Raw genomic sequence first — 57,671 nt, 5'->3', positions numbered from 1 at the left:
GGTTGTGGGAAGGGGTGGTGAAAGTAGTGCGACGCTTGCTCAATACAGGACTGGATGCGGGCATCAATCTGGCGATGCAATTCAGCTGGGACTGAGGAGAGAGACACGTTTTCCGACCTTTATCTTTCTATCGAGGGGGGGAAGGACTGGATATGACATTCAATACCAGTCACCTGATTCACTGCGATGATGTCGGTTTCTGCACAAAGAAGCAAGCCCTCCGGGGGAGGGCTTGCTATCTCAAATACGAGGCTCGATAAGCCGACGTAGTTGACGAGGTCAGAACGAGTTACTTCAGACCGGCAAAGTCTCGCAATGATGCGGCTTTATCGGTGGCTTCCCATGGGAATTCATCGCGACCGAAGTGACCATACGCAGCGGTCTTTTTATAAATCGGTTGCAACAGATTCAGCATTTCCTGTAGTCCGTAAGGGCGCAGATCGAAGTGCTGACGAACCGCTTCGATGATGATGTCATGTGACACTTTCTCGGTACCGAACGTTTCAATCATGATTGAGGTCGGATCAGCGACACCAATCGCATAAGACAATTGAATCTCACAGCGATCAGCCAGACCGGCCGCAACAATGTTTTTGGCAACATAACGAGCTGCATAGGCGGCAGAGCGGTCAACTTTGGATGGATCTTTTCCGGAGAAAGCACCGCCACCGTGACGGGCAGCACCGCCGTATGTATCGACAATGATCTTCCGTCCGGTCAAACCGCAGTCACCCATTGGACCACCAATAACAAAACGGCCGGTTGGGTTGATAAAATATTTGGTCTCTTTGGTTAACCATTCACTCGGTAGTGTGGGCTTGATGATTTCTTCCATCACCGCTTCTCTCAGTGAATCGGTTGAAATCGAGTCGCTGTGTTGCGTGGATAGTACGACTGCATCGATACCGACAATCTTGCCTTCGTTGTACTGGAAAGTGACCTGTGATTTTGCGTCCGGGCGTAACCAAGGCAGGGTGCCGTTTTTGCGTACTTCTGACTGACGTTGTACCAAGCGGTGTGCATAGGTGATAGGTGCAGGCATCAGCACGTCGGTTTCATTGGTCGCGTAACCAAACATGATACCTTGGTCACCGGCGCCTTGCTCTTTCGGGTCAGCGCGATCAACGCCCTGATTAATATCAGGAGACTGTTTGCCGATGGTATTTAAAACCGCGCAAGAGTCAGCATCAAATCCCATGTCTGAATGGGTATAGCCGATTTCACGCACGGTCGTCCGGGTTAATTCTTCAATATCAACCCAGGCGGATGTCGTGATTTCGCCACCAACCATGACCATGCCTGTTTTGACATAGGTTTCACAGGCAACACGCGCTTTCGGGTCTTGTTCTAAAATCGCATCAAGTACGGCATCGGAAATTTGATCGGCAATTTTATCAGGATGTCCTTCTGATACGGATTCAGAAGTAAACAGATGCTTTGTCATGAGAACTCCACTCAGATGATGAGCAAGTCATACTGAACACTTACTCGAAATTATTTACAAACAAGCGCTAAGCGCAAGAGATGTTTTTACATCTAGACGTCTATTCTATGCAGTGAAAGTGGAATTACAAGTTTTTTTTGGTGGTGGATAAACATCCGAATGCTTATCCAGTCAGTGACAAAATTTTGATTTCGCCGAAATAACCGATAGATCTGCGACAGATGGCGCATTTATTGGGACGGTAAATCGATTGCGCCAAAGAAAGGGCTTTGCGACAATATGGTGCTTTTTTAAGATGGTATTATTTTTTATACGGTGTTGTTGCGTCGTAATTTACTTTTCTTTTTGCTTTATGACTTTCAGGAGCTGACATGTCTTCCCAAAAACGTCTCGCGAATGCAATCCGCGCTTTAAGTATGGATGGTGTTCAACAAGCCAATTCAGGTCACCCCGGCGCCCCGATGGGGATGGCGGATATCGCTGAAGTGCTGTGGCGCTCTCATCTGAACCATAACCCACAAAACCCGAACTGGGCTGACCGCGACCGTTTCGTCCTGTCTAACGGCCACGGTTCGATGCTGATTTATTCACTGTTGCATTTGACCGGTTATGACCTGTCGATTGATGACCTGAAAAACTTCCGTCAGTTGCATTCAAAAACCCCGGGTCACCCGGAGTACGGCTATGCACCGGGGATTGAAACCACCACTGGGCCACTCGGACAGGGCATCACCAATGCGGTCGGGATGGCGATTGCCGAAAAAGCGCTCGCAGCACAGTTCAACCGTGACCAGCACACTATCGTTGACCATCACACCTATGCGTTCCTTGGCGATGGCTGTCTGATGGAAGGAATTTCTCATGAAGCTTGCTCTCTGGCTGGGACTTTGGGACTGGGCAAACTGATTGCGTTTTGGGATGACAACGGCATTTCAATTGACGGTCATGTGGACGGCTGGTTCACCGATGACACGGCAAAACGATTTGAAGCATACGGCTGGCATGTGATTCCGGCGGTAGACGGTCACGATGCGGCGGCGATTGAAGCAGCGATTGAAGCGGCGAAAGCTGAAACAGCACGTCCGACGCTGATTTGTACGCAAACCGTGATTGGTTTTGGCTCACCGAACAAATCCGGCTCTCACGATTGTCACGGTGCCCCGCTGGGTGCGGATGAAATCAAAGCAACGCGTGAGCAACTGGGCTGGGAATATGGCCCGTTTGAAATTCCGGCTGATATTTATGCGCAGTGGGATGCGAAAGAATCCGGCGCAGCGAAAGAAGCGGCATGGCATGACAAGTTTGCTGCTTATCAGGCGGCTTATCCTGAGCTGGCGGCTGAATTCAAGCGTCGGGTCAATGGTGAATTGCCAGCGGACTGGGAAACTCAGGCCAATCAAATCATTGCTGAGTTGCAAGCGAATCCGGCCACCATTGCATCGCGTAAAGCATCTCAAAATGCACTGGAAGCTTTCGGTAAGCTTCTGCCTGAATTTATGGGTGGCTCAGCTGACTTAGCGCCATCGAACCTGACCATGTGGTCCGGCTCAAAATCACTGACGGCGGAGGATGCGTCCGGCAACTATATCCATTACGGTGTCCGTGAATTCGGTATGACGGCAATCATCAACGGGATTGCATTGCATGGCGGTTTCATCCCTTACGGAGCGACTTTCCTGATGTTTATGGAATACGCGCGTAATGCGATGCGGATGGCGGCGTTGATGAAAGTGCAGAACATTCAGGTTTATACCCATGACTCGATTGGATTGGGTGAAGATGGTCCGACCCACCAGCCGGTGGAGCAAATTGCCTCACTGCGCCTGACACCGAATATGAGCACTTGGCGTCCTTGTGACCAGGTGGAATCCGCGGTGGCCTGGAAACTGGCAATTGAACGCAAAGATGCCCCGACGGCACTGATTTTCTCGCGTCAGAACTTAGCGCAACAAGAGCGGGATGCGACGCAGGTAGCGAATATCGCCAAAGGGGGTTACATCCTCAAAGATTGTCAGGGCACACCGGATTTGATTCTGATTGCGACCGGCTCTGAAGTGGATTTGGCGGTTCAGGCAGCGACTGAATTAACTGCCAAAGGCAAGCAGGTGCGTGTGGTTTCAATGCCTTCGACCGATGCCTTTGACCGTCAGGATGCGGCTTACCGTGAAGCAGTATTACCTGCAGCGGTGACGGCACGCGTTGCCATTGAAGCGGGCATTGCCGATTACTGGTACAAATATGTTGGCCTGAATGGCCGGATTGTCGGCATGACCAGCTTTGGTGAGTCAGCACCGGCAGGCGAACTGTTCAAACTGTTCGGCTTTACCGTTGACAATGTTGTCGAAGTGGCGCTGTCTATAGGCTAAAGACCAACACAGTGACTGATCAGGCATGGAATATCATGCATAGAATGCCGGGCCTCTGGTCCGGCATTTTTTCGTCGGATGATTGGTCTGTGATGATGCTTGTCGTCAGCAAGTCTGTCTGTATTTAGTATCACGCCGGTGCAGAAAGAGATAACCAATGTTATTTTTTTATACGATCCGTTACTATCACTGCTCTAATTAAAAATGAACAATAAGAATAAGGTGAGAGAAGAATGCTAAGAATCGCCATCAATGGTTTTGGCCGGATTGGTCGGAATATTTTGCGGGCTGTCTATGAAAGTGGCAAGAATCAGCACATTGAAGTGGTGGCCGTCAATGAACTGGCTCAACCGGATGCGATGGCACATCTTCTCCAGTATGACTCGAGTCATGGTCGATTTTTTAAAAAAGTTCTTCATGATCAGGAACACTTATACATCGGTCACGACGATGGCCGCTCAGATGCGATTCGGATTCTACATTTATCTGAGCCAAAGCTTCTGCCGTGGAGTGATCTGAATATCGATATTGTGCTCGATTGTACCGGTGTTTTCGGTTCTCGGGATGATGGACTGGCTCATTTAGACGCTGGTGCGCGGCAGGTTCTTTTTTCACACCCCGGTGGGCACGACTTAGATAACACGATTATTTATGGCGTCAATCATGATTCATTGAAAGCTGAGCATCGTATTGTTTCGAATGGCTCATGTACGACCAACTGTATTGTGCCGATCATCAAAGTGCTGGATGACAATTTCGGTATTGATTCGGGGACGATTACCACCATTCATTCCGCAATGAACGACCAGCCCGTGATCGATGCTTACCATCATGATCTGCGCCGAACCCGGGCTGCCAGTCAGTCAATTATTCCGGTAGACACCAAGTTACATAAAGGGATTGAACGTATTTTTCCTAAGTTTCTAAATAAGTTCGAAGCCATTTCGGTACGGGTGCCGACGGTCAATGTAACCGCGATGGATTTGAGTGTCACAATTAACACAAATGTTAAAGTTAATGACGTAAATCAAACCATAATTGATGCTTCTCAGTGTACATTACAGGGCATTGTTGACTATACTGAAGCTCCGCTTGTTTCGAGCGATTTCAATCATGATGCGCATAGCGCCATTGTTGACGGGTCTCAAACAAGAGTGAGTAACGGACGGCTGGTAAAAATGCTGGTCTGGTGCGATAACGAATGGGGCTTTGCAAACCGTATGTTGGATACGGCTTTGGCGATGGATTCACTACAGTAGTTTACCGAGAACGAAGATGTATTTATTTTTTAGAGTGAAATAAATAAGATGGTCTGCGACAGGTGAATCAAATATCAAGATAAACGATGGCTCGGCAGGGTTGCGGAGCTGTAAAAATATTTTCCAATATTGCAAATTTGAGGGGACAACCATGTCTGTAATCAAGATGACTGACCTGGATTTAGCAGGTAAACGCGTATTCATTCGTGCCGATCTGAATGTGCCGGTAAAAGATGGCAAAGTAACATCAGATGCACGGATTTTGGCATCACTGCCAACGATTAAACACTGCCTTGCGGCTGGCGCAAAAGTCATGGTGACATCTCACCTTGGCCGTCCGACAGAAGGTGAATACGCAGAAGAATTCTCACTGCAGCCTGTTGTAAATTACTTACAAGATGCACTGGATTGTGACGTAAAACTTGCCAAAGATTACCTCAACGGTTTAACGCTGAATACAGGTGAGTTGGTCGTTCTCGAGAATGTTCGCTTTAACAAAGGCGAGAAAAAGAATGATGAAGCTCTGTCTAAACAATATGCAGCACTGTGTGACGTATTTGTGATGGACGCATTTGGTACCGCTCACCGTGCTCAAGCTTCAACTCACGGTGTGGGTATGCATGCACCGATTGCATGTGCCGGTCCTTTGCTGGCAAATGAGCTGGATGCACTGGGTAAAGCGATGGATAACCCGGCTCGTCCGATGGTTGCGATTGTTGGTGGTTCAAAAGTGTCTACCAAACTGACTGTGCTTGAGTCGTTGTCAAAAATTGCTGACCAATTAGTCGTTGGTGGCGGTATCGCGAATACCTTTATCGCTGCAGCAGGTCATAATGTCGGTAAGTCTCTGTATGAAGCGGACTTGGTTGACACGGCGAAAAAACTGATGGACGAGTGCGCTATTCCGGTTGCAACTGACGTCGCTTGTGCCAAAGCGTTTGACGAAAATGCAGAAGCAGAAATCAAAGACGTATCTGAAGTTCAGGACGACGACATGATTTTCGACTTAGGTCCTGACTCAACAGCGGCACTGGCTAAAATTCTGAAAGAAGCAAAAACAATCCTTTGGAATGGTCCGGTTGGCGTATTCGAATTCAAGAACTTTGAAGCGGGTACCAAAGGCATCTCTCAAGCAATCGCTGATTCAGAAGGATTCTCTGTTGCAGGTGGTGGTGATACGCTGGCTGCAATTGATAAATTCGGTATTAAAGCGGATGTCTCATATATCTCGACTGGCGGTGGTGCTTTCCTTGAGTTTGTTGAAGGAAAAACTTTACCAGCTGTTGAAATGCTGGAAGCGCGCGCAAAAGCATGATGATATCAAGCGGGAGAAGATACGACTCCCGCTTTCTGTTTACCTCCGGCGGCAATTGTGCAAGAACGATGGTTATTTGCTAGAATAGTTGCCATTACAGGTAAACACCTACAGCATACGTTTGTAAAAATTGATTAAATAGTTTTATTTTAAACGACAGAAAATAGGATCAAATCCATGTCTAAGGTCTTCGATTTTGTAAAACCAGGAGTCATTTCTGGCGATGATGTTCAGAAAGTCTTTCAAGTAGCGAAAGAAAATAAATTTGCACTGCCAGCTGTTAACTGTGTTGGTACTGATTCTGTAAACGCGGTACTTGAAGCGGCTGCAAAAGTTAAGTCTCCGGTGATTGTTCAGTTTTCTAACGGTGGCGCAGGTTTCTTTGCCGGTAAAGGTTTGAAACTTGAAGGTCAGCAAACTCAGATTCTGGGTGCGATTGCTGGTGCAAAATATGTTCATACTGTTGCTGAAGCTTATGGTGTGCCTGTCATTCTTCACACTGACCATGCTGCTAAAAAACTGCTGCCATGGATCGATGGTCTGCTGGATGCCGGTGAAAAATTCTTCGCTGAAACAGGTAAGCCACTGTTCTCTTCTCACATGATTGATCTGTCAGAAGAAACTCTGGAAGAAAACATCGAGATTTGTGAAAAATATCTAGCGCGCATGGCAAAAATGAACATGACGCTTGAAATCGAACTGGGTTGTACCGGTGGTGAAGAAGATGGTGTTGATAACTCAGATATGGATTCTTCTGAGCTGTACACTTCTCCTGAAGATGTTGCTTATGCATACGAAAAACTGAATGCAGTCAGCCATCGTTTCACGATTGCTGCGTCTTTCGGTAACGTTCATGGTGTTTACAAACCTGGTAACGTTGTTCTGACACCAACAATTCTGCGTGATTCTCAGGCTCATGTTTCTGAAAAATTCGGCCTGCCTGAAAACTCTCTGAACTTTGTTTTCCACGGTGGTTCTGGTTCCAGCGAAGCTGAAATTCAGGAATCAATCAGCTACGGTGTTATCAAAATGAACATCGATACTGATACTCAGTGGGCAACATGGGATGGTATCCGTCAGTATGAAGCGGACAACCACGATTATCTGCAAGGCCAAATCGGTAACCCGACCGGTGAAGATGCACCGAATAAGAAATACTATGATCCACGTGTTTGGTTACGCGCCGGTCAAGCTTCTATGGTGAAGCGTCTTGAAAAAGCATTTGCAGATTTGAATGCAATTGACGTGCTATAATTTGAATTGATATCAAATTATTGTTAGAAAACCCGTTCTGATGAGCGGGTTTTTTATTGCTGATATAATCACTGTGGTGTTGGTATAACTTGTTTGATAGTTGATATGATAAAAATAATCAGTTTTATGATCAAAAGAGGGAAAGTAAATGGCTGGAGAATCACTCATGAATGAAGCTCTACCTTTATCTGATAGCTTATCTCAGGTAAATGGCTGGATAGAGAATAACTCAGATATTTTATTACAGTATGGTGTGAATATCATCGCAGCTATTCTGATTCTGTTCTTCGGGAACATTTTCGTTAAAGTAATTGCTGGTAGTGTTGCGAAGGTCTTGCGTAAAAAAGATATGGATCCGGCCGTCGTCGAATTTATTCATGGTTTGGTGCGTTATCTGCTATTTGTCATCGTGTTAATTGCTGCATTAGGACGAATTGGCGTACAAACGGCTTCAGTTGTGGCCGTCATTGGTGCAGCGGGTTTAGCGGTTGGTTTAGCGCTCCAAGGATCGCTGTCAAACTTTGCTGCCGGTATCTTGATTGTTGCATTCCGTCCGTTTAAATCCGGCGATTATGTTGAAGTGGCCGGTGTTGCTGGCTCTGTTGAAAGTATTCAAATCTTTCAAACGATTCTGAAAACACCGGATAATAAAATGGTTGTTGTCCCTAACTCTTCTGTCATTGGTGGCGCGATTACGAACTATTCACGTCATGCAACGCGGAGAATTGACCTCATGATAGGGGTGTCTTACTCTGCTGATTTACAGAAAACCAAGCGGATTCTTCGTGAGACGGTTGAACGCGATGAGCGTATTTTGAAAGAGCCTGATATGACTATCGGTGTCCATACATTAGCAGATTCATCCGTGAATTTTGTGGTTCGCCCTTGGGTGAAAACCGCCGATTATTGGCCTGTTTATTTCGATTTAATGATGAATATTAAAGAAGCGCTTGACGCGAATGGTATTGAAATTCCATTCCCACAAATGAGTGTGCATTTAAACAAAGTCGAGCAAGTGGATTAATACAGACTTTTTTGAGCAAAGCGGTGTCGTGATACACCGCTTTTTTTATTGCTGTCGTATCACATCGTTCGTATGATACTTTCTTCTGACCGTGGCTGATGATTGCGTGTATTGAACAACGCAAAGAAGCAGACATATATCTAATCATTGGTCCATTCTATGGCTATTTAAGCCCGTCGTTAGCGTTTTGTTATTTTTGTCACAGTCCGATCTAATTACAATCAAACTATCCTATGATTGAATACCTAAGTGAGGCCAAAATAAGGATTCAGTGCTGAATTCTGTGGTTTGGAAATAATTCTTAATATATTGATGTGGGAGTGAAAATTATGCGGTTGATGATTCTGAGTTTAATGATGTTTTGTCTACACGGTTATGCAGCGGAAGTGAACTTCCCACATATCTCTGTCACCGGGTTTGGTGAAGTGACGGTGGTACCGGACAGCGCAGTTTTTTCTGTTCAGGTTGAGCAATCCACGTTGAATGCTGAACAGGCAAAAGAGGGCGTCGATACGGTTGTTCGCCAATTCTCAAAACAATTACAGGATTTAGGTGCCAAGGCCGAACAAATTTCCAGCTCCAATTTATCGCTTGCTCCCCAGTACCATTATCCTGATGAAGGCAAGCCAGAACTTGTCGGTTATCGGGCAAGTCGCCGTGTCACTGTGTCTGTCGAACAACTGGATAAACTGAATGAATTTTTGGATGCAGCACTGGAATCCGGTATTAATCGTATTGATCGCATTACGCTTCAAGTCAAAGACCATCAAAAATATCAGGCTCAGGCACGAGATAAAGCAATTCAGGATGCATCAACTAAAGCCCTGTCGATTGCAAAAGGATTCAAACGCACTCTTGGCCCTGTATGGCAGGTTGATTATCATACCCAGCAAGATAAGCCAATGATGATGCGTTCTGTTTCTATGAATCAGAAAGAGGGTTTACAGCAGGATTATCAGGATAAGACCATTGTGATCAGCGACAGTGTCGATGTGTTATATCGATTAAACTAATTCAGTCGGTTTGTATCTGTCGGTCTTAGACGAAAGTTTAATTTTGGTTGAATATTGAGCAATCTCTCAAAATTGGTATACTACCAGCCTTATTTAATGATCGCCCCAGCGTTGACCGGAACAACAATTTTACCCATCTCAAGAGAAGTAAAAGAAAAATTATAAGGAGATCATAATACTGGGCAAATGAGGCTAAGTGGTATGTTGAATCATTTTCTGGTGAGATTAACAATTGGGTCGTTAGTGATCCTCGGCATCAAATTGAGTGCATTGTATTTTTTACCGATGGTATTACTGTTGAATACCCATAATAAAGAATTTTTCGGTTGGTAGGTTCGACGAAAGTCAAAGAAAACGGGGCGCTCTGCGCCCCGTTTGTTTACCGCTTTTTGAGCAGAATATAAGAATCACTCAATTACAGTACATGAACTGATGCGGTGTTGGTTGTTCCTGAAGCGACCAATGCACCAGAAACCATCACCACGATATCACCTTTACGACCCAGTTCAGTTTCCAGAGCTAACTTCTTACCTGAAATATAGAAGGCATCTGTGCTGTCAATTGAATCAACCACAATCGGCGTAACACCTTTGGTCAAGACCAATTGTGCTGCAGTCTTCTTGTTGGTGGTTAAGGCAATGATGTGTGCCGTCGGGAAGTATTTTCTGACTGAGCGCGCTGATTTACCGCCTTCTGTTGCCACAACAATCAGTGGGGCTGCCAGTTTTTCAGCTGTATCAACTGCACCTTTACACACTGCTTCTGTAATTCTCAGGCGAGGGCTGTCAAGTCGAGACCCAAGCTCAGCTTTCAGTGCTGTGTCTGTACGCGTCGCAATTTGAGCCATCATGCGTACGGCTTCTACTGGGTATTTACCTTTTGCGGTTTCACCGGAAAGCATGACAGCATCGGTTCCATCCATGATTGCGTTTGCAACATCACCCGCTTCTGCGCGAGTCGGACGTGGATTCTTAATCATAGAATCGAGCATCTGTGTTGCTGTGATAACAACTTTTCTGGCGCGGTTACATTTTTCGATCATCATTTTCTGCGCAAAAATAACTTCTTCTGCCGGGATTTCAACCCCCAGATCACCACGCGCAACCATGATACCGTCAGACAGTTCGAGAATCTCATCGAAATTATCAACGCCTTCCTGGTTTTCAATTTTTGAAATGATCTGAATATCTTGACCGCCATGCGCTGCAAGGAACTCACGAATTTCACGCACATCGTCTGCTTTACGGATGAATGAAGCAGCAACAAAGTCAACGCCTTGTTCACAACCGAATTTCAGGTCAGATTTATCTTTGTCTGACAGTGCTGGCAGTTTGACGGAAACCCCGGGTAAGTTAACCCCTTTGTTTTCGCCTAAAGCGCCATTGTTCAGAACCTGACAGGTGACTTCGGTTTCTGTTTTTTCGAGCACTTTCATTTCGAGCAGGCCATCATCGACCAGAATGGTATTACCCACATTTAAGTCTTGTGCAAAACCTGAGTAAGTCACGGCAGCGCGTTCTTTATTACCGATAACGGTTGTATCTGTCGTAAACGTAAATGTTTGTCCTGCGACGAGGTCGACATCTTCACCATTTTCTAGTTTTGTTGTGCGGATTTCCGGTCCTTTGGTATCCAGCAAAATTGCCAATGTCTTGCCAAGGTTTTTCATCACCTGACGAAAGTTCACAATACGAGTTCCATGCTCTTCGTAGTCACCGTGAGAGAAGTTGAGACGCATGACATTCATGCCTGCGTTGACAAGTTCTGTTAGCTTCTCTACGGATTCAGTTTTAGGGCCAATCGTACAAACGATTTTGGTCTTCTTCATGGAAAATACTCTCCGATAATTGTATCAATTTGAAAGATAATGAGTGCCGTAAAGTGCAGTCAGTGGCCCTTGTCTTTTTCTCTTGAAGTGCCGGATTGCTTCTCTCTGTCAAATACACTTTAAAGCTGAAACTCTTTCAACAGAACGGTCATTTTATAACTACATACAACCGCTTGTTTTGCGTAAAAACCACGCAAGGCTGTCATGTTTTCGCCGTTACGAGGTGGTTTTTCAGTAAGTTTACATTCAATTTTGTAATTTTCTTACTTTTACCGAGCGGAATTCTAACACCGAATGAATGGAATATCACGGCCTAAGAATTGTCTTAGGACAATGTTTTAGCATGAAAGATTAATTTTTATTATCGAAATAAATAGACAGAAATGTTTCGAATTGGCTATTATATGTTTCACATCGAAACTTATTTTTCTATGGATTTATGCTGAAACGAAACACACAAGTCAGACGTCATGAAATTGTTCAACTGGTCAATCAGATGGGAGAGGTCAGTGTTGAGCTACTTTCTGAACGATTCCATACTTCAGAGGTTACAATCCGCAAGGACTTATCCTCTTTAGAAAAAAATGGACTTTTGCTCAGACGCTATGGCGGTGCCATTTCTCTGCCAAAAGAAGTTGTTGCAGATGAATTTGATAAAAATGTTTCGATTCAAAAGATATCTCTTGCCCGGGAGGCTGCAAAATTGATTCGTGATCATCACCGTATCGTGATCGATAGCGGAGGTACAACCACAGCCTTAATCCAGCAATTAAATGAAAAGCGCGGCCTCGTTGTAATGACGAACACGCTTCAGATTGCGAATGCCCTGCATGAACTGGAAAACGAGCCGACCTTATTAATGACCGGCGGGACTTGGGATCCGCACTCTGAATCATTTCAGGGGCAAGTGGCTGAGTCCGTGTTACGTTCCTACGATTTTGACCAGTTGTTCATCGGATGTGACGGGATTGATTTATCACGGGGAACGACCACATTCAACGAGCTAACCGGTCTCAGTCGTGTGATGGCTGAAGTGTCCCGACAAGTCGTTGTGATGGCAGAGTCGGATAAAATTGGCCGCAAAATCCCGAATCTGGAGCTGGGGTGGGCGCAAATCGATGTATTGGTCACCGATAGCAAAATTAGCGCTGAACAGGTGGCGATGATCGAAGCGCATCAAGTCAGAGTGATTCAAAGTAAAACCAATTAAATGGCCCGGACACGAAGCGATCAAATGACAGGATCTCCGGTCGGGGCTGAGTTTTTTAAGATTAAAGTGGAGTAATCAACTATGTGTGGAATTGTCGGTGCTGTTGCACAGCGGGATATTGCAGAAATATTAGTCGAAGGGCTGCGTCGTCTGGAATACCGTGGTTATGATTCAGCCGGTGTTGCAATTGTCGATCAGCAGCATCACTTCACCCGAATTCGTCGTCTCGGCAAAGTACAGATGCTGGCCGATGCGGTGAATGATGCCAATGTGAGCGGTGGTACAGGGATTGCCCATACGCGCTGGGCGACACATGGTGAACCGTCTGAAACCAATGCTCATCCTCATGTTTCCGGTGATATTGCTGTGGTGCACAATGGGATTATTGAAAACCATGAGGCTCTGCGAGAACGACTTCAAAGCCGAGGGTATGTGTTTGAGTCTCAGACCGATACTGAAGTCATTGCCCACTTAGTTGAATGGGAATTGCGCCAAAGTGAATCACTGGTTGAAGCCCTGCAGAAAACCGCCAAACAGCTCGAAGGGGCGTATGGCACGGTTGTTCTGGATCGTCGTGATCCAAGCCGCTTGGTTGTGGCTCGCTCAGGTAGCCCGATCGTGATTGGTTTTGGGGTTGGTGAAAACTTCCTCGCTTCGGATCAACTGGCTTTATTAAGTGTGACACGCCGCTTTATGTACCTTGAAGAAGGGGATGTCGCCGAGATTACGCGCAGAAGTGTGACTGTTTTTGACAAGCAAGATAAACCGGTTGAGCGTGAGATCATCGAATCAAATGCTGAACATGATGCCGGCGATAAAGGTCAATATCGTCACTTTATGCAAAAAGAAATTTTTGAACAGCCCAATGCGTTAAAACAAACGATGGAAGGGCGGGTGACGCACAACTCGGTGATCATCGACAGTATTGGTACAAACGCGAAAGAGATTCTGAGCAAGGTTGAACACGTTCAAATTATTGCGTGCGGGACATCTTATAATTCAGGGATGGCAGCCCGGTATTGGTTTGAATCTCTGGCAGGTGTCAGTTGTGATGTCGAAATCGCATCGGAGTTCAGATACCGTAACTTTGTGGTTCGCCCCAACAGCTTGCTGATCACCTTATCTCAGTCTGGAGAAACCGCAGATACGCTGGCCGCCTTACGTATCGCAAAAGAAAAAGGCTATATGGCCGCGATGACGATTTGTAATGTTTCCGGCTCTTCTTTGGTGCGTGAATCCGACTTTGCATTTATGACTCGTGCCGGGACTGAAATCGGTGTGGCATCCACCAAAGCATTTACCACACAATTAGCCGCAATGCTGATGCTGGTCGTCGGCTTAGGTCGGCAAAAAGGCAATATCGATGCTGCAAAAGAAGCCGATATTGTTCAGGCGATTCATCAGTTACCGGTACAGATTGAAAGTGCTTTGGCTTTCGATAAAGCCATTGAAGCTCTGGCAGAAGATTTTGCCGATAAGAATCACACCCTTTTCTTAGGCCGTGGTGAGTATTATCCGATTGCGATGGAAGCAGCATTGAAGCTCAAAGAAATTTCTTATATTCATGCAGAGGCTTATGCAGCCGGAGAGCTAAAACATGGCCCGCTGGCATTGATCGATGCCGATATGCCTGTCGTTGTGATTGCACCGAACAATGACCTGCTGGAAAAACTCAAATCCAACGTAGAAGAAGTCCGCGCGCGTGGCGGTTTGCTCTATGTTTTTGCTGACGAGAAAGCTGGTTTTGAAGACAGTGAGGGGATGAAAATCATCAAGATGCCGCACGTCCACGAGATCACCGCCCCAATATTTTACACGGTCCCAATGCAGCTATTGTCTTATCACGTCGCGTTAATTAAAGGCACCGACGTCGATCAGCCTCGTAACTTAGCAAAAGCGGTTACAGTTGAGTAAGGATTAGGTGCCAGAAATATTGTTGTGGGAGAGGAATAAAGTCTCATACTAAGTAATAAAGATTCATATTGAGTATTAAAGTATCATACTGAAATGGCAGTGATCGCATCGGGGCGCTGCCATTTTTAACACGAAAATTTCCCAAAGTCTTTTATCCCGAGATTCACGGCACCTTTCTTTTATTGCCCTAATGTTACTAATGAGCGAATATGTGCTTAGTTTGGTATGTGTTGCTATATAGAAGTTTTCTGTAGTTATTGCTCTGTTTGTGCAGTTTTATTCAATAAAATAAATGGATAAGAACTAAGAGTTTGCATTTTCAGCCAAACTTAGAAAGATTATATTTAATTAAAATATATTGTTAAATGCTTGGCGTGAAATAGATCTGTCCCTTAGATTTTATTTCAAGCTAGACTTTTATCTCATTGAAAACATAGAGAAATGGCAATGACTAAAATCGTAAGTTTTATAAATTTAAAGGGTGGTGTAGGGAAAACTACAACCGCTGTAAACATCGCCGCAGCTTTAGCTGAGAATGGTGAAAGGATATTGGTTATTGATCTAGACCCTCAGACAAATGCTACGGTTTCACTAATATCTCAAAATGAGTGGCAGGATTGTCAGGACAATGGACAAACTCTATACCATTTGTTTAATGATATGCTAGAAGACCAGTCGGAGTTCAATATATGCGAAGCTATTTGCTACGATGCTGGAGGGATTGAAGGACTAGATTTACTTCCTTCGAGCATGTTCTTAGTCGATATCCAAGATAGTATTCCTGACATGGATAACAAAGCTTATGTAAGCCATGTAGATGTTTTAGGCAATGCAATTGAAGATATTAAAGGTGATTACGATTATATCATTATCGATTGCCCTCCCAATCTTGGTGCAATTACATTAAATGGCATCAACATAAGTGATTGCTATGTAGTTCCCACGGTGCCGGATATTTTATCTAAGATTGGTATCAGTCTGATTTTAAATCGAATCGACTCTTTTAAGCGTAGAAAACGCTCATGCAATATTGAATTAGCTGGTGTCATTTTTACAAAGGTTGATTATCGTACAAACTTACATAAATCGACAATGCGAGAGTTACGATCTGGGGATTTATCTGAGAGAGTCTTCGAAACGGAATTCCCTCAGCGTATTTCTGTCGCTGAAGCCCCTGTTGATTCGAAGCCATTTTTGACCTCTAATACAGCTAAATCAAAGGCAGACTTCCGTAATACTAGGGATATTATTTATAATTTAACCGAGGAGTTTGTGGAACGAGTGGGGGTTTGTTGTGAGTAAAATAACAGTTAAAGATATAGAGTCATTTGGTAAAGTATTGGGGGCGTTGTCAGAGTTATGCATAAATAACCCCCAACTAGTAAGCAACATATTAGCTACCACTGAAAATACAAGAAATGGAAAAAACATTCAAAGAGAAGAGGAGATTTCTTCTAAAGCGCGTGAGTTTAATGTTTTTCAAGCAATCAAATCTTTGTCTCGTAAAGAGGCTTTGTCTCTAGTCTCAAGTTTTAATAAAACAGAGCTCAAATTCATCATAAAAAGTAACAATCTCGGTTCAACTCGCTTGAACTCGGTTGATAGCTTAGCGGAGTTTATCGTTGATACGGTTTCTAAGCGCACTGAAGATGTATTCTTAAATCAACAAGATCGCACTTAACAAAATCACTGGCCGATCCTTGGGATGACATATCCGCCATATGTTTATGATGTAGCAAAAAGCTGGAAGCATAACTCCAAGAGAAAGCATCAATATTACCGAGAAAGTTGATGTTATCGATCTTCACAGAAGATAAGTAATAGAGTTGCATACTCAAACCGTTGTCCTTATGCTTGTTTTATCAGCATGGGATAGCGGTTTTTTATGGCAAAAAATAAATATTCGGCGTCGGAAACCCGATATGGACGCTGGCTCAAATGTAACCATCCCAGTTTTAATGGCACGATAAGTTAGAGTTTTTCCTGCTGTCGTGTCTTTCCAAATACTCCCAAGGCGTGAGATCATTTAGTGAGTCATGTGGCCTTTCTTCGTTGTATTCCCTCATCCAGTTTTCTGTCAAATCCCGGACTTCATTCAGCGTTTTAAAAACATACATATCCAGAATTTCCGTTCGGTAGGTTCGATTAAAACGCTCAATATAAGAATTTTCTGTTGGCTTACCCGGTCGAATAAATTCCAGCTCTACCTTGTTACTTTCTGCCCAGTCACACAGCGTGGTTGAAATAAACTCTGGCCCGTTATCCATCCTCAATTTGCCCGGCATACCTCGCCAAGCAATAATCCGCTCCAGCACACGAATAACTCTCGGAGTCGGCAGGTTTAAGTCCACTTCTATCGCCAAGACTTCCCGATTGAAATCATCGACCACGTTAAAGGTACGAAAACGTCTGCCACAAACCAATGAATCGCTCATGAAATCGATAGACCAACAACAGTTGATCCTCTCCGGGCTCGCAAGTGGAGCAGGCTCACGCTTCGGTAACCGCTTTTTTCCCTTACGTCTCATGTTCAGTTTCAGAGCACAGTACACACGGTAAACTCGTTTATGATTCCATGGATGTCCCCACCGTCTGAGCACCTTAAATAACTTACCAAAACCGTAGGCTGGATAACGTTCTACGGCCTCTTGTAACTTGGCAACGACCTCATCATCCCGATGCAGGTTTGGCTGGTATCGATACACGGAATCACTGATGCCAACTGCGCGGCAGGCCATCCTGAGGCTAACCTGAAACTGTGAGCGCACATACTCAACGAGCGCTCGTTTAACCGCTGGCTTTACAGCTTTTTTTCCAAAATATCTTTGACGATACGATGCTCAAGACTGAGATCAGCAAACATCTGTTTGAGTCTTCGGTTTTCATCTTCAAGCTCTTTTAGCCGTTTCACATCAGAGGCTTCCATACCACCGTACTTCGATTTCCAGTTATAGTAGGTTGCATCAGAGATCCCGTATTCGCGGCACACTTCATTGACTTTCCTGCCGGCTTCGACTTCCTTCAGGATCTTGACGATTTGCGTTTCTGTATAGCGTGATTTTTTCATCATGCACTCTCCGTTTATTTCAGTGTAAACGGAAAAGCCCTATTTACCAGCGTCCATTTTTTCGGGGAGGGTTACAGTGACAGGATGGTTGTTGATGAGTAGAGCTTTTCCGTTTGCACTATAATCAACTGAATGTGAGGTAGTATTTACATACATCTATCGAGAAATACTTTTATATGTTAGAATAACTGCAAAATCAAAGTCTATTTAACTTATTGTATTTATTGGATTTAATTTGGTGGCCTTTTCAGCGATCAGAATTCTTAAGTACTGAAGCTTTTAGGACATAAGGTAAATAGCTAATCGGCATGATTTAGTTGGACTGTTTTATCTTTATAGGAAAGTAAATGAATCCGCACTCACTACCAAAAAAGAAAGAACTGGGTGCATACTATACACCACCAGAGTTAAGCCAAGTACTAGCGGACTGGGCGATTCAACATGCAGACAAAGATATCTTAGAGCCAAGTTTTGGCGGTTGTGGATTCTTCGATAGTAGCATTGCTAGGTTATGCGAGTTAGGTTGCCCTACACCAGAGGAACAACTCTATGGTGTAGATATTGATAACCATGCATTTAAGATATTGACTCAAAAGTTCAGCACAAATGTCAATATCTCAAAGCGCTTCATTTTAAAAGATTTTATTCAGGTGAAGCCTACCGAGTTTTCAGTCAGTGAATTTGATGTCGTTCTTGGTAACCCCCCTTATGTATCTATGCATAATATGACGGAAGAGCAACGAAAATCTTGTGATAGAGTATTGCGTAACTCTCCGTTTTCTACCAAGACAATGGGGCGAAACGCCAGTCTGTGGGCTTTTTTCTTATTGCATAGTTTAGAGTTTCTAAAAAATGGTGGTCGAGTTGCGTGGGTGTTACCAAGCAGTTTGTTGAACGCAGACTATGCGGATAAACTTATAGGGATTCATCAAAAACATTTTAAACGAATCAAAGTACTCAAACTTGCCGAGCGTTTTTTTAAAGAAGAAGGTGCACAAGAAACGTCGATTATTCTATTGGCGGAAGGTTTCCATAAAGAAGCAATGCCACAGAGTGATCTTTCAGTGAGTGTTGTTGAAAATGTTACTGAACTTAAGCAAGCAATAAATAGAGTTAGTGATTCCACATTTTTAAATGTAAAAGATTATAAGTTAGATATCATTTCATCTGCTGCGAAATTCTCATATCAAACGGTTCTTCAGCAAGATACAACAAAAGAACTAGGGTATTATGCTGATATAAAAATTGGCATGGTGACTGGTGCCAATAATTACTTCATTATCAATCGTTCGACAGCAGAACAATACCAATTACCTGAAAATGTTTTAAAGCCTGTTGTTGGTCGATTTAGTTATCTTCAAGGCATTATTCATGATAAAAACAGGCACAAAAAAAGTGTTAGGACAGATAAGAGAGTTTATTTAGTTTGTCCGACAGAAGAACAAATGGCAGATAGATCGTCTCGAGTCGCTCATTACTTGTCAAGAATATCGGATGAGGACAGAGAGAAGAATCGTACCTTTAGTAAACGCCCATACTGGTTTTCTCCTGGATGGGGTGTTGATGGTATAAAAGCCGATTGTTTCTTGTCTTACATGATTCATCGTGGTCCGAGAATGGTAGTAAACACAGGTAAGCAGTTCAATTGCACCAATTCTATTCACAAAGTGATTTTTCGTGAAAATGTGAGTGCGCAATATAAGCGTGCTATGGCAATAACAATGCTATCGACTTTTACTCAGTTTTCTGCTGAATTAGAAGGGCGAGCATATAGTTCAGGAGTCTTGAAAATTGAGCCTTCTGCGGGACGTCGTATAAAAGTATTGTTTTCGGAACAATGTATAGATGATTTGGATTCTCTGAAGCCAAAGGTTGAAAAAGCATTATTGCAAGAAGATTTTTATATAGCAGCTCAGTTGGTTGATGAAGTACTAATAAAACATGAGCTTATAACTCGAGAACAATGTCAATACCTTGTTAGAGCTGTCTATGATTTAAGATGTGAGCGGTATAAGGGAGCTAGAAACTATACAGATTAAAAAGGCTAAATGAATGTTAGCCTTTTTACTGATTTAGCCGATGTATAGGAGTTGTTCTCGATGTACTTTGCAAGCGATCTAGAAGAGCCTTATAGTACGGTATAAGCCATATTTTTTCACACTCTATTACATGTTTATTCCAGCCACTATCATTTATAACTCCTTTTCCCCCTAGTTCGAATTCTCTAAGAATAAAATCGAATAACATTACAATGTCATAAGGTTGTTGTGGTAGTCTAGGGTGGTCGATTGGCGAAAATAGTTTGTAATGCACCTCTTCATCCACTTCGAGATACTCAGATTCAAAGTTGCCACCATATTGTAGGTGAAATTTTGGCTTGCTGATGTCATCATTATTAGTATCGAAATCGAAGTGAAAACGTCGAAGAATATGATACCCATTTTCTATAGGATAATTATCCCACCCATCAGGAATTGCATCGCACCCTTCAGTATGCTCTAGCATTAGATTTAGGACTAAACACTGTTCAGTGATAATACCTTGCTGAAGTTTGATGACTCCACCTAGAGAGATATGGAATTTTCTTTTACCTCCTTTAGGGTTTTTATATTGGAATATAATATTGGGTTTAATTGAAATATCTTCAACTAATGGGCGTTTTTTCCTTGTTACTCGACCCAATTTAGTGTGTAAGTCACTAAAAAAGCTGTATAACTGGTTATTGTTTGATTGAGGTAGTTCCGCATGCTTCTCAATTACAAATTTGGAAAAATTTCTTAGTATTTTTAGATAGTTAGCTGTAAATTTTAGGTCGATCTTATACACGCTACTCAACCTCAATTATACGTGGATTTCGAAAAAATGGTTCTTGCAGAAGAGTATCATTAAACTTAGAGCAAGATATATGCACAGGGTGAAGCTCATTTCCTTGATCTGTAATGATACCAAGTCCATCAGGATATCGTTTTTCGCAAACAGCACATATTGAGAAATTATGTTCGTCTGTTGCACCAAGCAACTTAGAAGCAGCTTCTTTAAATGGAAATGTCTCTAAATAGTTTTCTGGGTCCTCTTTTTCGTAAATTTCGTCTTCAAGTAAAGTAATCCACCAACGTTTTTTAAAAGACTGATTAAACACACCTCTATATAGTGCATTGTTAAATTGCCCCGAAATATTCTCAAAATAGTCAGTACTTACACCTAATAGTGCAGCGGCTCCTGCACTACTTACCAGAGGGCCTTCTTTTCTCAAGAGAGAACGAGCTAACCACCTAAATAGTCGCAAGTTTAAGCTATCCACTATTTCTTTTTCAGGAATCTGGGTTTCATCACTTTGACTTTCAAAGTCTCGTTTGGAAAGTATTGGCTTGATCATTGCCTCAATTTCTTCTGCAACTTCTTCTGGACACTCTATGAGCTTTAAAAATGTCTCAAGTTTGTTGCAGGACTTCAATGAAATATGGCTTTCTATATCAGCTTTAAATGCAGCATGATTGTTAATAGCATCATCATTTATGAACAGATCAAAATCACCAATTTGATTTGTTGGTGCTGTTTTTACTGATATTAAGTAAATCGGGGTACTTTCCGCATATGCACGGATAAGTGAGTATAATGCGGTACCTGTTTTAAAGATAGTTCGCGTTTTTTCAAGCATATAGTCCACAACTATTAACTCATACTCACCAGTCTCACTTTTGGTTAGCTTATTTTTTAGTTCTTCTGGATCAGGTTCAATAATATCGGAGATAACCTTTTCACGTTGTTCTAAAACATCTAGAAGCTCTTTTCTTGGGTAAGACTCTGTCTTGGACTTGTCATCAATAACTAGAATTTTCATATTAATTTCCTAGTGTTACTTGAACTTCAGCATTCCAGCTAGAAGAAGGAGAAACAAACTTTACATTTCCTTTGTGCTTTTTGAGAATATTTTGGACAATGTTCAAGCCCAAACCAGAGCCTTTACCTAGATTGCTTAGTTTTTCATCACCTAGCTTGGAAGATACCGAACTATACAAAGTACCTTCTGGGTCAAAGGTTCTTGGCTCAAATACCTTTTGCCAATGTTCCTTCTTAAGTCCGATACCGTTGTCTTTGACGGTGATGTAATGCGTACTATCATCTTTTACTACAGAAACTTGAATAAGGCGTTTCTCTGAATCACTAGCAATGAGTGATTTTATACTGTTTGATATTAGGTTGATAAGTACCGAGTATGCTTCAGCTGAGTTGAGCTTCGGTACTCCCAGTATAGGACTAATGTTTTCAAATTCTAATTCAATATCATACTGCTTTAAGAAAAACCTAAAACCTGTCTGAATGCGATTAAAAAGACTTCTATATGTAACTTTTTTTGATGACTTTGTGGTTGAATCTGAAAAAACTTCAAATAGCTCAAATAGGTCATCAAACGATTTTTTATACATATCTGCACTTTGTGCAATTGATATCAGTTCATTTTTTATGTCTACGTCTTCAATCTTGTCTGCGATTAGTTTTAGTTGGGCAGATTGGCTAATTAGAGCCTGAGCGATTCCTTTGACTTCATGAGCAAAAACAAATAATAGTGGAGCGGTTGCTGAAACAGCACGCAAAAGCTCTGATTCTGCCTCAAGTTCTTTATATTCTGAGAGTAGATATGCTTGCGCTGAACTTTTTTGGGCTTTAGTTTCTTTAGATATAACCTTTGAAGTAACCCCTTCAGTGGAGGGTGAACCACTAGAACCAACAGCTGTAGAGGCTATACTAGAAGATTCTGGTTTCGTCTGCAGCTCATTAGTAGCAGTAGTAGGAGACGCCCCTTTATTACGCTCGGAGGCCGTATCTGTCTTCGAAGCATCATCGCTCTCTACAGACGGTTCTTCATCTGTATCTTCTTGAGACCAAAGAGTATTAATAGCTTTAGTTATTCGGCTTTCGGTACTTTCGAATTTGTTTCCTACAGATTCTTCAAACTCTTGAGTGACTTTAGCATGTCGTTTTTTACGTTCTCGAATCAACCAAGCTTCATAGTTAATTGTAGCCCAATCCAAAGACATTCTAATGGCATCTTTTAGACTCTTGAAGTTGTCATTAGCTACCAAGCCTTCTCGGTCCATTTTAACTTGAAATGCATCAACAGCATTTCCTTCAATGATGACATTACCAATTAATGAGCGCGTACCTGGATGGTTTAGCATTGCTCGGTTAGGGGATATAATTCCCATATGAGTAGCAAGATCTTGTAGTTCAACAAAATCACTAGGGCCTCGACGGCGAGAAATATCGTGTGCAATGCCTAACCAGTCATCCCCCTCGTTAACCTCACCATATGGATAAACTCTAAACCCATTGAGGTATAGTTTTATTCCTGAATGTATATCAGTAATGTCCTTAAGAACTGAGCGAGTTAATAGAGTGGGATTTCTCCGATATTCAATGCCGTCACGACTTTTTAACGGAACAATGTGGATTGTAAACGATATACCTGAGAGCGGTAGAAACTTGCTATTGGTATAGGAATATGTTTGTGTGTCCGTTCCTTTACTATCGAGCTTGAACGCAAGAACTCCATCATCATCGATGCAACCAGATACAGTTCCCCAACCTGAACTTAATAGTTTCTCATCCGCTTTAAAAGTTGCACTACCTACTAGGTTTTCAAATTCAGGAGCATAGATATTTGCTTCAAAACCAGGATCTTCTTTAAAGTCATTACGTTTGGTTGGTGTGGCGATAGATATCAATGTGATACTTTTAAGGATCATCTTGAAGTCGCGTTCAGTGACTCGTTCGCGTAAGCGCCTTAATTTTAGGGTTGTGCCGATGGATCCTGTAGGAGATGTGTATGTATTGTACCGACATTTAACAGTAGACAGACGTTTACCGGGTACAAAGTCGTCCCAATCAAACTGAACAATAGTGTGTTCATAGCTATCGACTACTTTTGCACAAGTCGAAAGCTCGAGGTACTGAGCTAATCTTTGACAAGCAAACCGACCAATACCCTTGTTACCTGTTACAGGTCGACCATATAATTTGCTGAGTGGATGGCTCCGCTTGTTACTAGTGCCTATGGTCATCCAGTGTGTTTCTACGGTTTTAAACGTCATTCCTAAACCTTTGTCAGAAATGACTAGCTCCGAGTTACCTAGAGAGTGGTCAGAAGCATTAATAAGCGATACATTAACACTTGGGCTATCTGCGTCATACGCGTTTTTTATTAGTTCTGAAATACCAATATGATTCCGGCTTACCAATCTTTCACCGAGTTCGGTGATCAATTGAGCATCAACGTCAAAAGTGAGCGAATCGTTTTTTTCATTAAATTTTTCAGTCACAAGCTCAGCCTTATTTTTCTAAGAAATACCTGTTAGCCAGCGCCAGAATAATCCCAGAAAGACTGGCATGACTAAATAGAGAATGAGTGTAAAGCACACTATTATTCATTTTACCAAAGTAAAGTTTACCCGTTTCTTTTGAGTAGGGAACCTCTTTAAGGTGAAGATCTATGCGACCATCAACAACGATATTTTCTTTATCACGAGCCCATAGAGTTTTTAGTAGTGATTTTTCTGTGTCATCAATGACAAAGTACATGCGGAGGTTTGTAAATACTAACCAGCATTGTTGTGTGTCACTTTTGAACATGAGTAGAGCATCAGCCTTTTCAATATCCTCACATTCACTGAATCTTTCGAAAGTTCGAATTGACTCGATAACTTGCTCCTTTCTATTAAAATTAGAGCGACCTAATAAAAAATTCAGCATAAATTACTCCGTAGGAACTCTTTCTCGAGAAAGGTCTTGGTTTGCAGAAGCTAGCAGTCTTGGTAACACAACAGGCCAACCGGCACCAACAAAAACACTGGCAGTGCGGCTAATCTCAAAAATGTCAGCAGCTGCGCCAACTAATCCTGCGATGCCAGCGCCAATCCCCCATAACAAAAAGACTCCAATCCCTGAGAATCCATTATATGATAGCTTCAATAGGCTATTTTTATTTGTAGTTTTTGATGTGCAGAAATCTAGCATTATAATTAATAAGCCAAATATTGCAGCAGCCAGACCAAAAGTAACGACTGTATAGTTAGCATTTGTTGCTTCTCCTAAAAGAGCTAGGTCTAGCGCTAGTTGTATTGTATCCATTAGTGATTTTCCATTGCTAATGATTCCACAGCACACCTTGCCCTGCCATAATTCATTAGACTTGAACCATTTAGTTTACTTGTTATACCAAGGCTGCGTTTAGATAGTTAATCGTTTATATCAGCCGGTACTGCCAGCGATAAGCCAACACGATATAACTATGCTCTCATATCAAGGGGTTTCATTCACGTTTTTAATGACATTGAGAGAATATTTTTAGTTATTGAGAGAAAATCAGAAGAGGTATGCTTAGACTTAATTCAGCAGTTATTGCTTCTTGCTTTATATACAAATTAATCAATATGACAAATGGTATGAAACTTTATTACTTGTTGTCGGTAACTTTGAAATAGGTAAAACTCAAGTAGTATGATACTTTATTTTCTTGCTCCACCAAAATCATACGGCAGCACAAGGCTTTCAGCGACTCTGAGAATGATACTTTATTACCTTCCTACAATTGTTGTGTAGGAGAGGAATAAAGACTCATACTAAGTAATAAAGATTCATACTGAGTATTAAAGTATCATACTAGAATGGCAGCGTTCACATCGGTACGCTGCCATTTATAAATCGAAAATTCCCCCAAATTCGTTTTGATCATATAAGTTGTGTTAGTTCTTGACCTACTATTTCTTAATTATAGGCCGCCACTTTTTGTTGTGCATACTATCGTTTTATTTGCGGCATAAACATGAAAATAGAAGTGAATCTGTTGAGTAAAATTGCCCCATCAATAGCTGAGATATTATGTGTTCCGATATTATCGCTATGATTTAAAAGGTTATTTTGTTTAATATTGCAAGTTTTTGTTATTTAATCTTGCAGGGCTACGGTTTCTTACTTTTTATGATCTTAATAAGACGAATTACGGCCTCTATAACGCCTAAAAATAGTATTAATGCCTCTGAAAAATCTTTCATAAATTTCTCCTTCATTACTTGTTATTTTTGTAGGCTAAACTTTTTTAAACTTATGTCAAATTATCATAAATGATTGATTTTAAATGAATTAATAAAATGTTCTGGGCGTTGACTGGAAGTTGCTGGGATTTTTCTGGAGTTCGGTGGTATTTTCTGGAGTAAAAATAAATATTTTTTCTGAAAGTGTCTATTTTTTAGGTTAACTGCTAATTTCTTTGCTAAAACCGCATAAATCTTTTTTACTTTTGGGTGTAGTGGTCAACTAAAATTGGCCACGGTTTTAGAGTTTTTCCAATACTGTAAACATCCCGTAATTAGTTGCTGCGTGTCTTGATGTATATTTCAGGTTTGAGTGAGTGCAATGAGATGAAAAGAGGTCGAGTAATCTGATGATTAAATATAAGTCGCAAAAATCTCTGTTATTGTTGGTGGTTTTAATCTTTCTTTTCATGGTGTTCCGTTTTTTGACTTTTGGATTAGAAAACACTGGCACTCAGAGAACGTTATCTTTTACTCATGGCAGTGACGTTTTAAGTGGAACACTGATCCTTCCGCCTCATGTTGTTTCCCCGCCATTTGTTGTCTTCATTCACGGCGATGGACCACAAGATCGCTGGTCAAACGGAGGCTATGTCCCATTGGTTCGTTTTCTGGTATCAAATGGTATTGCTGTTTATTCTTGGGATAAGCCGGGTGTTGGCCTTAGCTCAGGCAATTGGTTCGCTCAGACGATGTTCGATCGTTCGGTTGAGGCCGCCACAGCGATGAAACAACTTAGAGAACTGCCTGAACTGAGAAATAGTCGTGGCGGGTATCTTGGTTTTTCTCAGGCGGGTTGGGTTGTTCCTAAGGCGAGTCAGTTAACCAAAACTGATTTTGCTGTTCTTGTCGGTGCCGCAATCAACTGGCGAAGTCAAAGCATTTACTACACCGGAGAACGACTTAAACTAGAGCATTACGCTGTTGACGCGATAAAAGAAGCTCAGAAAAAAGCTGAACTGGCATTTAACGAACAGTTCAGCATCGCAAAAGCTAGCGAACCCTGTGCCTCTATTTGTACCAGAGCCGATTTTGAACGGCGTAATTCACAGTCTGATGCAAGAAAAGATATATCTGAGATGCATACAGCTACCTTGTTGCTGATGGGAGAACAGGACCGAAATGTCGATCACACGGAGACAGTTGACGTTTGGCACAGACTGCTTCCCCGTGATGTATCCCGATGTATAAAACAGTTACCTAACGCCACTCACGGCCTTCTCCGTAGCGAACTTTTCGACTATCAACTGTCATCTCAATGGCCTGTATGGAAAGAATACCTGTTTGTGTTATTCGGTCGTTACTCATATTCACCCAATGCTTTTAATATAATGGCTCATTGGATTAAAGATCAGCAATGCCCCAATTAGTACCAATTCATAGTACCAACTCACAGGAGCCGTTGTGATTCAAACGAGATCGTTATTCAAATACATTGTTATTCAAACAACAGAGTCAATGGATCTTTAACGATTTGATTTATATTGAACTATGACGAACCTGCGAATTCATAGCGACGTTTAAACCATTCTGCCAGATAAGTAAACGCAATACACAGGGCGACCAAAACGATAGATAACATGCCTACGACCGGGAAATCGGTCCCGCCATCAGATATTTTACTGTAAAGCGTGAGAGGTAATATATTCAGTTGGGTGCCGGACAGCGCTAATGCGGTCCCATATGCTCCGAGTGCCACCGAGACCATGACACATAGTGAAGTGATCATCGCCGGGTAAAGCTGAGGGATAAAGATGTAGCGGTAGCTTTGCCATTTTGAAGCGCCGAAACTTTCGGAAACCTTCATTTGCTGCCAGTCAAAATTTAACATGACGGGGAGCAAAATAAATACGGCTCTGGGGATCAGGTAGTAGCAATACGCCAGCCCCAGCCCAAAGGGTGTAAAAATCAGATTACCGAACACGGATTCCGGGACACCGACATGGCCGAGCAATTGCGTTACAAAGCCTGCTCTTCCGAAAGTGAGAATAAAACCGTAGGCGACAATCAACCCGCTAAAGACTAATGGGAGAGCAATCCCCACGCTTAACCACTGTCGGACGACAGGGTGGCACTGGCTTAAAAATCGGGCGATACACAGGGCAACGGTGAGTGAGCCTGCCGATGTGGCGAGTGCAAGAAAGAGACTCCCTTGGATACTTCCCACGAGGTAACTATCAGAAATCATGCGATTGAAGGTTTCGAGAGGCGCGGAAAGCGCCTCAGAAAAAACTAACATCACAGGAAAAATGAAAAACAGGCCGTAACCAAGCAATCCGGGAGTGACGGTGAGCCAACGCACCCATTTTACAAGTTTCACAGTTTTATCCTTATTATAATTAGTGAGTGAGGACCGCTTTCGCCCACAGCTTATCAAGTTGTGGTTTGATTTTAGCCGCGGCTTCAAGGTCCAGAGGGTGAATCTGAGGCGCTTTCACTAACTTATCCTGGACTGATTTTGGCAGGGGCATCTCTGTCAGTACCGGACGAACAAAGCCCTCTGCAAAAATGGATTGCCCCTTTTCAGACATCACAAAATTCAGCCATAATTTCGCTGATTCAGGATTCGGCCCATTTTTTACCATTGAGATAGCATAAGGTGTGGCAAGCGAAGCCTCTTTGGGAATGATGACCGCGACGTTCTCGCCCATACCATCTTTCATCATCGCTTTCAGACCATCGTTTTCGTAACCAATCCAAATCGGAATTTCACCTTTAACGAACTGTGCGTATGGTGTGGTTCCGACCACTCGTAAAGTATTACCGATGGTTTTTAAGTGGCCAAAGTATTGCGCGCCAGGAGCGACATTGGACATATCACCGCCTTGGGCATCATTTGCGGCTAAAACAACAACTTGTCCCTGACCAGTCGTTCGGGGATCTTGATAAACGATGCTGTTCTTGTATTCGGGCTTCTGTAAATCGGCCCAAGACGCAGGCACATGTTTAACCAGTTTTTTATTCACCAGAAACGCCACATTTAAAGTATGAATGGTGAACCATTTGCCATCCGGATCTTTAAAAACCTGAGGAATTTTATTGAAGTTAACGGGTTTGAATCCACTCAGAAGATGTCGTTTACTCGCATCAATTGCTGATGCGCCAAAGTAATATGCTGTATCGGCTTGAGGGCGATGTTTAGATTTCTCCAGCGCAACAACCGTTGCTGCTGACCCCAAATCATTGTAAACAATTTCCATCCCCGGATAGCGTTTTTTGAATGCTTTAAACATCGTGCCCCAGTTCGCCCAAGTCGGGCCGGTGTCAAATGAAACCACCATGCCTTCTTTGGTGGCTTTGTCGTATTGAGCTTGTTCTCCCGGGTACAATTCCGGGCTTTTTAGGGCTTGAGCCATACTGCTGCACACGGGTAACAGTGCCAGTAAGGTTGCCGCGAGCGTAGTCTTGAAAGATTTCATCAAAAGTCTCCGTTTTCAATCACATGAACCGATTCGGCAGGAATGGCGATTCGGGTTAATGGTGTCGTTAAATAAGGGGTATATACATCAAGAGGCTGGCCACTGACGCGTAGTCGGTAAGCCATGGTATGGCCGAGAAATTGCTGTTGTTCGATGGCTTCCACTGCAAATTGGTTGGGTGTTGTGGTATCTGGTGCTGCAATAATTTGTTCCGGTCGGATCACTAACTGAACGGACTGATTTGCCATCAAATCTGTTTGTGGTAAGCGAAGATCACCCAACGCAGTTTTGATCAGACCGTTTTGTGCTGTTGTGCCGGATAAAATATTGGCTTTACCGACAAAGCGAGCCACGGCGACGGAATTGGGGTGGTGATAAATCGTCAACGGCTGACCACATTGCTGAATTCGACCATTTTCCATCACCGCAACCTGATCGGCCATGCTCATGGCTTCTTCCTGATCATGCGTAATCAAAAAGGTCGTGATATTGAGTGTTTTTTGGATTTTGACAATTTCGTCGCGCATTTCCTGACGGAGGGACGCATCGAGTGCCGACAGGGGTTCATCCAGCAGCAGCGCTTGCGGTTCGAAAACCAAAGCGCGAGCCAGTGCCACACGTTGTTTCTGTCCTCCGGAAAGCTGGTGAGGCATTCGGTTTTCCATCCCCCCAAGACCAACCAGCTCGATCATCGCCATTGCTTTCTCCCGGGCATTGGCCGTTTTATTGATTTTGAGCGGGTACATGACATTCTTTAAAACGTTGTAATGCGGAAAGAGTGCATAGTCCTGAAATACAATGCCAAGACGGCGTTGCGAACATGGAATGCCCGATTGATCTTGATGATGAATGATGACTTGTCCTGAACTTGGCTGTTCAAATCCGGCCAGAAGTTTGAGTAACGTGGTTTTTCCACAGCCACTTTTACCAAGGATAGCCAGTAATTCACCATTGTTCACCGATAACGAAATATCATGTACACCGACATCACTACCGGGATACGTAAAAGAGACGGAGCGAAATTCAATCATTAGCTGTGACTCCTTGCATTTGATCCGTGAGGAAGACTGGAGAGTAGTGACATGGTTATTGCCAGCACCAGTAAAATCATCGTGGCGGCACAAGCAAGCCCCGTCGCGCCATAGAAAGCCTGTAGTAACAAGGTGGGGTAAGTCCGGTTCATAAATCCGGCGATAAGGTTGCTGAGTTGAAATTCACCCAATGAAATCGCTGCTACCGTCAAAAGGCCGGTCAGTAGTGATTGTGATGCCAGAGGCAAAAAGACGGTGACAAAGCGCCGGACAGATGATGCGCCGAAAGACTGCGCGACTCGGTCCAGACTTTTGAGGGGGGACTTCTCAATATCCGCCGACAGACTGAAGAAAAAATAAGGGAATGTCAGCACCCAGTGACCAAGAATCAGGACCCACGTGGTGCCGAGCCAGGGCAGCGCATCTGAGGTGAAAGCAAGGATGAAACCAAAACCTATCACCAGTTCCGGAACCGCTATCGGCATGAGTGCTGACATGCGGGAGATCTTATTTAATCGCAAACTATCCGTTAACTGGAGTAAGTACACCACCGGTGTCACCACCAATAAATTAACCAGACAGACGGCGATACAGACCTGCAGACTCATCAATAACGCATTAAGATAAGCGGTTGACTGCAATATCTGACGATACCAGTCGAAGGTAAATCCGTTTGGCAGCAGCGTATTGACCCAACTTTGTCCAAAGGAGCCGACTGCCAAAAGGAGAATTGGTAGCAACAAATAAATAATGTAAATAGACGTAATCTTTTTCATGACAACAATCGTTCAATTTGATTGTTTGTGATCATGATGCTGTGCGATGACATTTTGATTACGTATTGTTTAAGGTTTGTTTATGGCGCGATCGCGGGTTCATTGAATGACAGATCACCAAATAAGATGTTGCATATATTGGTTACAATGGCCTCAAGATCAGTGTCGTATCGGGCGCCTTTAATTTGAGGTGCGTCGCAGGTGGCAAATACTGCTTTATCGTAATGCAGACCATAGGCCATTTCTGTCAGAGTGCCGTAACCGCCGCCAACTGCAATCAGGGCAAAAGCGGTCTGAGCGATTAATGAGTTTCTGGTTGGCCCCATATTGGTGACGACAGGGATAGTCACGTAAGGGTTCGCTTCCAGCCAACTATCGCCGGGAAGCAGAGCGATCGATTTCCCGCCTGCCTGATAGACGCCTTTACAAACAGCTTCCATTGAGCCGTTTCGTCCGCCGCAAATGACACAAAGCCCAAGACTGGCAAGCATATGTCCAAGGGTCTGTGCGCATTGATATTGAGCGTCTGTCGCCTCTTTGGGGCCAATCACACCGACCGGGGGGATCTGAACTTCATTGGGAAAGTCGCGGATGAGTTTTAGGACCTCTTGCTGACTCAGGCACTCTTTCAGTCTCAGAGCAAATGCACTATCCGCATCGATAAGACGAATCAGTGTCGCTTTACCATTACAGTAAAGACGGTTGGTTGTTATTTCGAGAGAAAACAATGTATTCATGAATTTTTTATGACTCTTAAGCAGAATAAATCACAAAGGGTGTGAATTTTGGTAGATTTGAGCATAAACGTTCATTATGACAATTTGGAGATCATCAATTGTCCCGGGTCCGACACCAGAAATTATTAGAAATTGTTCGCCAGCAAGGGTATGCCTCGATCGAGTTTTTAGCCAAAAAGCTGGATTGTTCACAGCCCACCATTCGGCGCGATCTGAAAAAATTGTGTGATGAAAATCTCTTGCAGCGTTTTCATGGCGGAGTGACTGAAGCGGATACCGACGTGCGGTTGGGGTATCGATTTAAATCTGAAATGATGACGGACGCTAAATCGGTCATTGCTAAAGCCGCGTTAGCATGTCTGGAACCGACGGAGAGCTGTTTTATTGATACGGGCACGACGTGTGACCGGGTGGCATCGGCAATGGCGCTGTTGCCGGGGCGACAAATTATGACTCATAACTTATCTGCGGCCATGATTTTTGCAGCACATGGGAGTGAACATAATGTGATTGTGACCGGTGGTACTTTGCGAGGTGCCGATGGCTCTCTGACCGGCGCGAAAACCTGCGATGAAATTCGCAGCTATTTTGCAGACTGTGCACTGATTTGTGCTTCTGGTCTGGATTCATTGGGCAATGTTTTAGATTTCGATATGGAAAAAGTTGCGGTAAAAAAGGCCATGATGTCATCCGCAACACGCAGTATTTTGTTGCTTGATTCATCAAAATTTCGTAAACGGGGCGCTTTAAAAATCGCGCATCTCTCTGAGTTTGATCTTTGTATTACGGATATCTGCCCGGAACCGGATTACCAAGCGTTGTTTAAAAAGGCTGGCACAGAATTCGTCGTTGCCGGGGACTGAATCATCGAGCTGTCCGAAAGGCCGTTTTCTCGATATTTTCGGCCACAAGACTTCACGAAGCCATCATTTTTGCCGATCTGGCGATGATCGTCGCATGGTTCTATGAGTGATAGTTCCGTGAGTGGATAGTTCCGTGAGTCATGATTGTGTGAGGAGAAGCCGTCAGGGGTTGTGACTTCACCGCTCACCGCCTTGCGCTTTTTTCCTCTTTGCCTATCGTAATTTGACCACAAAACGACTTTCCGGCAAACCGGGGGCAACGGCTGACACTGCTTTTAACAACGTGCCGTCATATTCAGAAGGGGCTGAGAGTCCGACTCGTGCGCTGGTGCAGTATAAGGTCGCGAAATTATCTCCGCCGAGAACCGGACAGGTTGGCTGAGCAGCAGGCGAGGTCAGGATACTGTCGACCGTGCCATCGGGACGGTAACGGACAACCCGGCTTCCGCCCCATTTGGCATTCCATACGTAACCCTCGGCGTCCACACATGATCCGTCAGGTTCTTCTGAGCCCTCTGTCTCCGCGAAAACACGCTGATTTTTGAGCGAAGGATAATCGCAGCAGAAAATCCGGCCCAGTTTCGAATCGGTGTAGTACATGGTGCCGCCATCCGGGCTGAAGCAGATACTATTCGGGATGTACACATCGGGGAGTGCCAGTGTTTCGACTTCCAGAGTGTCGGCATTCAGTCGGTGAAATTTCCCCACCGGCTGAATTGGACTCCCTTCATGTATGGTACTAAAAACAAAGTTGCCGGAACGGTCACAACGGCCATCGTTGATTCGGGTTCCCGGCGCTCCCGGTGATGCCACCAGCGGGTTAAATGTCCCGGTATTCAGATGATAAAAGCCGAGCTGGGTGACCATGCCCATCAGCAACATGTCAGCCTTATCCGTCAGGGCAAACGAGCCGAGTTTTTCCGGTAACGGCCAGTGCCTGACCACATGATTATCCACTTGCATGGCAAGCAGTTCACTGCCTTTGATATTGGTCCAGTACAGGCTGCGCGTGTTCTCGCACCAGAGCGGGCATTCTCCCAGCTCATTTTTGACATCGGCTGCAATTGTAAACATGTAAATTTCCTTTGAATAAAAGTCAGCGTTGATCCTTTAACGTCAGGCTTGCTGAGTGTCTTGTGCAGAAACCCCGAAAAAGATTGGCAAGGTCTTCGGTTTATCGTTCAGCAACTGACGGTCATAACGCGTTTGACGCACTGAGTTGCTGTTCAAGCACCATAATATGGTCTCCTTGCGCAAAACAGAAGCCGTTTGAATCGTGTTTTTGTTGCAACGAGTTGACATATCTATCTATTGACCATATTGTTGTATTATACAACTAAGTGGGGCGAGTATGATTTCAAATTCAGATATCGATGCGATTCGTGCATCATCACGACAGCTGGTTCGACAGCTCGGATTTATGGGTGGACCATTTGCAGGAACCGATTTATCGCCTTCTGCTGTGCATGCTTTAATGGAGATCGAAAATGGTGAGAGTGTCACTGCGCGTTATTTAAGTGATTGTCTTCAATTAGAAAAATCATCTGTCAGTCGGATGTTACGTAAACTCATGGCCACCGGGGATATTCAAGAAGAGCCTCATACCCGTGATGCCCGAAGTAAACAACTGAAACTCACTCCCGCCGGGCAAAAACGGGTCGCTGCCATACATGCGTTTGCACAACATCAGGTGATTGAAGCGCTCAACCACCTGAATCGGCAGCAAGAAAAAACGATTATCGACGGGCTTCAGTTGTATGCGGATGCTTTATCCGGCCGATTGAGTGTCGCCAATCGGCGTCCTGAAATTAAAATATCCACGGGCTATTGTCATGGCCTGATTGCCCAAATAACGGCAATGCATAGCGCTTATTATTCAAGAGAAACTGGCTTTGGGCAGCCATTTGAATCTGCGGTCGCAAGCGGGCTCGCGGAGTTTTGTGGCCGTTTAGATCATGCTCACAATGAAATATGGGTCGCCAAACTGGGTGAAGAGATTGTAGGCTCGATTGCCATTGACGGAGAAGATTTAGGGCCGGGGAAAGCTCATTTACGCTGGTTTATTGTGGATGACAAAGCCAGAGGAACCGGTGTCGGCCATCAGCTTCTGACGGCTGCTTTAGCATTCGTGGATGCATCGGGTTTTGATGAAACGCATCTGTACACTGTTGAAGGGCTGGAAGCTGCGCACCATCTCTACGAGAAATATGGGTTTTCACGTATTGAACAATACGTGGGTGAGCAATGGGGAAAAGCGATGACTGAATTACGTTTTATGAGAGCTCACCCTTAAATTAAATCATTTCTGTGTGTGTAACCATCCGAAAATGGTTACACAACGGTATGTCTAGGCGAGATGGTGTTAATAAACGCCTTCCGTATCTTTTGTACAGGTTTTCCAGCCGGGGAAAGTGCGATGCATATTCCACAACGGTTTTGGATTTTCTTGATTCCATTGTTGAAGCGCTTTTTGCATTTTTTGCGTGATCTCCGGATGCTCAGTGGCGATGTTGTGCAGCTCTCCTGAATCTTTCTCCAGATCGTAAAGTTCTGTGCTTTGTTGGTCGTCGGAGATCCAAAGCTTGTATTTACCGTCCCGCATTGCGTGCAATGGTGTCTGAGAGAAGAAGAGTTTTCGGTCGCTATATGCTTCGGGCTCGTTGATAACCGAGAGGAGATCCAGTCCGTCGAGTTCAGCGGGAAGATCTTTATTTTTTTCCACATGAGACAGAATGGTCGACACCATATCGATAGATGAAACCGGAGATTCAACGCGTTGATTCGGCTTAACTTTTCCTTTCCAGCTAAAGATGTACGGTACATGAACGCCACCCTCAACATAGGTAAATTTGCCGGAGCCTAGGGGGTCACTACAGTCGCAGAATCCGAATTGGATCGGACACCCATTGTCGGAAACAAAGAAGATCATCGTATTTTTATCTTGTCCGGTTTTTTCCAGTGTTTCCATGACACGACCTATATTGTCATCCAGATTACTGATCATGGCGACATACGTGCGTCTGACCGGATCTTTGATATCACTGAATTTGTCGTAATAATTTTGTGGTACCTGTAGCGGATAGTGGGGCGCGTTATAAGCCAGATAGAGGAAAAATGGGTTTTTCTTATCCTCTTGGCTATTCAGATATTGAATCGCGACATCAGTAAAATCATCAGTTAAGTATTTATTCAGATTGTTGACAACTTTCCGTTCTTTCCCTTTGAATACACTTTGACGCGGCTCGCGATGGTCGTAAGACATTTTTTTTCGGGCGTCAAATTTGGTGGGGGTTGTCACGATTCCCGGTGTATTTTGACTGGCATAAATGGATTCACCGGTCAGGAAGCCGTAGAAGTCATCAAACCCCCGGTTGGTCGGGTAAAACTCGTCGTTGAACCCCTGATGCCATTTACCGATAGCATTGGTGTTATAACCGTGTGTTTTGAGTCGCTCACCGATCGTTGGTACATCAGCCGGTAAGCCTTTGTCCGCATCTTTTTTGTCATGAATATTGTAAGTAAAACCGAAACGTTGTGGTGAGCGTCCCGTGAGAATCGCAGCCCGAGAAACGGCTGAAACCGATGCTGCGACATAACCATTGGTAAACAGGACTCCGTCTTGAGCAAGCTTATCGATGTTTGGTGTTGGTGCCAGATCATGCCCGTAAGCAGAGATATCCGGTAAAGCCAGATCGTCGACGACGATCATCAATACGTTTGGTTGACTCTCTTGTTCTGTATTGGTTGATGTAGCAAACACAGGTGCTGCCATCATGTATATTGCAAGTGCCAAAGGAGATTTTCTTAATTTAGTCATGGGCATCTTTAATTTCTCTTATGAGAATGGATGAAAACAACATGAACATTATTCATTCGCACAAAAGATGCTTATGATTCATAAAAAGCGAAGTGATCTTCTTATCAGTCATTACATGAGTGCGGTGCTATGTCCTGATTTGTGCCAAAAAAAAACCTGAATGAGCCTGGTATTCTTGCTCATTCAGGTTTTGCCTGTACGATGTACAGTAACAATCCTTTAAAATCAGTATTTTAGTGTATTTGTGTCGTTGCCAAAAATATAAACATGGGTAGGACACTGATGTTGCTTAATGATAAAAATAGAGCTAATAATTTTATCTTTTCAATAGACTAGTCAAGAAAATGAAGTCAAAACATGCTGATGATCACATTAACTGTGGCTTACTTTTCTGTTTATCGATACATATCACAATCTGGTAGATTGTATTTGCTTCGCTTAAATTAGTTGTTATTTTAAAATTATATTGATTGCGAATATGGATTGTTACTGCAGGGTTGCAGGCAAGACCTAAATCCAATCAGATCCGATTGAGCGTTATTATTTGGATTTGATTGGATTTAGGTTTTTTTTTATTTTAAATAAAGTAAACAGAACTTGATATTAATACTGTGACTTTAAACTGAAATAGAATGAATGAAGCAAATAGGGTGTTCATTTTTTAATGATTTCGGTCGTTATCGAGTGTGATTATTTTTATTGAGTGTCAAGGTGCCTTGTGAGGACTTTTATTAATCTGTTTGCTTAAGAGACAAGGTGTATAGAAACAGCATAGTTTATTAAATATAAGTATATGTAAATACATTATGGGATAAAAATATTGATGTATTGATATCAGAGAAGACTGTTTTTATAAGCAGAGTCTCTGACGTGTGCGTTATTTTTTAAAGGTATTTTACTTGTGCTATATATCACTCATGTCAGCATTGAGCATATATAACCATATAAAGTATTCACTAATAATACTTGGTATAAAATTGATATAAATAAGGTACTCAAAACATGAAGATAAAAAATATTGCAATCGGAGTGAGCGTTGCGATTGCCAGTCTGGCCAGTCTGACGCCTTCAGCCATGGCAAGTCAGCATGCCGCAGAAAAACCCAATGTTATTATTTTATTTACTGACGATATGGGGTGGGCGGACATTGGCTTGCAAGGCAGTAAAACCCCAACGCCAAACTTGGACAAACTTGCCAATACCGGCCAGCGCTGGACAAACTTTTATGTGAGTTCACCGATTTCTTCTCCGAGTCGCGGCGGTCTGTTAACCGGAAGGTTAGGGCCCAAAACCGGCCTATATGGTACAACTGCGCCGGGGGTATTTATTGAAGGTGACCCGGATGGTTTCCCGAACTCCGAAGTTACGATCGCCGACTCACTCAAGACCAATGGTTATGACACGGTGATGTACGGGAAATGGCATTTGGGCAGCAATTCTGACTCGTTTCCGACTCGTCATGGATTTGACTGGTGGTATGGTATTCCTGCCAGTAATGACCGTTATTCAACGCTCACACCAAATCAGTTAGAAATGAATGCGTTGATGAAAAAGGATCTGAAAGCGGCACATGATGCCTGGGTGAAGGGCATGCCTGCTTATATTCTGCCGAAGCAAGAATACTGGGATGTCCCTTTGTATATGTCTTATGAGTCCAAAGATACTATCAACGGCAAATATATTGATTATAAGGTTCCCGGCGGTATGAAACAGGCAACCTTTACCAAAGATATTACCAGTCGTGCCAAAGATTATATTGCCGATCATAAGAACCAAAAAAATCCATTTTTCATGTTCATGTCTTATCCGCAGACGCATACCCCTTTGTTTGGTTCACCTGAGTTTGTCGGTAAAGGTCACAACCGCTATGGTGATATCTTGCTGGAAATTGACTGGTCGGTCGGACAAATCATGGATCAGCTGGAAAAACAAGGGATGGCGGATAATACCATCGTGATGTTCACTTCAGATAATGGCCCTTGGTGGATGTGGAACAAATGGGGGCTGGCTGGCCAAAAAGGAAATTTGAGAGATGCGAAAGGTACCCAGTATGAAGGCGGAATGAGAGTGCCGTTTATCGTCAACTGGAAAGGTCATCTGAAAAATGAAGTCGTTGATGGCATCGGTAGTACGCTGGATATCCTGCCGACAATTATGTCTCTTACTGGCACCCATCATCCGGTCAAAGATCTCGATGGATTTGATATCAGTAAAACATGGTTGAAAGGGGATAAGAGTGCCAGAACGATCATGCCTTATTATGTTCTGGGGCAGTTTACGGCATTTAGGATGGGTGACTATAAGGTTGTCTTCGGTGAACGTAAAGGTAGAAAAGGGATTGTTTGGTTGAATGAACCGACCATGTACAACCTCAAAGATGATCCGAGTGAAACAACGAACCTTGCACAAAGTTCTCCGAAAGTGTTGGCAAAAGTTCTGTCGGCGGCGAAGCAATTTAAAGAGAATATGCCGAAGCCTAAAGCGCCATTATTTAATCCTAATAATTAAATCGAATGAGTCAGAAAAAGGATGAAGGAATTATCTTCATTCTTTTTCTGCTTTGATATTTTTATTTAATGGCATGCTTAAATAACCCCATTCTTTGACTTTTTGTTGAAGTGTCATTGTGTTCATATTGTAATTCATTTTTATTGATAAAAATATTTCTTGCTTTAAATCACATTAAATGTATCAATGGGTTTTTATTTTAGAATATTTATTTATTATTGTTCTTGGATTGCTACTGTATTTGCAGGCAAAACCCGCCAGATGGTTATTTATAACCGTCTGGCGGGTTTTTTTATTAATAGGGGTTTGAAAGATATGAAGAATATTACAATTTTAGCATTCGCGATAGCATGTGGGCTAAGTCATAATGTTTATGCAAAGAGTGACACAACCAAATGGGACTCCGATATTGTCAAAAACTATAAGAAAATAGGTTCAACAATCGAGCCTTTAACCAACCTAGATAAAAATTCCCGGTGGTATTTTAACGGCTTCTTAAAAGGCGGCTATAACACATCAACGGATCACACTGATTATGAAAAAGCTTATTTTAAAGTGATGATGCGCATGCGGGGCTATACTGCCCTGACCGATCGGATCGGGTTTGTCGGTGATGTGCGGTTGGAGGCTCAGGAAAATTGGGCTGATGAAAATAATAAGGTCATCGATCGTTTCGATAATTTTGATGATAAGCAGAAGATTGACCAATTCCGAGTCGGTTTTGAAGATTCTGTATGGGGCTTTCTGGGCTATGGTAAATATACAGCGACGATGGCCTCGTTCTCCAACGATGTCGCTGTGACGGGTTTGTATAACAACCAGTCAGAAAGAGGGATAAAAAATGCAGGGAAAATTATTTACGACAGCCACTATGACAATAACCTGTATGTGTATGCTTCCTACGATGTAGATTCTGACATTATGGGGATGGATTTCGGTTATCAGACGGCAGATATTTATTCGTATGAAGCTGATTCCTACGGTGCCTATCTGGCGGTTCATAATGGTCAGCCGGGTCTTTTTGTCGGTAGTAAGGGAATCATGGGGAATCGCGGCGCGAAGACCAAAGATTCTTACCACTCCAATTCTGATACTAACTTTGAACGGACCGATAAGAATTTGCTGACTTATACATTCTACGGGTATAAGCAGTTTGCGAAGGCACAACGTATGTCCTGGAACTTCTCTTATTCGAAAATGGATGATCATGAAAATGGCGATATTATCCGTAACCAAGGATATGCCACCAAAGGGCTGGGTGCATCTGCGAATGTAACCTACAGCCTGCTTCCTGAAAACGGTGAAGGATTCTCTCCGACGATCATTGTGAATGTGGATGAGCTTGATAAAGCTTTTGAACTTCAACTGAAGTATTTTATCAATCGTAGAACCACCATCGCAATTTCTGAAGTCATGAGTGATAAAGGTGACGATCAGATGTATCTCGAGTCCCGGTTTAATTTTTAAGTTCTATCGGTGCACTGAGATGATTGCCACCGGAAATGGTTTATTCCGGTGGTTTTATTCATCAGGGTTGATTACCGAAGAAAGGCGATAGCAATCACAGATAAAATGGCCCGTAATTGCTATTTACACAATAGAAACGTAGGCTAGCTGTATTCGCACGGATTGTTACTGTTTCGACAGGCAAGACCCAAGCAGAGATAGAAATATCTTTGCTTGGGTTTTTTTGTTTCTGGGCGATGCAACTTGCTGACTATTCAGGAGAATAGGAAATGAAGAAAAATGTCCTGGCTTTAACATTGTTAGCTGCCAGTATCAGCGGTACGGTCAATGCGGTTGATTTTGCAGCACAGAAACAGTCTGAAAAACCGAATATCGTCCTGATTATGGCTGAAGATCTGAGTCCTAGATGGGGTGTCTATGGGGACTCGGTTGCAAAAACTCCGAACATCGATGCCTTGGCAAAAGAAAGCGTCCGATTCCAGCAGGTGTATGCCATGGCTCCGGTCTCTGCACCGAGCCGGGCGGGTGTGATTACGGGCAGATTCCCTCAGACTCTAGGCTTGCAGCATATGCGCACGACCAATTATCCCGGTGGCGGATATATTGGTGTCCCAGAGTCACAAGTCAAAGGCTACCCTGAATTACTTCGTGCTAACGGATATTTCACTTACAACGATACCAAAACCGACTATCAGTTTTCTGGCGGACCAATGAATATCGGGCCATTCACGTTGTGGGATCAGCATGGCTCATATAAAAGTATGGATGATTTGATGGTGCCGACAGCGTGGCGGAACTACGATCTTCATGACAAACCGTTCTTCTTACACCTCAATCCACAGATTACGCATGAGTCAGGGATTTTCCGCAAGGACGATCTGCTGGATAAAAAATGGCTGGGGCTGGTCAATCGGTGGGATAAGTTGCGAACCCATTACAATATCGAGCCAACCGATCCGAATGCGGTTAAGCTTGAACCCTATTATCCTGATACGCCGAAAGTCAGACGAGATATTGCCCGACATTATGATAACGTCCAAGTCATGGACCAGATGGTTGGTAAGATCGTTCAGGGCCTGAAGAAAGACGGGCTTTGGGACAATACCATTCTGATTGTCACAACGGATCATGGCGATGGGATTCCGCGGCATAAACGCGATCTTTATGATTCGGGTCTGAAAGTACCGTTCATGGTGCATGTACCGAAGCAATATCGACCTACATGGTGGAAACAAAACGGTCAAACAGAAAGTCGTCTGGTCTCTTTTGAAGATTTGGCCCCGACCATTCTTGGGTTTTCCGGCAGCCGGGTGCCCGACTATATGACTGGGGTCGATTTATCGAAAGATAACGCCCCGGTGCGCGAATACACCTATGCCGGGCGGGATCGTTTCGATAGAGTACCTCAATACGGGCGGAGTGTCCGGAATGCACGCTATAGTTATGTCTATAACGAGCATACGGAAATCCCCGGAGGATATGACAATAATTTCCGTAACAATCTGGGAATTATGCAATCGATGAAGGCGGAGCATGACGCCGGCCATCTGAACAAACAGCAAAAAATCTGGTTTGAACCTCGCCCTCAGGAAGAGCTGTATGACAAGGTGAATGATCCATATGAGCTGAATAATCTGGCACAAGATCCTAAATATAAAGCGGTCCTTGCAACCATGCGGCAGGCTTTGGTTGCATGGGATGGCAGTGCCGTGGATATGTCACTGATGCCTGAGTCTGAAATGGTGAAACAGATTCTGGATAAAGACGGTAAACAGCGCGTGACAGCAGCACCGTTTGGTCATTACAACCCATTATTCAAGACATTTTCGATTGTGAACCGGACTCAGAACGCATCGATCGGTTATCGATTTGATGACGGAGACTGGGAGTTGTATACCAAGGCACTCAAAGTCCCGCAAGGGGTACATAAAATTGAATTCAAATCCGTAAGATATGGTTGGAAAGAAAGTGCAAGCCAGAGCTACACGTTTCAATAACGGGTCTCAATACAAAGATTAATAACAAAGCGAATCAGGGCTGTCGTCGGTATGACGGCCCTGTCTCATCGAATACGTGAGGACACTGTGATGCAAAACCAGATTGAAAATTTTCAGCTCTTGTCGAAGCCGACCGGCTCCGTGTGTAACATTGATTGCGAATACTGTTTCTATCTGGAGAAGGAGAAACTTTATCCGAGCCGGAAACAGAACTGGCAAATGGATGAAGAGACGCTGAAAAACTATGTAAAAACTAATATTGAATCCCAGTCGGCACCGGTTATCGACTTTATCTGGCAAGGCGGGGAACCGACTCTGGCTGGATTGGCGTTTTTTGAAAAAGCAGTGGCGTATCAACAGCGTTATGCACAGGGAAAACAGATTAATAACTTTTTCCAGACCAATGGCCTGAACCTGACGCCGAGCTGGGCGAAATTTTTTCACCGTCATCAATTTCTGATCGGCCTTTCTATTGATGGTAACGCCGAGCATCATAATCGCTATCGGCGCACGAAGTCAGGCAAAAATACTTATGACAAGGTGATTGAAGCCATTGAGTTATTGAAAAAATATCAAGTCGAATTTAATACGCTGACAGTAGTCAGTGAGCATAATGTCCATGAACCGCTGGAAGTCTACCGTGCTTTAAAAGCCATCGGCAGTCATTACATGCAGTTTATTCCGCTGGTCGAGCGGATTGCCAATCAGGCGGATGCCAACGGCCTGTTCCTGATTAAGCCCGACTTTTCAGATCCGTGTCAGGTTGCCCCGTGGACGGTGCCTTCCGCCGCTTATGGTCATTTTCTGAATACCATTTTTGACGAATGGCAGAAACATGACATCGGCCAGTATTTTGTGATGAATTTTGAGCAGACCATGACCCAGCTTATCGGTGGTAAAGGCAGTTGTGTTTTCTCTGAAGAGTGTGGTGCCAATCTGGCATTAGAAGCGAACGGTGATGTCTATTCGTGCGATCACTTTGTTTTTCCCGACAATAAACTGGGGAATATTCACCACAATAATCTGCTCAAGATGGTTAACAGTGAACAGCAGATCCAGTTTTCGCAAAGTAAATCGAAGGATATCTCCGTTGATTGTCTGCAGTGTCCGGTGAAAGCAGTTTGCCATGGTGGGTGTCCGAAACATCGCTTCTCACTTTCATCGAATGGTATTCCGAATAAAAACTATTTGTGTGACGGCTACAAAGTTCATTTCAGCCACTGCGTTCCGCCGATGAAGGAAATTATCCGCCGGGTTCTTCAGAGTGCCTAACTTGGCGTGAGGCTCATCAGCCGGTCAATGCGGTGATTTGTTGTAATAAAAGGTAAGTTAATGAAAAAACGAGTATATATCGCAAGCCTCGCCTTCAGTGGTCTGTTTGCTCTGCCGCCGGTGACACTGGCACAAGAGTCGGTAAAGGCGGCTCCGGCATCGGTGCAGTCTGCGGTTTCTCAGACGCTGAAAACAACCCGGGCAAGATTGCGTCAGCAGATGGGGATTAATCCCGAGATTCAAGAAGCGCCGGTCGATACCGTGACATTGCCGATTTATCCCGGTGCGCTGATGGTCGTCCATAAACATCATGGCATCAACTTTGATGACTTAGACCAGACTCTGCCTTTTGCGACCTTTATAACCGAGGCCGACGTTGAGCAGGTGATTCGCTTTTACCGGGAGAAGCTGCCATCGTATAGCGCGCTGCAAAATGACACGGCGACCGTGTTGGTACAGGAGCGGGTTGAGCGGGGTCATTATCCTCAGGATTATCTGAAAATACCGAGTGTGAGTATTGACTCGGTGACCTTGAGTCATGATAAGACGGGGACTCTGATTGCGGTGATGTATCCTTGGTTGGCGGAATAAATAAGACATCGGATTGCCTATAGTTGTGGTTTCAATCATGAGAGAGAAGGATTGCTACGGCAGTCCTTTTTTTATGTTTTTTCGCTCAGGAGCACAGGATGATTGCCGTGATTTGAGTCGCTGGGCTTTCTCTGAATGAGAGCGACAGGAGGCGGTCGGATAGTCTCAGTAAATAGCCCCACCCGGATGTTCCGGAGCGGGGCGAGTGGGGGAGGTTACTTCTCAGTTGCTTCTTTTTTCTGGTTCATCAAATAGTGCGTCTTGATGTATTCTTTCGTACGCTTTAAAGAACCGGAAAGTGGGGCTAGTTTCTTGGCTTTGTCTACCATATCAGGTCGCAAACCAAAGTATTTGTCATCCGGATCATAGTCACGCATCCATTGATCCGGGAAGTCTGCAGCTTTCTTACCGGTGGCTTTGTAACGGAAAACTTGACCTCTGGAGCGTTGCTCGTTGTAAGGGATCACATTTTTACCTTCGTGATTTTTCAGCTTCTGGAACAACTCTTTGCGGAGTGCAACCTTGGTACGAATGATATCGGGCTCCTGAGAGTCGATCAGGTTATGTTTCTCATGCGGATCGGCCTTCAGATCATAGAGTTCTTCGGTGTCCCATAATCCATAGTATTGAATATATTTATACTGGCTATTACGAATCGCAAATGTTGTCGGTGTATAAGGGAAGTTGTATTCCCAGAAATATTCATAGACAAAAGACTTGCTTCGCGGCGTCGTTGATTTGTGGCCTGAAGCCAGCGGCAGGAAGCTAGACCCGTCATAATTATTCGGGATCTTGATATGGGCTGCATCCAAAATGGTTGGCGCAATATCAATATTGGCAACGACATCTTCAACCACTCGGCCTTTATCAAAGCCCGGTCCTGCGGCGATCAGCGGCACGCGGATGGATTCTTCGTAGGCATTACGTTTGTCGATCAAACCATGTTCACCAAACATAAAGCCATTATCACCCATGACCATGATCACGGTGTTTTTATCCAGATGATGTTCTTTCAGATACTGCTGTACCCGGCCGACACTGTCATCGACAGACATCAGCGTTTCGTAGTAATTGCGTTTAAACTGATCCAGATCCAGATTACTATTATACGGATAATCGACGCCATGCCAGCTATTGCGTTGGTCTTTCACCCAGCGCGGTTTGCCTTTATAGTTTTTCTCCGTGTTAGCATAAGTATCTGGTTTTTTGAACGTTTTACCGGCTAGTTTTCCATAGTGGCGCGGTGCGGGCAGGAAGTCGGCATGCACCCCTTTGTGACCTAAGTAAAGCATGAAAGGCTTACTCTTATCGCGATGATCCAGCCAGTTGATGGCGTAATCGGTCAATTCATCAGTAATGTAACCTTTCTGTTTAACCAGTTTACCGTCCACATTGAGCATTGAAGGTTTGCCGAACATATCAACCGGATAGTAGTTCCCCTGAGCGTTGGTACCGACAAAGCCGACCCAGCGATCGAAACCGGCAAATCCTGGTTTACCTTCCTCTTCAATGCCACCGAAATGCCATTTACCGAAGAAACCTGTCTGATAACCGACTTTTTTGAGTTCTTCTGGGAAGTAATGGAGTTTGAATACATCCGGATTCTTATTGTTGTCGACCATACCGTGATTGTGCGCGTACATCCCGGTCAGAATGCTTGCCCGGCTCGGTCCGCTCAGAGATGTCGTGACAAATGCATTTTTAAAATACACCCCATTTTTGGCCAGTTTGTCCATATTGGGTGTAACGGCCTCATGATTGATAAATCCCATCGCATCATAACGTTGGTCATCGACGATAATGTAAACAATATTAGGGCGTTGTGCCGATGATGAATCTGAGGATTGTGTGGCAGCCGTTGCGTAACTACCGATAGCCTGTGCGCAGGCTAACGCAATCAGTGTCGGAGCAAGCTTCTTCATAGTATTACCTTCTTTACATGATATTGCAGTGCACATTGAAAGAAAAAGAGAACAAAAATAATGGGTACGGAATCATCAGAGACCGCCGGATTTAGGCCAAAAAAAAACCTGAACCTAAGTATCCTCTATCTTCACGAAGAAACTCAGGTTCAGGTTTTGCCTACCTACATGATGTAATGTAGCTACAATCCTTGAATGAAATAAAGCTACGCGCCTGTATTCAAAACATCAATTGTTAATTAAGTTAATTGTGACCTAAATCCTATATTTTAGTGCTTTTTATGACCATGGTATTCGTCATCAGACTTTAGTCGTGGCGGTTTTTGGGCAGGATTGAGCGGTTTAAATTCGGTGTGGCTATTCGTCAGAGTTCCGACAACGTCATACATATTAAGCGAGGGTCGGCGCTGATCCATTTATTGCATCGTATTTAAACTAAATGTGATATTAATTCCGCTTTTATATTTGTGTTTGTTGTGCCTGATCACTTTTTTATTGCCTGTTATTGACGCTATGATTACTTCCGTGAATACTCGAACGTAGTTTAGTTGCTTCGCCTGTTGGGGTTAAGTAACCACAGACATCGGATTGTGACTGTTCAATCAGGCAAAACCCAAACAAAAATATTCCGGATCCGGGATCTTTTCGTTTGGGTTTTTTTGTGGGTTTTAAACCGGTTACTGATATTTAGCTCACTGTTTATTGAATAAACAGGTTATTGAATAAACTGCTTATTGAACAAACCAATGATTGAACAAATCGATGTGTATTGGATCCTGTGACCGCTAATTATCGGGATAAATGGCTGAATGACTTTAGGATAAGGGTGATGAATGTGAGTTTCTTTCATATCGTTAAATTCAATTTGAAATCAAAAATAATCTTCACATCGGCTTTTTTTATTATTATCACCACATCAATCCTAACTTATCTGAGTTACGGGACTTTTGAACATAATCGTAAAGAGGCTGTGCTGGAACAAAGTCGTGGCTTATTAGAAACGCATTCAAAGATCATCTCAAACTGGATGAAACAGCACCAGAATAATCTGGCAATTATCCGCGATACCATCCATAACCCCGATCGTGATGTGAATGACATCTTTAAAAAACACTTCAAACAGCTGGGATTCGATGACCTGTATTTTATTGATACGCAAGGCGATGTGAAATTTAGCCAAGGGATTCATTCAGATTCTCTTACCAGTGAGACGAAATGGTTAAAGCAAGCCTTGAATACCCGCTCTGATTTCGTGTCCTTGCCCTATAAAGATGGGCATTCAAAGTCACTCATGATATCGATTTCCACACCACTCTATCTTAATGGTCAATTTTCAGGTGTCGTTGCCGGGGCTCTGTCTTTGCAGCGTTTGATGAAAGAAGTTTTTCAGATCAAAGTTCCGACGGGTAGTGATGCCATGTTAGTCAACCGGGATGGTTTTATTATTTTCCACCCGAAACTTGAATTAGTGATGAAGAACTTATCCGAATTTAATTCGACATCCTCAGGTGAAAAATTATTTAGAATTGCAGAGCAGCATGGCGTTCGGACATCAGTGACCAAAAAAGGCCGGGTGTTTACTCTTATTCCTTACATTGTGCCTGATATGGGGTGGGTCCTTGTTTTTACGGTTGAAAATTCACTGATTAATCAGCCAGTCAATGAATATTTCATCAAGCAGTTATTGATTGCTACCGGGATTATTCTGTTCGGTATTCTGGGCATCAGTGTGCTTGTTTTCGGCATCTTCAAAAAATTTGATAAGGTCAATGATGCCCTGATGGATATTGCGTCCGGTGATGCGGATTTATCGAAGCGGATTCCAATCGATAGTCAGGATGAAGTCGGTAAATTTGCGACTAATTTCAATGCATTTATTGATCGGATTCATTCTCTGGTGAAGCATATCAATCAGGTGACACGCCAATTAACCGAAGAATCCCATCATATTTCGGATTCATCCGAGCATCAGGGCAAAGAGATCGCCGGACAGGAGGAGAATATTACATTGGTCGCTGCTGCGGTATCCGAGCTGTCGAGCTCTGCCGTTGAAGTATACCGAAATGCTGAATTAACCTCGGAATCGTGTCGTCAATGTGTGGAACTTTGTGATGATGGGGTTGGCTGGATGTCTAAAAGTGAATCGTCGATTCAGCAATTATCTGCAGAGCTGGAGAAATCGATTCATAACATCCGGATGCTTGAGCAGGACAGCCAGCAGATCGAGTCCATTCTGGTCACGATCCGGGATATTGCCGAACAAACCAATCTGTTGGCATTAAATGCGGCGATTGAAGCGGCCAGAGCCGGTGAGCAAGGTCGTGGTTTTGCGGTCGTTGCTGATGAAGTCCGGGTGTTGTCTCAACGGACTCATGTCTCCACCGAGGAAATTAAAGATAAAATCGAGAAGCTGCATGGCTCAACCAGCCAAGTCGCAAACATGATGCAAAACAGTTACGATTTGACCGGAAAATGTGTTGAAGATGTGGTTTCGACCAGCAAATGTCTTGATCAAATTAATACATCGGTTGGGGAAATGAGTCAGATGACGTTACAGATCACTTCTGCATCCCATGAACAATCGCATGTAACCGGTGATGTCAGCCAAAAACTGGAATCGATTAAATCGGTTTCGGGTCAACTGAAAGCGGAGTCCACACAGGGCATTACTCAGGCGGATAAATTAGAGAAACTTTCGAAGCAACTATTCCATGAGATTGAACAATATAAGGTATAACGGAAGATCTGAAGCCACGCACCCATGCGAAAAATTGCGCTGCTTCTAATAATGCAATCAATTACCTGATCGATCTCACAATCACAATCGTTCCTCATTGTTTGATTGAATCAGAGCAGGTAAAACGGATTTATATTGGATTGCTACTGCATGGTATGCAGGCAAAACCTGACACAGACGAAGTGATAAAGCCGCTTTAAGGTGACTTCGAATGGTCAGGTTTTTTTATTGGCTTTTTAAACTTTAGGATTGTTACCGTGAAAGCGGGCAAAACCTGAAAGGGTCGGTTCATCGAAATATGAACGTGACTCTTTCAGGTTTTTTTTTGCTCCCGGTACGTGAATTATAAATAATGTGAGGCTTACTTTATGGCTTATGAAAAACTTGCTGCCGAGATCGTTGAGGCTGTGGGCGGGGCTGCAAATATTGATAGTCTGGTCCATTGTGCGACTCGGCTGAGATTCAAACTGTTTGATACGTCTGTGGCGCAACGGGAGTCGTTGCAAGAAAATCCCGGAGTGATCGCCGTGGTAGAAAGCGGCGGACAATTTCAAGTTGTGATCGGCAACCACGTCAGTGATGTGTTCCACGCACTCCAGTCTTTTCTGCAGCATGGTGGTGTCGTGCCGACTGAAAGTAAAGAGACGTCAGCCAAGAAAGAAAAACAGGGAATCCTCGGGACATTCATTGATATTGTTTCCGGTATTTTTACGCCGTTACTCGGCATCATGGCAGCATCCGGGATCCTGAAAGGTTTGCTGGCATTGGGGGTTGCAACGCAGGTTTTGACAACCGAGAGCGGAACTTACCAGATATTCAATGCGGCCAGTGATGCACTATTCTTCTTTTTCCCGCTTGCTCTCGGGTATACCTCCGGTGTGAAATTCGGCGGTAATCCATTTGTTACGATGGCGATCGGCGGGGCGTTAGTGCATCCGACCATGCTCGCGGCTTTCCATGCTCAGCAATTACCGGATGCTGCCGGTCTCGAATTTCTCGGTATTCCGGTGACATTCATGAACTATGCGGCTTCAGTGATGCCGATTATTTTTGCTGCGTTTGTGAGTTGTAAGCTAGAGAAATTCTTGAAACAGTATATTCCCAGTGCCGTCACGAATCTGTTTACACCACTGTTGTGTATCATGATTACCACGCCGCTGACCTTCTTGCTGATCGGCCCGGCTGCCACTTGGGTCAGCCATTTACTGGCCGGTGGATTCGAGGTTGTTTACAGCATCAGCCCCATGATTGCCGGTGTGGTGATCGGGGCATTCTGGCAAGTCTTTGTGATCTTTGGCCTGCATTGGGGCTTCGTGCCGATCATGATCAACAACCTCAGTATACTGGGCGCTGATACCATTGGACCATTGTGTCTGGCGGCGGTACTGGCACAAGCCGGTGCAGCATTAGGTGTTTTCCTCCGAGCCCGCGATCCGAAAACCAGAGCGCTGGCAAGTTCTGCATTTACCACCGGATTGTTCGGCATTACTGAACCGGCGATTTACGGGGTGACTTTACCGCGTAAACGGCCGTTCATCTTCGGTTGTGTCGGTGGTGCGATTGGCGGCGGGATTATTGGTTTGTATCAGACCAAAGTCTTTTCATTCGCTCTGCCCAGTATTCTGGCATTTCCGCAATATATTCCTGCGACGGGCGTGGATGCATCCGTCTGGGCTGCCATCGTAGGTTCGGTTGTCGGGATTATCATTGCTGTGACGCTGACTTTCTTCTTCGGTGAACCCCGTGGAGAGAAAGCTGCGACCCCGGTGCCTGCGTCGATGGCAAAATAATTGCGGCTGAGCCGATAAGTTTTCGTTTCCCGATTCAATTTTATGGGGATGGGCAGTGGAACCGCCGCTTATCAGAGAAACGGTTCCCAGCGGGCCGATGGCAAGATGGGATCGCGTTATCTGATGTACCGTTAGGATGTATATTGAATCGCGGAAGCGGAAGACGTGGCGACGTCATGATTCAGGGATAGGATTGAGCGCATTCGCCTCAATCCTTTTTTATCATTTTTCCCCGGTTATTTTCCCCCGGTGAACACTTTCTTTTTAACCTCTTTCCTTTTGGGCGGTTGCTTGACGGTGATCGGCGCAACATCTGTGCAGTCAACACGACGGTCAAGAATGGCCCGTCGCGCTGTTTCAGTCTGAAATGCTGGTGTAATATCATTGGGTCTATGGCTTCAGATTCTTGATTGTCATGTCAGCATGACGGTGCGTTATCAATATTTGTTTTAACATGTCTTAATAGATTGCCAAGGGATACCAAATGAGCAAAAGAATCTTAGTCATCGAAGATGATTTTGATGCTGCCAATGTGTTGGAAGCTTACCTCAAGCGTGATGGATTTGACGTCGCGATTGCGGGCGACGGGCAGCAAGGATTATTACTTTATCGCCAGTGGAAACCGCAATTGATCCTGTTAGATATTATGTTACCGCTGCTCAGCGGGACTGAGTTGCTGATGCAAATCCGGCGGGAGAGCAACATCCCGATCATCATGGTCAGTGCGATGGGTGATGACCCGGATAAAATCGGTGCATTGCGTTATGGGGCCGATGACTATGTGGTGAAGCCTTATCATCCCGGTGAAGTGGTTGCCCGGGTGCAAGCGGTGCTGCGGCGCACGCAGCATCATACTTCGTCTCAGGATCACTTAACCTACCACAACTTACATGTAGATTTAGTTGCCATGCATGCTTGGGTGGCCACGGCAGATGACACGCAAGATGTTCTGGATTTAACCCATACCGAATTTAAATTGCTCGCCTTGATGTTGAAGTATCCGACCAAAGCCTTCTCACGTTTACAGTTAATTGAAGCCTGTTTACCGGAAAGTGATGCTTTAGAGCGTGTCATTGATACGCACGTCTATAACTTACGTAAAAAGCTGGAAAAGACCGGCATCTCTAATGTGCTGCAAACGGTCCGTTCGGTCGGCTATCGGTTCTGCTCATGAAACTGACCCACGAAGGAAAGTTATCGCTGTGGGGATGGATTTCGTCACGCATCATTTCATTGACGATCGGCACCGTGGTACTGATTGCGGTGTGTATGTGGCTACGCTTTGCTTTATGGAATCTGTGGGTATTTTATGACATGCCGGCACCGGTGCGGGCGGAGTTTTCATTGCTGCAACAGAATCCAGAATCAAACTGGGAACGTTACGTCACGCTGGTTGAACAATATTATGGTCACGGCGTGGTGAATACCTCGGTGGCAACCATGGACTGGCTCATTTTATTACTGCTGGTTTTACTGACGATCCCCATCATTATCTGGCTGGGCTTACGCGGTATCCGCCCTCTGGCGAGGCAATTTATGTCTCTCGCACGGACCGCGAGACATGTTGCCAAAGGGGATTTCACCGTGCAATGTCAGGAAATTGAGCAGATTCCTTCTGAGTTGTCGCGCTTTGTGTATGACTTCAACCAAATGACTCGCCAGTTGGAGCAATACGAAGCCAAACTCAAACGCTCTAATGTGGCAATGGCGCATGAATTACGCTCTCCCGTTACCTCGGCGATGGGACGTTTACAAGGGATCATGGATGGGGTGTTTGAACCCTCGACGGAACATCTTGAACAGATTATGCGCCAGTTGAACAGCCTCAATGTCCTGATTCATGATCTACATTTGTTATCGCTAGCGCAGGCCGGACAACTATCGATATCGCGTCAGCCGACCAATCTCAGTGCATTGATCCAAGAGCGCATGGCATGGTTAGCCCCTCATGCGACGGAAAAATCAATGACCTTTACGCTTGATGCCCCGGAGACGGTGATGTGCAATGTGGATCCGGAGCGAATCGGGCAAGTGTGTCTGATTCTGATGGAAAATGCGTTACGTTATGCCGCCGAAGGGAAGATGCTGACGATGACGGTGCGAGACTCGGCCGAACAGGTGCAGATTCAGTTTATCGATCAGGGGCCGGGCGTCAGCGCGGATTATGTCGATAACATGTTTGAACCGTTCAGTCGTGAAGAGGTGTCGAGAAACCGCCGTTCAGGCGGGAGCGGGCTGGGGTTATCGATCGCTAAAGCGATTTGTCAGGCGCATCAGGGCGATATTCAGGTCACTCTTGCTGCCGGACGGGGACTCTGTTTCGACGTGATCCTGCCGAAACATGTCCCGGTTTGAACATTTGCAGCGGTGTGGCGGCGCAGGATCAGCGCGGATGGATGGGTCTTGATGGAACGTCTTGATGAAACATTGATACTTTCTTTAAAGAGTCTAGATGTTCCTGAGTATCGTGTGACTTAGTCGTCGTTTACTTAAAGGACATCATCCCGATGTTATTTCCTGCTGTTCCGTTGTTTGCGAAACACTCCTCATGGCGTGTTCACGATTTATTGGCTGCGTTAGCAAAGCACGATTGCTTGTTGGCAAAACATGTGTGGTGTATCAGACGTGGTATCGGTCTGATGATGATTGCTTGTCTCAGCGGATGTGATACCGCTCCTCAGACAACGCAGTCTCCGTCTGCTCGTCCGGTGAAAACGCTGGTGGTGAAAGCGGTTGAAATGACACCGACCATCACTCAGGTCGGTGATATTCAGGCCTATCAACAGACATCGCTGAGTTTTCGGGTTAGCGGGCGAATACTCGAACGTCGGGTCGATGTCGGGGCGCATGTCCGTCAGGGCGATGTGCTGGCAACGCTGGATACCAGCAGTGCTCAAAATGCCTTGAAGCAGGCTCGGGCTGAACAAGACAGTGCCCGGGCCGCAGAGCAGCTCGCCCGCGACAACTTTGCCCGCATGGAAGCGTTGCTCCCGAAAGGCGCGATTTCCCGGGCGCTTTATGATCAGTCACGTTCCGATTGGCAAGCCGCCAAATCGCGTCTCGACAACGCCTTGGCGGCAGTGGCCGATGCGCAGGATAATATGCAGTTTACCCAACTGAAAGCCCCTCAGGATGGCGTCATCAGTGAAACATCCGCCAATCAGGGACAGGTGGTTCAGGCGGGGCAACAAATCTTGAAGCTGGCCGATAATCATCGTTTGGATGCGGTTTTTGAAGTCCCCGAACAAGTGTTGCAAACCGAGATTGATCATCCCCGGATTAGCGTCGCCTTACTGTCCGATTTGACCATTAAAACGGCTGCGCAATTGCGGGATATTACCCCGCAAGCCGATCCTTATACCCGCACTTATCGCGTGAGAGTCACGCTCACCAATCCACCACCGCAGATGAATCTGGGGGCGATCGTCAAAGGGCAATTGTCCCTGGCTACAACTCAGCAGTTGGTGATTCCGAAAAGCGCACTGACACGCGTGGGGGATCAACCCGCCGTGTATGTCGTTGATCCGATACTAAAAACCAAAACCCTGCGCTTACAGCCCATACAAGTGGCTCAGTTCAGTGATACCTCGATTCAGGTTTCCGCGGGACTGAATCCCGGTGAGCGCATCGTCGTTGCCGGTGTGGATAAGCTGCGTCCCGGGCAGAGCGTGACCTTGATGGCAGGAGAAGAGTAATGCAACCGACATCTTCTGAGCCGCGCTTTAACTTATCTGCTTGGGCACTGCAAAATCAACAAATGGTCTCGTTTCTGATGCTGGTGGTTGTGGTGATGGGTGTTTTCAGTTTTCAACATCTCCCCCGCAATGAAGACCCGGCCTTTACCATCAAAACCGTCGTGGTGTCAGCCCGCTGGCCGGGGGCGACCATCGGGGAAACCACCCAATTACTGACCGATAAAATCGAGAAGAAATTACAAGAGTTGCCGCATCTGGATTATCTGCGCAGTTATACCCATGCCGGTGAAACCGTGGTGTTTGTCAATCTGCGCGATGAGACGCCGCCGGATCAAGTGGATCATATCTGGTATCTGACCCGCAAAAAAATGAGGGATTTAGCCCCGGAGTTACCCGCCGGGACGCAAGGCCCCGTGATTGATGATGAATTTGCCGATACGTACGGGACGATTTATGCGTTCACCGCCGATGGATTCAGTGCCAAAGAGCTACGAACGCAGGCAGACAATGCCCGTTCCATTCTGATGCGGGTCCCGGATGTCAGTAAAATTGAGGTGTTAGGCGCACAAGAGCAGCAACTTGTGGTTGCTATCTCTTCGAAACGGCTTGCGGGGCTGAATCTGAATGCGCAACAAGTCATCGACAGTTTGCAGGCGCAAAATGCAGTCACTCCCGCCGGGATCATTCGCACCGATCATGAGCAAATTGCCGTGCAAGTGAGCGGGGCTTTCCAGTCCGTGGATGCCCTGCGTCAGGTCATCTTGCGCATCCATGACCGCTTTATTCCCCTGCAAGAGATTGCCGATATTTACACACAACCGGCACAACCGGCGGCTCCGTTATTCCGGGTCAATGGTCAACCTGCGATTGGGCTCGCCATTTCCATGTCGGCAGACGGTAATATGCTGGCATTCGGCGAGCATCTGCACGCCGCAATTGCATCGATCCGTCATCATCTGCCTTATGGGATCGAGGTGACTCAAGTGGCTGATCAACCCGCAGTCGTCAAAGACGCGGTGGGCGGGTTTGTCCATGTGCTTATGGAAGCGGTCGTAATTGTTCTGGGGGTTTCTTTTGTTTCATTAGGGACCCGGGCCGGACTGGTGGTCGCGGTGTCGATTCCGATTGTACTGGCAATGACATTTACCGGAATGGAACTCGCCGGGATTGGTTTACAGCGGATCTCGCTGGGGGCCTTGATCATTGCCTTGGGGCTGCTGGTGGATGATGCGATGATCACCATTGAAGCGATGGTCTCTAAACTGGAAGCGGGCTGGCCGAAACGTCAGGCCGCTGCCTGGGCGTATCAAAATACTGCATTTCCGATGTTAACCGGCACTTTAGTCACGATGGCGGGGTTTATCCCGGTCGGGTTTGCCAGCTCCAGTGCCGGTGAATATTGTTACTCACTGTTTATGGTGGTAGTGATTGCCTTAGCGTGTTCGTGGATTGTGGCGATACTGTTTTCCCCCTTGTTGGGCGTATGGCTGTTACCGACAACATTCAACCGCCATCACGGGGCCGGTGCAAAGATGAGCCGCTACCGGCGGTTACTCGAAACGATTTTGCAGCATCGCTGGAAAACATTGGGTGTGGCATTCACTTTACTGCTGATCGCCGCGATCCTGAGTACACGGTTACATTCTGAATTTTTCCCGGCTTCGGATCGCCCGGAGCTGTTGGTCAGCATGAGACTGCCGGCAAACGCCGATCAAACCCAGACGCTGGCAGAGGTGAAGAAGCTGGAGACACAACTGGCGGGCAATCCGAATATCGCTCACTTCACCAGCTATGTAGGCTCCGGTGCGGTGCGGTTTTATCTGCCGATGGATATCTTGTTAAATCAGGAAAATATTGCTCAGTTAGTGGTGGTGGCGAAAAATACCGATGTGCGCGATACCTTGCGCCACCAGCTAGAGACGATCATGGATCAATCGTTTAGCCAGTGGGTCACCCGGGTTTCTCCGCTGGAGTTAGGGCCGCCGGTTGGCTGGCCGATTCGTTACCGGGTGAGTGGCCCCGATCTTGGCAAAGTCCGCCAGTTGGCTCTGGATTTAGCTAATGATGTGGCGAATCATCCGTATACCAAAGACGTCAATCTGACCTCCGGGGAGCCACAACGCTTACTCCGGGTGGTGGTGGATCCGACGGCGGCAAGAGCAGTTGGTCTGAGCCGTCAGCAGATCGCCGAACAACTCGCGACGTTGTTCTCCGGGCAAACCATTGCTTCTCTGCGTGAAGGCATCCATCCGGTTGATATCGTGGTGAAAGGTGGTGTTGATGAACAACATGATATTCAGGCGCTCGCCGATTTGCAGTTATCAAACGGACAAGGACAAATCGTGCCTCTCAGACAAGTGGCGAGCGTGACCTATACGATTACTGACCCGATTGTCTGGCGGCGTCAGTTAGAGCCGTTCATCTCCGTGCAGACCGATACGGCACCCGGTTTTATGGCCCAACAAGTCTCCGACGCATTGGCTGGTTCGGTGCAGCAGTTCAGGGCGAAACTTCCCTTCGGTTATCGCGTGACAGAAGAGGGCGCGGTGGCTGAATCCGATAAAGGCAACGACTCGATCTATGCCGTGTTACCGGTGACGCTCATTGTCATGCTGACGTTATTGATGATTCAGTTACGCAGTTTCTCACGGATGTTACTGGCACTCTTTACCGCACCATTTGGCTTGATCGGTATTGTGGCAGCGTTACTGCCAACCGGTGTGCCGCTGGGGTTTGTCGCGATGCTCGGTATGATTGCACTGGTGGGGATGATTATCCGTAACGCGGTCATTCTGATTGCCGAAGTGGATATTAATCTTACCAAAGGCAAAGGCAGCTCAGAGGCGATTGTGCTGGCAGCGACCCATCGTGCTCGTCCGATTTTACTGACTGCCTTTGCGGCCATTCTGGGGATGTTGCCCATCGCCCGGCAGGTCTTCTGGGGGCCGATGGCCTATGCCATCATTGGCGGTCTGATGGTCGCGACGGTGATAACACTGACCGTCTTACCCGCGGCGTTAAGTTTGGTATTGTCCCGCGAAGCTCGCAACCATTCATCAGCGAATCCTTCCGGGACAGCCGATGGAGAGCAATACCTCACATCTGATGAGGCACAATGAGTGAACCGGGGAGCACGGTGCCTTATCGGACGCAAAAATGATGCGTATCGGGATAAGGGTTATGGCTGTAAAACTTCAGGCATCCCGCCTTGGGTATACTTTTCCGCAAATGCTTCCAGTGTCAGGCCGGCATGATTGCGGATACG

General features: G+C 44.8%; 43 protein-coding genes (2 of these 43 running past the window's edge). 25 read left to right on the top strand and 18 right to left on the bottom strand.

Annotated features, from left to right (window positions below; all coding sequences use genetic code 11):
• Positions 1–107 carry the beginning of a SprT family zinc-dependent metalloprotease gene (locus OCV37_RS12780; RefSeq protein ID WP_038181453.1) on the bottom strand. It extends 406 nt beyond the left edge of the window, so 107 of the gene's 513 nt are visible here — the first part of the coding sequence; the start codon lies at positions 105–107; its stop codon lies off the left edge, out of view.
• Between the two features lie 182 nt (positions 108–289).
• Positions 290–1,444 (bottom strand): methionine adenosyltransferase, encoded by a 1,155-nt coding sequence (metK, locus tag OCV37_RS12775; RefSeq protein ID WP_038181451.1) that lies wholly within the window; start codon positions 1,442–1,444, stop codon positions 290–292.
• A gap of 371 nt (positions 1,445–1,815) precedes the next feature.
• On the opposite strand from metK, the gene tkt reads away from it, so the two are divergent.
• The 6 genes from tkt to OCV37_RS12745 all read left to right on the top strand — a co-directional run bounded on the left by tkt (position 1,816) and on the right by OCV37_RS12745 (position 9,675).
• Complete coding sequence (gene tkt, locus OCV37_RS12770) at positions 1,816–3,810, top strand: transketolase (protein ID WP_261888092.1); 1,995 nt, start codon at positions 1,816–1,818, stop codon at positions 3,808–3,810.
• Positions 3,811–4,043: 233 nt separating this feature from the next.
• Complete coding sequence (epd, locus tag OCV37_RS12765; RefSeq protein WP_038182895.1) at positions 4,044–5,069, top strand: erythrose-4-phosphate dehydrogenase; 1,026 nt, start codon at positions 4,044–4,046, stop codon at positions 5,067–5,069.
• Positions 5,070–5,220: 151 nt separating this feature from the next.
• The gene (locus OCV37_RS12760; protein ID WP_038182897.1) at positions 5,221–6,384 is read left to right on the top strand and encodes a phosphoglycerate kinase; all 1,164 of its coding nucleotides are present in this window, start codon (positions 5,221–5,223) and stop codon (positions 6,382–6,384) included.
• A 177-nt stretch (positions 6,385–6,561) separates the two neighbouring features.
• Positions 6,562–7,638: a class II fructose-bisphosphate aldolase gene (gene fbaA / locus OCV37_RS12755; RefSeq protein WP_038182900.1), complete on the top strand. Its 1,077-nt coding sequence runs from the start codon at positions 6,562–6,564 to the stop codon at positions 7,636–7,638.
• Between the two features lie 148 nt (positions 7,639–7,786).
• Positions 7,787–8,662 (top strand): small-conductance mechanosensitive channel MscS, encoded by an 876-nt coding sequence (gene mscS, locus OCV37_RS12750; RefSeq protein WP_038182903.1) that lies wholly within the window; start codon positions 7,787–7,789, stop codon positions 8,660–8,662.
• A gap of 320 nt (positions 8,663–8,982) precedes the next feature.
• On the top strand, positions 8,983–9,675 hold the full coding sequence (locus tag OCV37_RS12745) for an oxidative stress defense protein (RefSeq protein WP_390902265.1): 693 nt from the start codon (positions 8,983–8,985) through the stop codon (positions 9,673–9,675).
• A 415-nt stretch (positions 9,676–10,090) separates the two neighbouring features.
• Here the strand turns inward: OCV37_RS12745 and pykF are convergent, their stop codons facing one another.
• A complete protein-coding gene (gene pykF, locus OCV37_RS12740; protein ID WP_038182913.1) occupies positions 10,091–11,503 on the bottom strand; it encodes a pyruvate kinase PykF in 1,413 nt (470 codons plus the stop codon).
• A gap of 439 nt (positions 11,504–11,942) precedes the next feature.
• Here pykF and OCV37_RS12735 point away from each other — a divergent pair, with 439 nt between their 5' ends.
• The 4 genes from OCV37_RS12735 (at position 11,943) to OCV37_RS12720 (ending at position 16,308) form a co-directional block, all read left to right on the top strand.
• Positions 11,943–12,713, top strand: coding sequence for a DeoR/GlpR family DNA-binding transcription regulator (locus OCV37_RS12735; protein ID WP_038182916.1), 771 nt, complete (start codon positions 11,943–11,945; stop codon positions 12,711–12,713).
• Positions 12,714–12,794: 81 nt separating this feature from the next.
• Positions 12,795–14,627 carry a glutamine--fructose-6-phosphate transaminase (isomerizing) gene (gene glmS / locus OCV37_RS12730; protein ID WP_038182919.1) on the top strand — a complete coding sequence of 611 codons (1,833 nt, stop codon included), beginning with the start codon at positions 12,795–12,797 and terminating at the stop codon, positions 14,625–14,627.
• A gap of 447 nt (positions 14,628–15,074) precedes the next feature.
• Positions 15,075–15,929, top strand: a complete 855-nt coding sequence (locus OCV37_RS12725; RefSeq protein ID WP_038183798.1) for a ParA family protein — start codon at positions 15,075–15,077, stop codon at positions 15,927–15,929.
• Positions 15,922–16,308, top strand: coding sequence for a hypothetical protein (locus OCV37_RS12720; protein WP_038182921.1), 387 nt, complete (start codon positions 15,922–15,924; stop codon positions 16,306–16,308). Before OCV37_RS12725 ends, OCV37_RS12720 begins: the two co-directional genes overlap by 8 nt.
• Positions 16,309–16,582: 274 nt before the next feature.
• Here OCV37_RS12720 and OCV37_RS12715 read toward each other — a convergent pair.
• Positions 16,583–17,694 (bottom strand): IS3 family transposase gene (locus OCV37_RS12715; RefSeq protein ID WP_245609141.1). Its coding sequence is split into 2 segments (ribosomal slippage): positions 16,583–17,442 and positions 17,442–17,694, totalling 1,113 coding nucleotides; the frame shifts between segments, so codons are not numbered across the junction.
• Between the two features lie 347 nt (positions 17,695–18,041).
• Here OCV37_RS12715 and OCV37_RS12710 point away from each other — a divergent pair.
• Positions 18,042–19,733 carry an N-6 DNA methylase gene (locus tag OCV37_RS12710; protein WP_038182928.1) on the top strand — a complete coding sequence of 564 codons (1,692 nt, stop codon included), beginning with the start codon at positions 18,042–18,044 and terminating at the stop codon, positions 19,731–19,733.
• A 25-nt stretch (positions 19,734–19,758) separates the two neighbouring features.
• Here the strand turns inward: OCV37_RS12710 and OCV37_RS12705 are convergent, their stop codons facing one another.
• From OCV37_RS12705 to OCV37_RS12685, 5 genes are read right to left on the bottom strand one after another with little or no spacing between them, the layout of a single operon-like run.
• The gene (locus OCV37_RS12705) at positions 19,759–20,520 is read right to left on the bottom strand and encodes a hypothetical protein (RefSeq protein WP_038182931.1); all 762 of its coding nucleotides are present in this window, start codon (positions 20,518–20,520) and stop codon (positions 19,759–19,761) included.
• Position 20,521: 1 nt separating this feature from the next.
• Positions 20,522–21,535, bottom strand: a complete 1,014-nt coding sequence (locus OCV37_RS12700) for a hypothetical protein (protein ID WP_038182933.1) — start codon at positions 21,533–21,535, stop codon at positions 20,522–20,524.
• A gap of 1 nt (position 21,536) precedes the next feature.
• A complete protein-coding gene (locus OCV37_RS12695; protein ID WP_038182936.1) occupies positions 21,537–24,014 on the bottom strand; it encodes a sensor histidine kinase in 2,478 nt (825 codons plus the stop codon).
• 10 nt (positions 24,015–24,024) lie between these two features.
• A complete protein-coding gene (locus OCV37_RS12690) occupies positions 24,025–24,444 on the bottom strand; it encodes a hypothetical protein (RefSeq protein WP_038182939.1) in 420 nt (139 codons plus the stop codon).
• A gap of 3 nt (positions 24,445–24,447) precedes the next feature.
• The gene (locus OCV37_RS12685; RefSeq protein WP_038182941.1) at positions 24,448–24,822 is read right to left on the bottom strand and encodes a hypothetical protein; all 375 of its coding nucleotides are present in this window, start codon (positions 24,820–24,822) and stop codon (positions 24,448–24,450) included.
• A gap of 1,312 nt (positions 24,823–26,134) precedes the next feature.
• On the opposite strand from OCV37_RS12685, the gene OCV37_RS12680 reads away from it, so the two are divergent.
• On the top strand, positions 26,135–27,154 hold the full coding sequence (locus tag OCV37_RS12680) for an alpha/beta hydrolase family protein (RefSeq protein WP_038182943.1): 1,020 nt from the start codon (positions 26,135–26,137) through the stop codon (positions 27,152–27,154).
• Between the two features lie 119 nt (positions 27,155–27,273).
• On the opposite strand, the gene OCV37_RS12675 is transcribed toward OCV37_RS12680, so the two are convergent.
• The 5 genes from OCV37_RS12675 to OCV37_RS12655 all read right to left on the bottom strand — a co-directional run bounded on the left by OCV37_RS12675 (position 27,274) and on the right by OCV37_RS12655 (position 31,747).
• Entirely contained in the window at positions 27,274–28,104 is an 831-nt protein-coding gene (locus tag OCV37_RS12675; RefSeq protein ID WP_051680655.1) for an ABC transporter permease, read from the bottom strand.
• A 19-nt stretch (positions 28,105–28,123) separates the two neighbouring features.
• Positions 28,124–29,203 (bottom strand): extracellular solute-binding protein, encoded by a 1,080-nt coding sequence (locus OCV37_RS12670; protein ID WP_038182944.1) that lies wholly within the window; start codon positions 29,201–29,203, stop codon positions 28,124–28,126.
• Positions 29,203–30,234 carry an ABC transporter ATP-binding protein gene (locus OCV37_RS12665; RefSeq protein WP_038182945.1) on the bottom strand — a complete coding sequence of 344 codons (1,032 nt, stop codon included), beginning with the start codon at positions 30,232–30,234 and terminating at the stop codon, positions 29,203–29,205. The genes OCV37_RS12670 and OCV37_RS12665 overlap by 1 nt, the downstream gene beginning before the upstream one ends.
• Positions 30,234–31,010, bottom strand: coding sequence for an ABC transporter permease (locus OCV37_RS12660; protein ID WP_038182947.1), 777 nt, complete (start codon positions 31,008–31,010; stop codon positions 30,234–30,236). Before OCV37_RS12660 ends, OCV37_RS12665 begins: the two co-directional genes overlap by 1 nt.
• An 80-nt stretch (positions 31,011–31,090) precedes the next feature.
• Positions 31,091–31,747, bottom strand: coding sequence for an SLOG cluster 4 domain-containing protein (locus OCV37_RS12655; protein WP_051680656.1), 657 nt, complete (start codon positions 31,745–31,747; stop codon positions 31,091–31,093).
• A 98-nt stretch (positions 31,748–31,845) separates the two neighbouring features.
• On the opposite strand from OCV37_RS12655, the gene OCV37_RS12650 reads away from it, so the two are divergent.
• On the top strand, positions 31,846–32,610 hold the full coding sequence (locus tag OCV37_RS12650; RefSeq protein ID WP_051680658.1) for a DeoR/GlpR family DNA-binding transcription regulator: 765 nt from the start codon (positions 31,846–31,848) through the stop codon (positions 32,608–32,610).
• 213 nt (positions 32,611–32,823) lie between these two features.
• Here the strand turns inward: OCV37_RS12650 and OCV37_RS12645 are convergent, their stop codons facing one another.
• Positions 32,824–33,684, bottom strand: coding sequence for an SMP-30/gluconolactonase/LRE family protein (locus OCV37_RS12645; RefSeq protein ID WP_038182948.1), 861 nt, complete (start codon positions 33,682–33,684; stop codon positions 32,824–32,826).
• A gap of 277 nt (positions 33,685–33,961) precedes the next feature.
• On the opposite strand from OCV37_RS12645, the gene OCV37_RS12640 reads away from it, so the two are divergent.
• Positions 33,962–34,903, top strand: coding sequence for a bifunctional helix-turn-helix transcriptional regulator/GNAT family N-acetyltransferase (locus OCV37_RS12640; RefSeq protein ID WP_038182950.1), 942 nt, complete (start codon positions 33,962–33,964; stop codon positions 34,901–34,903).
• Positions 34,904–34,972: 69 nt separating this feature from the next.
• On the opposite strand, the gene OCV37_RS12635 is transcribed toward OCV37_RS12640, so the two are convergent.
• The gene (locus tag OCV37_RS12635) at positions 34,973–36,427 is read right to left on the bottom strand and encodes a sulfatase family protein (RefSeq protein WP_038183805.1); all 1,455 of its coding nucleotides are present in this window, start codon (positions 36,425–36,427) and stop codon (positions 34,973–34,975) included.
• Positions 36,428–37,429: 1,002 nt separating this feature from the next.
• On the opposite strand from OCV37_RS12635, the gene OCV37_RS12630 reads away from it, so the two are divergent.
• The 5 genes from OCV37_RS12630 to OCV37_RS12610 all read left to right on the top strand — a co-directional run bounded on the left by OCV37_RS12630 (position 37,430) and on the right by OCV37_RS12610 (position 44,262).
• Entirely contained in the window at positions 37,430–38,935 is a 1,506-nt protein-coding gene (locus tag OCV37_RS12630; RefSeq protein WP_051680662.1) for a sulfatase-like hydrolase/transferase, read from the top strand.
• Positions 38,936–39,121: 186 nt separating this feature from the next.
• Complete coding sequence (locus OCV37_RS12625) at positions 39,122–40,402, top strand: hypothetical protein (RefSeq protein ID WP_038182951.1); 1,281 nt, start codon at positions 39,122–39,124, stop codon at positions 40,400–40,402.
• Positions 40,403–40,671: 269 nt separating this feature from the next.
• A complete protein-coding gene (locus OCV37_RS12620) occupies positions 40,672–42,399 on the top strand; it encodes a sulfatase family protein (RefSeq protein WP_038182953.1) in 1,728 nt (575 codons plus the stop codon).
• Between the two features lie 90 nt (positions 42,400–42,489).
• A complete protein-coding gene (locus tag OCV37_RS12615; RefSeq protein ID WP_038182955.1) occupies positions 42,490–43,671 on the top strand; it encodes an anaerobic sulfatase maturase in 1,182 nt (393 codons plus the stop codon).
• Positions 43,672–43,731: 60 nt separating this feature from the next.
• Positions 43,732–44,262 (top strand): hypothetical protein, encoded by a 531-nt coding sequence (locus tag OCV37_RS12610; protein ID WP_038182957.1) that lies wholly within the window; start codon positions 43,732–43,734, stop codon positions 44,260–44,262.
• 215 nt (positions 44,263–44,477) lie between these two features.
• On the opposite strand, the gene OCV37_RS12605 is transcribed toward OCV37_RS12610, so the two are convergent.
• Positions 44,478–46,184 (bottom strand): sulfatase family protein, encoded by a 1,707-nt coding sequence (locus OCV37_RS12605; protein ID WP_038182959.1) that lies wholly within the window; start codon positions 46,182–46,184, stop codon positions 44,478–44,480.
• 970 nt (positions 46,185–47,154) lie between these two features.
• Here OCV37_RS12605 and OCV37_RS12600 point away from each other — a divergent pair.
• The 6 genes from OCV37_RS12600 to OCV37_RS12575 all read left to right on the top strand — a co-directional run bounded on the left by OCV37_RS12600 (position 47,155) and on the right by OCV37_RS12575 (position 57,525).
• Positions 47,155–48,921: a methyl-accepting chemotaxis protein gene (locus tag OCV37_RS12600; RefSeq protein ID WP_169739373.1), complete on the top strand. Its 1,767-nt coding sequence runs from the start codon at positions 47,155–47,157 to the stop codon at positions 48,919–48,921.
• A 368-nt stretch (positions 48,922–49,289) separates the two neighbouring features.
• Complete coding sequence (locus tag OCV37_RS12595; RefSeq protein WP_051680665.1) at positions 49,290–50,711, top strand: PTS transporter subunit EIIC; 1,422 nt, start codon at positions 49,290–49,292, stop codon at positions 50,709–50,711.
• Between the two features lie 484 nt (positions 50,712–51,195).
• A complete protein-coding gene (locus OCV37_RS12590; RefSeq protein ID WP_038182965.1) occupies positions 51,196–51,885 on the top strand; it encodes a response regulator in 690 nt (229 codons plus the stop codon).
• Positions 51,882–53,066, top strand: a complete 1,185-nt coding sequence (locus OCV37_RS12585) for a sensor histidine kinase (RefSeq protein ID WP_038182968.1) — start codon at positions 51,882–51,884, stop codon at positions 53,064–53,066. The genes OCV37_RS12590 and OCV37_RS12585 overlap by 4 nt, the downstream gene beginning before the upstream one ends.
• 152 nt (positions 53,067–53,218) lie before the next feature.
• Positions 53,219–54,406: an efflux RND transporter periplasmic adaptor subunit gene (locus OCV37_RS12580; RefSeq protein WP_051680667.1), complete on the top strand. Its 1,188-nt coding sequence runs from the start codon at positions 53,219–53,221 to the stop codon at positions 54,404–54,406.
• Positions 54,406–57,525: an efflux RND transporter permease subunit gene (locus OCV37_RS12575; protein WP_051680671.1), complete on the top strand. Its 3,120-nt coding sequence runs from the start codon at positions 54,406–54,408 to the stop codon at positions 57,523–57,525. The genes OCV37_RS12580 and OCV37_RS12575 overlap by 1 nt, the downstream gene beginning before the upstream one ends.
• A gap of 59 nt (positions 57,526–57,584) precedes the next feature.
• Here OCV37_RS12575 and OCV37_RS12570 read toward each other — a convergent pair whose 3' ends face one another.
• Positions 57,585–57,671 carry the 3' end of an ankyrin repeat domain-containing protein gene (locus OCV37_RS12570; protein ID WP_038182971.1) on the bottom strand. The gene runs 399 nt beyond the window's last position, so the window shows 87 of its 486 coding nt (coding positions 400–486); its start codon lies off the right edge, out of view — the gene reads right to left on this strand; its stop codon occupies positions 57,585–57,587.

It is taken from the genome of Vibrio rhizosphaerae (genome assembly GCF_024347095.1).
Lineage (GTDB): Bacteria > Pseudomonadota > Gammaproteobacteria > Enterobacterales > Vibrionaceae > Vibrio > Vibrio rhizosphaerae.
This window is presented reverse-complemented; position numbering and strand designations above follow the sequence as displayed.

Excerpts from the sequence above, each read along its gene's own strand:
- metK (WP_038181451.1), bottom strand. The coding sequence starts at position 1,444 with ATGACAAAGCATCTGTTTACTTCTGAATCCGTATCAGAAGGACATCCT.
- tkt (WP_261888092.1), top strand. The coding sequence starts at position 1,816 with ATGTCTTCCCAAAAACGTCTCGCGAATGCAATCCGCGCTTTAAGTATG.
- epd (WP_038182895.1), top strand. The coding sequence starts at position 4,044 with ATGCTAAGAATCGCCATCAATGGTTTTGGCCGGATTGGTCGGAATATT.
- OCV37_RS12760 (WP_038182897.1), top strand. The coding sequence starts at position 5,221 with ATGTCTGTAATCAAGATGACTGACCTGGATTTAGCAGGTAAACGCGTA.
- fbaA (WP_038182900.1), top strand. The coding sequence starts at position 6,562 with ATGTCTAAGGTCTTCGATTTTGTAAAACCAGGAGTCATTTCTGGCGAT.
- mscS (WP_038182903.1), top strand. The coding sequence starts at position 7,787 with ATGGCTGGAGAATCACTCATGAATGAAGCTCTACCTTTATCTGATAGC.
- pykF (WP_038182913.1), bottom strand. The coding sequence starts at position 11,503 with ATGAAGAAGACCAAAATCGTTTGTACGATTGGCCCTAAAACTGAATCC.
- OCV37_RS12735 (WP_038182916.1), top strand. The coding sequence starts at position 11,943 with ATGCTGAAACGAAACACACAAGTCAGACGTCATGAAATTGTTCAACTG.
- glmS (WP_038182919.1), top strand. The coding sequence starts at position 12,795 with ATGTGTGGAATTGTCGGTGCTGTTGCACAGCGGGATATTGCAGAAATA.
- OCV37_RS12725 (WP_038183798.1), top strand. The coding sequence starts at position 15,075 with ATGACTAAAATCGTAAGTTTTATAAATTTAAAGGGTGGTGTAGGGAAA.
- OCV37_RS12710 (WP_038182928.1), top strand. The coding sequence starts at position 18,042 with ATGAATCCGCACTCACTACCAAAAAAGAAAGAACTGGGTGCATACTAT.
- OCV37_RS12700 (WP_038182933.1), bottom strand. The coding sequence starts at position 21,535 with ATGAAAATTCTAGTTATTGATGACAAGTCCAAGACAGAGTCTTACCCA.
- OCV37_RS12690 (WP_038182939.1), bottom strand. The coding sequence starts at position 24,444 with ATGCTGAATTTTTTATTAGGTCGCTCTAATTTTAATAGAAAGGAGCAA.
- OCV37_RS12685 (WP_038182941.1), bottom strand. The coding sequence starts at position 24,822 with ATGGATACAATACAACTAGCGCTAGACCTAGCTCTTTTAGGAGAAGCA.
- OCV37_RS12680 (WP_038182943.1), top strand. The coding sequence starts at position 26,135 with ATGATTAAATATAAGTCGCAAAAATCTCTGTTATTGTTGGTGGTTTTA.
- OCV37_RS12670 (WP_038182944.1), bottom strand. The coding sequence starts at position 29,203 with ATGAAATCTTTCAAGACTACGCTCGCGGCAACCTTACTGGCACTGTTA.
- OCV37_RS12665 (WP_038182945.1), bottom strand. The coding sequence starts at position 30,234 with ATGATTGAATTTCGCTCCGTCTCTTTTACGTATCCCGGTAGTGATGTC.
- OCV37_RS12660 (WP_038182947.1), bottom strand. The coding sequence starts at position 31,010 with ATGAAAAAGATTACGTCTATTTACATTATTTATTTGTTGCTACCAATT.
- OCV37_RS12655 (WP_051680656.1), bottom strand. The coding sequence starts at position 31,747 with ATGAATACATTGTTTTCTCTCGAAATAACAACCAACCGTCTTTACTGT.
- OCV37_RS12645 (WP_038182948.1), bottom strand. The coding sequence starts at position 33,684 with ATGTTTACAATTGCAGCCGATGTCAAAAATGAGCTGGGAGAATGCCCG.
- OCV37_RS12640 (WP_038182950.1), top strand. The coding sequence starts at position 33,962 with ATGATTTCAAATTCAGATATCGATGCGATTCGTGCATCATCACGACAG.
- OCV37_RS12635 (WP_038183805.1), bottom strand. The coding sequence starts at position 36,427 with ATGACTAAATTAAGAAAATCTCCTTTGGCACTTGCAATATACATGATG.
- OCV37_RS12630 (WP_051680662.1), top strand. The coding sequence starts at position 37,430 with ATGAAGATAAAAAATATTGCAATCGGAGTGAGCGTTGCGATTGCCAGT.
- OCV37_RS12625 (WP_038182951.1), top strand. The coding sequence starts at position 39,122 with ATGGGTTTTTATTTTAGAATATTTATTTATTATTGTTCTTGGATTGCT.
- OCV37_RS12620 (WP_038182953.1), top strand. The coding sequence starts at position 40,672 with ATGAAGAAAAATGTCCTGGCTTTAACATTGTTAGCTGCCAGTATCAGC.
- OCV37_RS12615 (WP_038182955.1), top strand. The coding sequence starts at position 42,490 with ATGCAAAACCAGATTGAAAATTTTCAGCTCTTGTCGAAGCCGACCGGC.
- OCV37_RS12610 (WP_038182957.1), top strand. The coding sequence starts at position 43,732 with ATGAAAAAACGAGTATATATCGCAAGCCTCGCCTTCAGTGGTCTGTTT.
- OCV37_RS12605 (WP_038182959.1), bottom strand. The coding sequence starts at position 46,184 with ATGAAGAAGCTTGCTCCGACACTGATTGCGTTAGCCTGCGCACAGGCT.
- OCV37_RS12595 (WP_051680665.1), top strand. The coding sequence starts at position 49,290 with ATGGCTTATGAAAAACTTGCTGCCGAGATCGTTGAGGCTGTGGGCGGG.
- OCV37_RS12590 (WP_038182965.1), top strand. The coding sequence starts at position 51,196 with ATGAGCAAAAGAATCTTAGTCATCGAAGATGATTTTGATGCTGCCAAT.
- OCV37_RS12585 (WP_038182968.1), top strand. The coding sequence starts at position 51,882 with ATGAAACTGACCCACGAAGGAAAGTTATCGCTGTGGGGATGGATTTCG.
- OCV37_RS12580 (WP_051680667.1), top strand. The coding sequence starts at position 53,219 with ATGTTATTTCCTGCTGTTCCGTTGTTTGCGAAACACTCCTCATGGCGT.
- OCV37_RS12575 (WP_051680671.1), top strand. The coding sequence starts at position 54,406 with ATGCAACCGACATCTTCTGAGCCGCGCTTTAACTTATCTGCTTGGGCA.